The sequence below is a fragment of the Nesterenkonia sp. K-15-9-6 genome, assembly GCF_052656005.1.
In genome coordinates, this window is sequence record NZ_JBQYEY010000011.1 from 4,096 (window position 1) to 61,165 (window position 57,070).

The window sequence follows — 57,070 nt, forward strand, 5'->3', positions numbered from 1 at the left end:
CGAGGCTGGCGATGAGTCTGGCACCGAGGCTGGCGATGAGTCTGGCACCGAGGCTGGCGATGAGTCTGGCACCGAGGAAGGCGTTGAGGACGGCACCGAGGACGGCACCGAGGATGGCGATGAGGACGGCGTCGAGTACGACCCGTCGATCAGCGTCGAGCCGGGCATCGTCACCCCGGGTGACGACGTCACCGTCGAGGGTGAAGGCTTCGTGCCTGACTCCACGGTCACCGTGGTGATCACCGACGAGGACGGCGACGTCATCGACACCATCGAAGGCGTGGAGACGGACTCCGACGGCGGCTTCTCCATCGACTGGACTGTCCCTGAGGGCACCCAGCCGGGCGAGCTGACCGTCACCGCCACCGACGACGAGGACTCGGACGTCACCGCCTCCGAGACCGTCACCGTAGTGGACGCAGACGGCACCGAGGCTGGCGATGAGTCTGGCACCGAGGACGGCGTCGAGTACGACCCGTCGATCAGCGTCGAGCCGGGCACCGTCACCCCGGGTGACGACGTCACCGTCGAGGGTGAAGGCTTCGTGCCTGACTCCACGGTCACCGTGGTGATCACCGACGAGGACGGCGACGTCATCGACACCATCGAAGGCGTGGAGACGGACTCCGACGGCGGCTTCTCCATCGACTGGACTGTCCCTGAGGGCACCCAGCCGGGCGAGCTGACCGTCACCGCCACCGACGACACCGACCCGTCCGTCTCGGCGTCCGAGACCGTGACGATCGCCGAGCCGGCCGCGGCCGGCGAGGACGGCACCGGGACCGTCGACCCGGGCACCGGTGCTGAGGACGGCGCCGGCAAGCCGGGAGACGGCAAGCCGGGAGACGACCTCGCCTCCACGGGTGTCTCTGGCGCGATCGGTCTGGGCCTGATGGCCCTGCTGCTCGTCGTCGTCGGCTCCGGTGTGGTCGCCTTCGCGAAGGTTCGCCGCACCAGCTGACCAGCCATGAGCTGATCAGCCGAGCATACGCAGCTGGCGGCGCCATCACCCTCACCGGTGATGGCGCCGCCAGCTCGTCTGTTTCTGAGGCGCCCCACGCGACACCCGGCCTTGACAGGGGCGCCCCTCGCCCGCTGATGTTGTTCCAGCACCGCACCACCTGGAGAGTGACGAGGTTCCGTGACCAGACCAGAGACATCCGGCCAAGCTGACTCACCGCTGGCCCAGACACGGCGCGCACTGCGTCACCTGCCCGGCGGGGCCCGCGCCCTCACCTGGCCTCTGGTGGCACTCGTGCTCATCCACACACTGATCATCGGCCTGTGGGTCGCCCCCAGCACTCCGGCTCGCGATGCGGTGGGCCAGGACCGGGTCCGCGAGTACATCCAGCCCTGGTTCCAACAGAACTGGTCGATCTTCGCCCCGAACCCGCGGCGCGTGGCAGTCACCTTCGAGGTTCGCGCCATCGTGGAGGACCCCGACTCGGGGAACAAGGTGCACACCGACTGGGTGGACCTCATCGACAACGAGGACGGCATCGTGGCAGGCAACCCGTTCCCCGCACGCACGGCGAAGATCTCCCGCCGCACCGCGGACCGCCTCCACAGTGCCATCAGCGACATGAACACGGAGCAGCGCGACTGGCTCAAGGCCAGCTACACCGACACTCCCGTCGACCAGCTCCGGGAGCGCCTGGCGGACGTCGACGGCGGCGCCGGAACGTCAGACATCAACCGCTATATGACGGCCGACGCCGCGGCCACGCGCATCGCCACCGGTGCCGCTGAGAACATCTGGGGCGAGGACGGAGAGGTCCTCCACGTCCAGTACCGCACGTCCACCCGTCCCGCTCCGTCTTGGGACGACGAGGAGCGGACCGTGGACGACACCACCCGCACGGAGCGGGAGTACGGCTGGCGGGCGGCGACAGATCTCACCGAGGAGGAGATCGCCTCCTTCGCGCCCTACCTGGACCAGGGAGGGGACTGGCGATGAGCCTCGTACGAGACCACGTGATCCAGCCGCTCAACGACTGGAACATCCGCGGCCAGGGCTGGCTGCTCCTGCAGCAGAACGCCCTCTACGGCCTCTCAGCCACGCGCATCCTCGTCGGCGTGGCCATGCTGGGTCTGCTGCTGACGAACTTCACCTCGCGGCACATCCTCTGGGGGACGGGATCCTTCTGGGCGGAGCCGTACCGGGAGGTCAACGCCTTCGGCGAGCTCGTCGATGTGTTCGGCGTCGAATCGCCAGCCCTGTTCACCCTCATGTACATGGCTCTGATGGGTCTGGCCGTGGCCGTGATCATCGGCTGGCGCACTCGCGCCACGACCCTCCTGCTCGCGATCGGGATGGCGGCGCTGGTGGAGCGAGCCTCCCCGATGGGTGACCAGGGGGACAACATCGCCCGCATCGGGCTGCTGCTCATGGTGCTCATGAACACCTCCGCGCACTGGTCCCTGGACGCCCGACGACGTCGACGCGGCGAGCAGCGCGCCGCCGCCGGGCAGCTGGGCCCGTTCGCGCACCTGTGGCACTCCCTGCCGGTGTTCCCCGGGTGGTGGACCAGTCTCATCCACAATGTGTCGCTGATCGGCCTGGCCTGCCAGATCTTCATCCTCTACACCGCCTCCGCCCTGTACAAGATCCAAGGGTCCACCTGGCAGGCCGGCACTGCGCTGTACTATCCGCTCAGCCTCCACGAGTACGGTGTCTTCCCGTGGTTGAACAGCCTGGTCACAGGCAATCCGGTGCTGCTCACAGCGCTGACCTACTTCTCCGTGTACGTACAGCTCTTCTTCGCCGTCGGGCTGCTGCACCCCGTCAGCCGCCGACTGGCTCTGGTCGGTGTGGTGCTGCTGCACGGCGGCATCGCCGTGATGATGGGTCTGCCGTGGTTCTCGCTGGCCATGCTCGCATTCGACGCCATCTTCGTCTCGAGCCGCACCTGGCGGGGCATCGAGAGGACCACCGTTGCGGTGCTGCGGTCGGTGCTGCGACGCCTCCCGGAGCCGCTGCGGGGGAAGCTGGGCGGCGGCCGGGACTCTGGGGCACCTCGTATCGAGTCGCATTCTGCCCACGGTGACCGCGACGGGGCGGTCTCGGGTGCGGGCCGCGGCGACGAGGCGGAGGAGGAGTCACGGGAGGACGAGGAGCCGGAGGCCGAACCGGCCGGTGCGCCCCGACGCACCCGGCGGTGATCGTCCCTGTCAGCGCGTCCTCGGCCGGACAGGCCGCTGGCCCGGCAACCCCAGGGAGACCAGGTGCCGGACCAGCGAAGACGGCGCGACCCGGGAGCGTCAGGGCCCTTCGCCGCTGAGTCATCCGAGGAGAATGCCGTTCAGCCCGAGAACCGCCTGATCATCCGCAGGTGTCGCTGCCACTCGTCAACCAGGGATTCCCCCTGCTCGATCCGTCGGCGCCCCCAGAAGTCCGGGAGCACTGCCATCCTGACAATGCATCATTGCTCGTGGCAACAGTTCCCGCTCGGATTTCTTCAGGGAATGTCCTGGTTCTCGGGCGCCGTGTCCTCTCAGGTGTGGGCTTCTCAGACTCGCGGCCCGGACTCGGGGGTGCAGGAGAGCGCGGTGGCCAGCTGCACCACCTGCATGGCCCACGGGGCCGAGGTCCAGCCTCCCGGCCCGACGGTGCGTACCTCCCACCGTGTGGTGTTCAGCAGGGCCAGGTTGCTGTTGACGTACTGCGTGGCGTTCGGGCCCACGGTGAAGGTGTGCGTGGGCGTGTTGGAGGTGGGGGAGGAGAAGCGCTGGATCTGGTAGCCCTGGCGTGGCAGCGTGCCGGCAGGATGTGACCAGGTGATGGTCAGCCGTCCCAGCAGCAGCGAGCCTGAGCAGCTCAGGTTGGCCACGGGCGGCACCGTCGCCGCAGACAGCGTGGCCGCGCCTGCAGGCTGCTGGTGGGTCCATGAGGCCTCCGTCGGTTCGATGCGGGGCGCCACCGAGCTCGAGACGCCGAGGCAGACCAAACCCAGCACGGCGATCGCGGCCAGGAGGCGTCGCATCATCGCGCCTCCCCGTCGTGGGTGTCGGCTGGATTCGCCGCATCTGCCGCCCCGGCGGCAGTTCGGCGCCGACGGCGAAGCAGGTGCCCCACCGCCAGGGAACCGAGAGCGGCGAGCAGCAGGAGCAGCAGCGCTGCTCCCGTGCTGGCCAGGTCTTCGGGCTCACGTGCCGTCGGGTCGTCGGTTCCCGGCACGTGATCCTCCGCCCCCTGGTCCGGCACGTCGTCCGGGCTCGGGGGGCCCTCCGTGCTCGGTGGGGTCACCGTCAGGTCGTCGCCGAAGGCCTCCGCATGCACCCGCAGGGACGTCAGCCCGGAGGACGGCTCGGACGTCGCCCCGTCGCTCAATGTCACCAGGACACGCAACCACTGCGGGTCGGTGGCGTCGACCGCCCCGAGTGACTCCACGGACCCGTCCCGGGGCACGTCCTCGGCCTCCCGGAGCACCACGGACCCGTCCGGACACACCGCCTCGGCGGTCAGCGCCGGGTCAGACCACGGCACCCTGCAGGACTCCACGCGCACCCTCAGCGGGACGTCCCCGGTGCTGCTGAGCCCGAGACGGAGCTCGCCCGGCCCCGGCGCATCAGTCTCCACGGCGACCTCCCAGGGCACCACCTCACCGGGTGCCAGTGTGCGGGAGGCCTGCGGCAGGTAGGAGGACGTCAGCTGCAGGTGCTGTCCGGCGATCACCTCCACCTGAGGCTCATCATCGAGGGCCTCGGCGTGGGCTGCCGGGGCGTCCGCCATCAGCAGTCCACCGGAGGTGAGCGCCGCGCAACCCCCGACCATCACACCCAGGGCACGGGCACTGGGTGCGGAGGCGTGGCGGGGGCGGTGCCGTCGCGACGACGTCGATCCGCCGTCCCGCGGCCAGAACGCCCAGCCGACCAGCAGGGCGGCGGCCACCGTGATGGTGCCCATCACCCAGGGGTCCCCCATGCGGTGGATGGGCTGGGCCAGACCCGGCACCGACCAGAGCACCTCGCGCACCTCGGTCACGGTGTACGGGTAGGGGTCCTCGGAGTCATTGGCGTCCCCCTGCATGGTGAGCACCCGTTCCTCGGGTGCCTCACCCGGGCTCACCGACGTCACCCGGTGCGTGACCGGCATCTGGCCCGGCCGGTCGACCGTCACGACGTCGCCGACCTCCACGACCGCGGCGGGGACCTCCTGGACCACTGCGGCGGAACCCTGGGGGATCGTCGGCTCCATGGAGCCGGTGCGGAACAGGATGAGCGAGATGCCGAACAGATGAGCGCATATCACCAGCACGATCGCCGTCAGACCCGCCAGGGCGGCGAGCCACAGCAGCACCTCCACGCACGCTTTCCGGATACGGGACACGGCGCTCACCCGCTCGAGGAGGTCCCCACGGCGCGCCACAGCGGCGTCGTCGAGGTGCCCTGGACCTGATTCGGGGCGGTGGAGGACAGGGTCAGCTCCAGGCAATAGTGCACCTCGGAGCCCTGGTCCGCCGCGACGGTCTGGCTGTCTGCCGCGTCGCCGGTGAGCGCCGTGCCCCGGGACACCACCACGGTCCCGGCGTCGAAGCTGGCTGCGTTGCAGGTGGTTCCCGAGATGGTCCGCACCCCGTAGGTCATTGCATTCGCCAAGGTGCCGGTGTTGCCGTCGTCGCTCTGCAGCTGCACGGTCCCACCGGCGGACCCGGCTGCGGTGCGCACGCTGAACGAGGCGTAGGTGCGCTGGCCAGGGGTCAGCCCACTGGCCACGGTGAAGCTCAGCTGATGGGGGTCCTCCGCGTCCGTGGTGCGGAAGGTCGACCCGTCGGTGGAGCCCTCCAGGGTGAAGTGCCCGGCCGAGACGGTGCCTCCGGCGAACTCCGAGTCGTTCCACGATGCCAGCGTCACCGAGGCTCCCACGCCGAGCACCAGGCCGCTGGCCGCCAGAGCCCGGATCCTCCGGGAGAGCTGGCCACGGCGTCCGCGGCGGGGCCCCTCGGCAGAGGCCGGCGCCGCCTCGGTCATGGGTTGTCGACCGAGGTCGCCGTGACCTCCCAGGTCACCTCCGTGGTGTCATCCTGGACGAAGTCGTCCTGACTGGCCTGGACTTCGAAGCACAGCAGCACAGGTGTGCCGGCGTCGCCGTCCCCGGCGGACAGGTCGAAGGAGGTGGTGCTGCCGATGCCCTCGCTGAGGTCCGCGCCGGCGGCCACCGAGGTGCCGCTGGCGGCGCCTGCGGCATCGCAGGAGTCCGGGTCGGCCAGCACCTCGTAGGACAGGTGCGCCGCGTTCTCCCCGCTGGAGGCGACCACGCCGATGCCGTCTGAGGCCTCCACGGTTCCGTCGATGGTGGTGTCGGCGTCCAGGCGCACCCAGAACGGCGCGTAGACAGTCTGCCCCGGGGTCATGTTGTCCGCCGCGAAGGTCAGTTGGGCGGCCTCGTCGACGGCGTCATGGTCGTTGTAGGCCTCGCCGTCGGTGGACCCCTCCAGGTTGAACGACGCCGAGCCGAAGAGTCCTTCCGCGAACTCCGAGTCGTTCCAATTGGCCATCGTCACCGCCGCCCCCAGGCCCAGGACGAGTCCTCCGGCCAGTACGGCCTGGACCTTCCGGCGACGGGCGGTCTTCTGTGCGGGTGTGCGTGCCTCGGTCATGGATGCCCCCTGGACGAGTGAGTCGCGCCCGCGGAATGCTGAATCGTCCCGTCCCGAAGACAGGCGGGTTCAGCTGCCGAGCGTCCCTGTCGAATGTAATGCGCTTCACCCTCTGGAGCAAGGGTTTCCACGGGGTCGCCAGTGCGGCGGGGGTCTGAGCAGCTGGGGTCAGAAGAGCGTCGCCGCGTCGGCCGGGCGCTGCAGACGAAGGGCCGGGTTCCGGGCCAGCCCGCCGGCCCACGCCTCCGGCGGGACTCCCAGGTCCTGGACGAGGTTGGCCACCACCACCGCGGTGGTCAGGCCGACGAGCTCGCCGAGCTGCTCCTCCGTGTAGTCGGTGGCCCCACCCGTATGGGTGAAGGAGTTCCGCACTCGGGCTGTGCGCTCGGCCCATTCTTGGACCGGCAGCTTGACACCGATCCGGTCCGCCAGCTTCACGCGCTCGGCCATCGCCACCAGCTTGAGGCGCAGCGTGGAGTCCTTCCGCTGGCGCTTCGACCGGTTGTCGGTGGTGGCGAAGAGCGCCTCTGCGGCGGCGACGACCACCAGCAGGTTCAGCTCGGTGTAGCGGTGCGGAGCGCGAAGCATGCCCATGAGCAGGTCGACGGTGACGCGGTGCTTCCGGCGCAGCTCGTACCACCTCGGCAGGGCGGTGGTGATCGCCAGGTCTGCCGCAGAGAAGATCAGGGCTCCTCGTGGGGCGATCTGGGAAGGGAAGGACAGCGTCTGGCGCCAGAAGAGCTGGGCCTCGTCGTCTGTCTCGCCGGTGGGGATGCGGGCGTGCATTGCGGACGGAGGGGCCAGCGAGGCCAGGGAGAACAGATCCTGGACGGCGTGTGCGTTGCGCCGTATCTCCTCCACCGACAGCCCTTCAGGGTCACGGTCCGTCACGGCCACCTGGACGTGGCCGCGGGCGGGATCGGGGGTGAATCGCAGACTGTGGGTCTCAGCGTGCTGACCGATGCGGCACGGCACCGCGACGGAGACAGGATCCCCCTCGGCGGCCTCTGATCCCGCCTCCTCGTCCGCGACTCTCCCAGAGCTCCAGGGAGTGAGCTCCGGGATCTCGAGAAGGGCTCGGCGGAAACGGTGCTCATCGGGGGACTCGACGGTCTCGCCGACGAGCATCGCGTCGACGGCGACCTCCCCCTCGTCGGGAGTCGGGCTGTCATCGCCCTGGAGGGGCAGCGTGCCGAACAGGGTCACCGGCCGACCGGTCACCTGCTCGGTGGGGACCAGAGCGGCGGCGGCCCGTTCGGTGGCGGGATCGGCGGCCGGACCCTCCAGCAGGCCATGGAACACGCCCGTGCTCCAGGCGGGGACGGGCGGGACGTCGCCCGAGCGGAGACGCAGATGCCCGCCCTGGGACCGACTCACGGTCAACGTGCCGGGGCGTCGGGGAGAGGGCCTGTCGTGCGGCCACCACGTGCCGGACAGGTGCTGCTGCAAGATCACGGTCGTCGTTCCTCGGGTGACGGAGGGCGCGCTGCGGGCCCGGACGCGGGGAATCGTCATGGGTTCCTGACCCGGAGCGGAGCTCGGATCAGCGCCTTCTGAGCGGGAGCACCGGTCACTGCGGAGCCTGAAAGACACGGTTCAGACCAGTCCTCACAACCTCCTCATTGAAGCACTTTCGCGCCCCCTCTGGTGAACTGGCGAGTCACAATGGCGCTGACCTGGGGCTCCCGGATGACATATGACGTTCGTCGCATTCCCGGCCGGTGTTGGCGGAGGAATCGGAGCTCCTGAAGCGGGGGCGAGGCGCTCTACGGTCTCTTTCGTCGGGGGAGTATGAGACGATGCGGGCATAGTCACAGAAAGACAGGACATCTGTTCGTCTGATCAACAGGATCCATGCGCTCGAGACACGATCCGCCCGGGTCACCTGCGGATCGAGGGACGAGTGTGGCCTGTCACCCGTTCGCGCTCCCATCTGGGGCATCCGATCCGGCGCGGCAGAGCTCCCCCAGGGGACCGGAGTTCCCTGGGCCGACGGAGAAGGACGCCCCATGCCCGATCCCTCGTACCCCGATCCCTCGTACCCCGAGGCCCGGCCCGGCCACTGCCCACGGCGCGGCGCCTCCGCCGCTCTGGCCCGCACGGCGCTGGAGCAGCACTGCCTGGAGGTCGCGGCACCGGTGGTGCTGGTCACCGGCGTGTTCGGCACGGAGCGTGCCGGTCTGCTCGCCCACGGATCGGCGCGAGCCCAAGCGACGCTCGAGGTCGTCCCCACCGTGGAGTCCCCGGAGGCCCCGCTCACCCGCCGCCTGGGGCTCCTCCGCGAGCTCGGTATGCAGGAGGCGGCCCGCAGACTGATGGACGGCTCGGCCGGCGGCCCCGTGACCAGCACGGTGGAGCGGCATCTCCTCGTCGACCAGGCCGACCTGCTCGACGAGGACTCCTCAGATGTGCTCGACGCCGTGATCCGTTCCCACCGGGTGGGCGTGCTGATGACGGCCTCAGGGTCCTCTCGCATCGTCCGCCGGCTCGCACGCGTGCTCAACGGCCCGCGGGGGCTGCATCTGGAGCTCGCCACGCTCACCCTCGAGGAGACCCGGAGTCTGCTGGCGCAGATGCTCGAGGAGCCCCCGACGTCGGCGCTGGCCCGGTACCTCCATGCCTGCACCGGTGGCGTGCCGGAGGACCTCTCTGTTCTGGCGCGACATGGGGCGGCGCAGGGCTGGATCGGCACCGTCGACTCGCGCAGCGTGGTGGTGCATCCGCCGCAGTGGCTGGACCGTCGTGCCGCCGACGCCGTGCTCGGACGCCTCCGTGAGGCGTTCGGCGCCCAAGGCGTGCAGGCGCTGCGGACCATCGCGCTCCAGGGGGAGGTACGCATGGACGACGCGATGGACTCCGACACCCTCCGCGAGACGATCTTCCCGTTGGAAGAGGCCGGACTGCTCACGATCCGGCGCTCCGGCGTGGCCGTCACCCGCCCCGTCCACCAGCACAGCCTGGTGATGTCCCGCCAGCCTGTGGCCGAGCCGCCGAGGACCCCGGAGGGCACGTTGCATGCCTGCTCCGTGGGGGACCCGGTGACCCCGGAGGAGGCGCGCGCGGCCGCCTGGCACCTGCTGGAGCTGGGTCACGTGGACCAGGCCCGGTTCGTCCTCCAGGCGCTGCCGTCTGACGACGTCGGACGCACCCATGTCCAGGCATGCTGCGAGATCGCCGTCGGCGCACCCCGCCGTGCCATGCGACTGTTGCGGCCGCTTGTCGCTGATGCGGACACGACGGCTGTGGCTCTGCTCGCGTTCATCGAGATCGTGCTGCTGCGAGACGTCGACGCCGGAGCCCACCGCCTCACCGCGCTGGCCCACGCCGCACAGACTCGCCCTGATCTGGACGATCTGCTGCAGGCGCTGTCGCACCTCCAGGACTACGCCGTGAGGAGCTCCTCAGGACATGGGGGTGCCGCGCCGGCGTCGGCTGGGCATGCGCCGGCGCAGGGGACCGCGCTGGAAGAGACCGCGCCGGAGGGAGCCGCGCCGGGGGCGTCGAGGGACACCGCAGAGGCCAGCACGTTGGAGGAGCCGGAGGCTGGCCCGGACCTCGCCCAGCTGGGGCGTGCGCTGCTGGCGACCCTGCAGGCCTGTCGTGCTGCCCACCAGCACGACCCGCAGGAGCCCGCTCGGCCCGTCTCGCCGGAGGCGGTGCCCTTCCGCGAGGTGCCGATCATCGCGTCGAACTGGGTGGCCAGCGTGCTCGGGGCCGCGCGGCTGCTGCTGACCCCCGAGGAGGACGTCCTCCCTGAGGACTGGTTCGAGGGAGAGTCGGTGGACCGGGTCCTGCTCCGGACCACCAGCACGGAGCTGATGCGCATGCTCCAGGACCTCATCTGCGGGGAGCCGCTGGATGATCTGAGGAACCTGCTGGAGGACATCTGGGCTCAGTTCGACGGCGGCCTGCCGCAGGGGCCCGTCCGGCGCACGCTGCTGGAAGCCCTCGACCACGCCGTCGAAGGGGGCCGAGCCGAGGAGCTGCTGGGCCCTCCCGGCTACGTCCGGCCGCCCACCGGAGGGCTCTACGATTCGGCCTGGAGGCAGGTGCTCATCTCTGTGGGGTACTTGCTCGACGCCGTCGTCCTCGGCGACCCAGACCGCCTGGAGCAGACCGTGGAGGATGCGCCACAGGATCCTCCGCATCGACGGATGGTGCTGCGCTGCCTGATCCTCCGCGGTCTGCACACGCTCCCCGAGCAGTCCCTCGCCCCGCTGATCCGCCACGCCCGCTCCGTCGGCGTGGAGCCCGTCGTCGTGGAGCTCCTCGCGGCCAGACTCGACGGGGACACGCACCGGGTTCACGACGCCGTCGCCGCCCTGGAAGGGCGTGAAGGCCGGTTCCGCGTCGCCTCCGTGGCGCGTCGCCCCGTGCGGCTCGCGCCCGGAGTCACGGGACTGACCGTCGAAGGCCGCGACCGCCTGGCGCTGCTCTCGGCCCGCGAACGGGAGGTCACCGAACAGGCCGTCCAGGGGATGAGCCTGGCAGAGATCTCCGAGTCCCTGCGGATCTCGCTGCGCACCGTCCAGAGCCATGTGCGCAACACCTACCGGAAGCTCGGCGTCAGCTCCCGCACAGAGCTGCGCTCCCAGCTCTTCGAAGCGAGGGATCGCCGATGACCCGCGGTCCTCTGCGCCTCCGGACCCCTGACCTGCCCCTTCCCGCCCGTCTCGTCCGCCAGTTCCTGGACGACCCGGCCGGCGGCTCCTGGGTCCTCCACCTGCCTGGGCACTGGGGCGTGGAGGCCCTGCTGGCCGCGATGCGGGAGTCCGTCACCCCGGCGGTGATCGACGGACTGGGCGGTCGGCCCTCGTCCTCGACCGGGGCCTCCGTCCCTCCGGCACCGGACTCCCACGGCCGCGCCGGACCGGTGGTGGTGCTGTGGCCCCGTCACCTGTCGGAGGACGTCCTCGACGACGTCGTCAGCCTCGGGGTCTCCGGGCGCCGTCGTCTGCTGGTGGTCGTGCGTTCTCCCCAGGACGTCCCGGAGCGCCTGCACGAGCTCGAACGCACCGGCCAGCTGCGCGCGGTGTTCCCCGGGACGGTGAGCGCCCGCGAACTCGGCGTCCAGGTCAGGCGGCACCTCGGCGGACCGGTGTCGCTGCGCGTGGTGAGACGCCTCTACCACCTCTCGGCGGGCCAGCAGGCGCTCGCGGAGAGTCTGCTGGACATGGCGAGAAGCGCCGGGACCCTCCGAGAGGATGAGGGGTTCTGGGAATGGGCCGGTGACGAGGAGGAACTCCATCAGACGCTGTCCCAGGCCGCCGACAGTCTGCTGCTGGGCCTCGAGATCGACGAGCGGGAGCTGCTCACGCTGGTCGCCATCGCTGGTCGGATCCCTGAGCAGCACGCACTGGACCATTACGGGGAAGAGCCGCTCGCCAGCCTCGTGGCCCAGGGACTCTTGGGTCATGAGACCACGGCGGCGGGGGGCTGGTCGGACCTGCGCGTCACTGCCGAAGGGGTGCGCCTGATGATCCTCAGCGAGATGCGCTGGGCCGACATCCTGCGCTGGTGGCACGACGAGGGCCGCGGCATCGACCACACCCAGGGCGGAGACTCCTCCGCGACGGCGCTGCGGTGGTGGCGCGCCCGGGCGCAGCAGACACCGAGCCTCGAAGAGGCTGCCGACCTGGCCCGCCGTGGCCTCGCGGCCTCCTGGTATCGGATGGTGCAGGTCCTCACCGAGCTCTATCCCCGCCCCTCCGCAGAACTGATGGTGCTCGCCGCACGGGCGGACTACGCCCTGGGGGACGTCGACGGAGCGCTGCATCGTCTGGCATCCCTGCCGGAGGCAGCCGGCCGCGCCGAGATCAGGGAGGGTGTCCTGGTCGCTGAGCGGATCCGCCTGTTCCACCCCGAGAGGTCGCTTCCTGTGGTGGAGTCCCTGCGCAGCCGAGCCGGAGAAGGCTCACCCACCAGCACCTTCGACGCGGTGCTGGCGATGAGCGATGACCCGGAGCGCACCGAGGAGCTGCTCGCCGCTCTGCAGACTCTGCGCGCCTCCGAGGACTGCGAGGAGTCGCTGCTCAGCCAGCTCTGGGCGGGCACGCTCCTGGGAACCCGACACCAGTCGGACCTCGGTCGCGAGGTGCTCTCCACGCTGATCGACGTCCTCCGCCGGGAAGACGGGTTCCCGGATATGGAGGAATGTGCGGTGGCGATGCTGCTGCTCATCTCCGCCACCTCCGGGTGGCGCGTCGACATGCTGCGAGTGGAGACCGACATCTGGAACGAACGACGCCTGCGCAGCCCGGCGCTGGCCGGCGTCGGTGACCTGCTGGCTGCCTTCGCCGCGATGCAGGACGACCGCATGCACCTGGCCTTCCGCAGCGCCGCCTCGGCGGCCAGGATCCACGCGGTGGGAGACTCGTACGGGCTGCTCGGCTTCAGTCGGGCGCTCGCCCTCGCGGCGGCCTCTCTGATGGCGCAGCCCCCGCGCATGATCCTCCCTGATCCTGAGTCCCCCGACTCTGTGCATGCGGACTCTGTGCATGCGGACTCTGTGCATGCGGACTCTGTGCATGCAGACCCCGTGCACGCCGGCCCGGAGCGGCACGAAGCCGGCGCCGCCGACGGGATCCCCTGGCTGCGCCTGGCAGGGGAAGGTCTGGCTCTCTGCGCCGCGGGACTGACCGAGGAGGAGCTGGGTCGACGGCTGGAGAGCCTCGCGCAGCAGGCCGGGGACGCCGGTGAGACGGCCCAGGAGCAGCTGCTGCTGCTCATGGTGCTGCTGCGTCGTTCTCCGCAGGCGGCTCGTCAGGTGGCGCGAGCCCGATGGCGGGATGATCCGGGCCGCCCCCGGCTCATCCGGCTGTTCGCCGAAGCGCAGGGCACCGACGACCCCGTCGCCGCCGTCGACGCCGCGGAGAGACTCATCGGATCCCACGCGCGCCTGCTGGGGCTGGCGGTGCTGGCCAAGATGTGGGATCGGCGGGAGGACCTTGACGCCGGGCTGAGGGTCCGGCTGCTCAATCTGGTCCTGGACTCGCGGCGTCCGGGCGAGGAGTCCACCATGTTCCGCGAGCATTTCGAGCTCACCCTCACCGGCCGGGAGGCGCCGGTGTTCGCCGGGCTGCGGGCCGGCCGGACCACGGCGCAGATCGCTCGCGACCTGCATGTCTCCTCGCGCACCGTGGAGGCCACGATCTCCGGAATGCTGCAACGGTTCGGCTGCGGCAATCGGATGGAGCTGCTGTCCCTTCACCTGCGCATCGAGCCCTTCGAAGCTCCCGTTCGGTGAGTCGGGCGTCCGTCCGGCGGTATCAGGCCGACCCCGTCTGATGCGTCCTCGGAGTCTCCGAGCACAGCCCTGACCTGCACTCCTGCGGTGATGACACATGTTCGTGCGCGCATCTTTCGCAGGCCGTGCGAGGAGCTGTCGTCGTGTTGTTCGGACAATGGGCATGTCCCGTCCGGGTGCTCGGCGGCAGATGCGCAGGAGACCGTCGCATCTGTGGTGCGAAGGCGGATTCCGGTCCGGTCCGCGCGTCCCTAGGTTGAAGAGGTGCCCTTGGAGCACTCATCGCCGATGACCTGGAGGGATCGCGAGATGACCACGCATGCACCTGAGACGGCCCGCGCCGTCGAACCTCACCCTGAACCCCTGTGCGGGCCCCCTGTCGATCCGGACGGACGACCATCGGGTCCAGGCGCACCTCCTCCGGGAGCCCCGGCGCGGACCGTGCCGATCGTGGACGTCACGGTCACTCCCATGGACCGTGATGCCCTGCTGCTGCGGCTGGCCCAGGAGATCGCCTCCGGGGGACGCGTGACCGTGGCCGGGCACAACCTGCATTCGGCGTATCTGATGCGCACCGAGGAACCGTTCCGACGCTTCTACGAGCAGGCCGAGGTGCGGCTCATCGACGGCATGCCTCTGCTGGTGCTGCTCGGCCTCCGGGCGGCTCGCGACGGACGGTCCCGGCTGGGTCCGCGGCACCGTCTGGGATCCACAGACTGGGTTCCTCAGGCGGTGCACCTGCCGGCCGTCCGTCGCCTCGCCCTGCTCGGGGCCTCGGCCTCTTCCAACGCCGAGGCCGCGGAGCGACTCTCCCGCAGCGCCAGCCGGGGCACGGGCGGCGCTGTCGAGGTGCTGTCCGTGCCAGCCGACCCGTGGGCTCCTGAGGACCTCGACGACGTCGTCGCCCGCCTCAGCGCCTTCGCGCCCCAGATCCTGCTCATCGGCATGGGCATGCCGCTGCAGGAGCAGATCGCCGTCGCCCTGCGGGCCCGCACCGAGATTCCGGTCATCGCGACCGTGGGCGGAGCCATCGACCAGATCTCAGGAGCTCAGTCGTTGGCTCCGCGCTGGCTGGGGCGGGCCGGACTGGAGTGGGCGTGGCGCCTGGCCTCGGACCCGCGGCGCTTCGCCGGCCGCTACCTGGTGGAGCCGGTCCGCCTGGCCCGTCTGATCCTGCGCGGTGCGGCATGAGTCCCGACGACATGACGACAGACGGCCCCGCGGAGGGTCCCACCGGGAGCCCTTTCGACGGCGGCCTCGCCGCCGAGCCGCTCGTCACCGCTGTGATCCCGACGGTGGGCCGCCCCAGCCTGCGGGAAGCGGTGCGCTCCGCCCTGCGCCAGAGCGTGCCCACCGTGCCGCTGGTCGTCGTCGACGACCTCGATGCGCTGTCGGTGGTGCAGAGTCGCCTGACCGGGCTGGAGTATCGCCTGGTGTGCACCGCGGGTCGGCAGGGAGCCGGAGCCGCGCGCAACCTCGGGGTGCAGTTCGCCGAGACCCCGTGGGTCGCCTTCCTCGACGACGACGATGACTGGGTCGCCGAGAAGGCGGAGTCGCAGATCAGACTCAGCCCGGCCGGTGAGCCAGGGCACGGGCGCGCAGCGGCGGAGGGCACCGTGATGTCCTGCCGCGCGCTGCTCGTCGGCGCCTCCACCCGGGCGGTCCCGGAGCGCCCTTACAGGACGAGGCTGGGGCCCGACGGAGCAGTGGCGCCCGGAGTGGTCGGCTACGTGTTGGACCGCTCCACGGTGCGGCTGCGTCGGAACTTCCTGCAGACCTCCACTCTGCTGTGCCCCCGCGAGACCGCCCTGGACGTCCCGTGGGACGAGAGCCTGAACCGGCACCAGGACTGGGACTGGCTGATCCGACTCGAGAGCGCCGGGGTACGCATCGAGACCATCCCGGACATCCTGGTGCGCGTCCAGCAGGGCAGCGTCGGATCAGTCTCCCGCAGCCTCGACTGGGAGGGCAGTCGTGCCTGGCTCGACTCTCTGCTGGTGGAGGTGCCGGCCGCCGCTCGGGCTGACTTCATGGCCTCCGTGGTGGCCCGCGGCGCCCTGGCTTCACGCGCCTGGTCCCGGGGGATCCGGGAGCTGATCTCCGGGCTGCGTGCGGGTGCTCATCCCGCGGCGCTGCTGGTGGGACTGAGCGGGATGGCGGCTCCCCGGCTGCCGGTGCATCATGGCTGAACGCAGCTGGGCCGCCGCGTTCCTCCGCACGGCCGGGCTGCGCATCGCGGTGCTGCCGGTGGCCGCGGCCCTGACCCTGACCAGTGCGGGCTTCACCATGCACTTCGCCGGGGCGGCCGCCTTCGGCTTCATCGTGCTGGTGGCCCAGCTGCGCATGGCGCTGCCCTTCGCGGACCTCGGACTCGGTGCGGCCGTCTCCCGGGCAGTGGCGCGAGCCGGTGAGTCCCCGGCGGCTCGTCGGGAGGCCGCCGCACTGCAGCGTCGCACCGCGCGCCTGCTGGCCGTGGTCGGCGTCGCCGGCTCCGTGCTCGCTCTCGCAGTGGGGCAGGCAGGGCTGTGGTCGTGGGTCTTCGGAGTGCCGGACGAGCTGCGGGGGCAGCTCGACGCCGCGATGACGATCTCTCTGGTGCTCTTCCTGCTCACCCTGCCGCTCGGTCTGGCCGAGCGGGTGCTGATCGGCCAGGACCGGGCGGATCTGCTGGTGCTTCTGGGCCTCGTCCCCGGGGCCGTCAACCTGGCGTACGTGCTCCTCGCGGGCATGGCGGGTGTCAGCCCCATGTGGCTGGCGCTGGGCCTGCCGATCGGCATGGTCGTGTTCCTGCTGCTCTGTCGGCGTGCGGCCGCGCGGTCCTGGGACACCGCCCCGGAGGTGTTCGACGACGCCGGCACCGTGGCCGACACCGACGCCGGCACCGATGTCGGCACTGTGGCCGGCACCGTGGCCGGGAGCGAGCCCCCGAAGGGTTCCGCAGGGCCGTCGATGGGCAGCATCCTGTCCGGCGGGCTTCCGGTGCTCATCGCCAGCGCCGGGATGGTGCTGCTGGAGCAGCACGGCCGGTTCGTGCTGGCCGCCGCCGCCACTGCGGAGCAGCTGAGCGAATACTCGTTGGCCCTGCAGCTCTACATGCCGATCTACTCGGTCATGTACATGGCGGGCATCGTGTTCTGGCCGCGGTTCTCCAGGAGCCTCGACCGAGGTCTGTGGATTCGGGCCAATGCTGCTCTGACGGGGCTGGGACTCGCCGCCGCCCTCGGATACCTGCTCCTGGCCCGCCCTGTCTCCCGGCTGGTCTCCGGCGGCGAGCTGCAGCCGTCCTGGATGCTCACCGCCGCCATGGCGATCCTGCTGGTCGCGCAGTCGGCGCATCTGACCCAGATCAATCTGCTCACTGACCGCTCAGGCTTCACGTGGCAGGCTCTGATGTCCTGCGTCGCCCTGGCCTGCGCGGTGCCGCTGAGCGTCCTCGGGGTCCACCACGGCCTCGGGGCCGCCGCACCGCCGATGGCGATGATCGCCGTCGTGGTGACGCTGCAGGTGCTCCCCGGTGCGCTCGTCGCCGCCCGCCGCACCGGTGCCGCAGTGCGGTCACTCGGAGAGGCCGCTGCACCCCCTGACGCCCCCGCGGGCCTCACGCCTGCGAACCCCTTCACGAACACCGATGAGGACACAGGTGGCGACGCCGTCGACGTCACCGTCATGACAAGGAGCACCCGATGATGAGGACCACGCTGAGACAGCTCCTCGGGCCCGTCCCGGACCCACTGGTGAGGCATGTGATGTACCGCCGCCGCTTCGGCCGGTGGGGCGACTTCCGCCGCCCCACCCGCTTCACCGAGGTCCTGACCCGCCGGATGCTGGCCGAACGCACCCAGCAGATCGCCTGGACGTGTGACAAGACGCGGATGAAGGAGTACGCCGCCAGGACGTGCCCCCAGCTGCAGGTGCCGGCGACCCTCTGGCGCGGCCGCGAGGTCGACGATCTGAACGTCTCAGACCTGCCGGAGCGCTGGATCATCAAGCCCAACCACGCCAGTGGGATGGTCGCCTTCGGGGACCGATCCACCACCGTGAAGGAGCTGCGGGGGACCACACGCGGCTGGCTGCGCACCTATGACCGGGCCGCCCTGGGGGAGTGGGCCTACCGGTGGGCGGACCACAGCCTGATCGTGGAGCCGGACCTGAGCCGGGACCGCGGCCGAGACCTGGTGGACTACAAGTTCTATGTCTTCCACGGTCGGGTGAAGATGCTGCACCGCTCCTCGGGGCGCTTCACCGCCGGTCACGGTGAGCGGTTCTACAGCCCGGACTGGCGGATCCTGGACCTCTACAACGGGGTCACCCAGGAGCCGGAGGCCCCGCGGCCGACGTCGCTGGCGGAGATGATCGCCCACGCCGAGGCGCTGGGCGGCGGATTCGGCTTCATGCGGGTGGACTTCTACGAGATCGACGGCGTGCCGTGGTTCGGGGAGCTCACGCCCTACCCGTCGGGTGGGATGGATCCCTTCGAGCCGGAGGAAGTGGACCTGGAGATGGGCCGCTGGTGGATGGATGCCCCCGAGGGGAGCCTGCGATGAGTCTCGACATCGTCCCGGAGAGCGGCGCCGCCGGCCCACCCCGTGGGCGTTCCACGCCGACGGACCAGACACCGGATGTGTGGTCTGCGCCGGCGTCCGAGCCGGCGTCGGCGGCAGTGGTGACCGTCCCGCACACCTGGGCGGCAGCCTCCGTCGAGCTGCGCGGGCTCACCCACCGCCGGGGGCGAGGAGCCTGGCGGCTCGCCGCCCCTGGCGGCGCAGACCGTGCGGTCACCGCCCCTGATGCTGCGGCCCCTGATGCTGCGGTGCCCGTCTCGCTGGTCGGCACCGGTGAGCTGCGCCGCTGGCACCGCCGCGTGTCCGGTGGGATCGCCGCCACGGACCAGCTGCTCATCCTGGTCACCCTGCTGGGGCTGCACCTGCTCGGGGTCCTGCCTTCGGGCATCGGGGAGGCGTCCCTCTCGGCCGGCGTGCTGGTGGTGTGGGGACTGCTGCTGGCCGTGGCCCGCACCCGCAATCCCCGGCGCTTGGGCACCGGCGTTCGAGAGCTCGGACGGGTGCTCACCGCCTCCGGCGCGGTGCTGGGCCTGACCGCGGTGCTGGGACTGGTGCTTCCGCAGGCGGCCCTGCGGCCCTGGGCGCTGGCGGCGATCCCCGCCGGTGTGGTCCTCCTGCTCGTCGGACGTCTCGTCTGGCGGCGCACGCTGCGGCGCCGTCGCGACTCCGGTGAGGGGGTCAGGCGAGCCCTGATCATCGGGGAGAGGGGCAAGGTGGGCCACCTGGCCGACCATCTGCGGCGACTCGGCCCGGACAGCGGCTTCCTCCCCGTGCGGCTGATGGTCAAGGAGCCCCGGGACGAGCTCGACGCCCCACCGGGAAGCGTCGCCGTCGAGGCCCAGGCCTCCCGGGAGCAGATCATCGCGCAGGCCCGCGACGCCGTCACCCGGGACGCCGTGGACACGGTCATCCTCACCGGCGCCGATCAGCTCACGCCCCAGGCGCTGCGCGAACTCGGCTGGGCGCTCGCCGCACTGGACGTCACCCTGGTGACGGCTCCGTCGTTGAGCGAGGTCTCCGCCAGCCGCCTGCACACCACCAGCGTCGACGGGGTTCCGCTGGTGCAGGTGGACTACCCGCAGCTCAGCGGTGCGGCGGCGACGCTCAAGCGTGCCTTCGACATCGCCTTCTCCCTGGCGGCGCTGCTGGGGCTGCTGCCTCTGCTGGTCGGGGTCGCGGTGCTGGTCCGCCGGGACAGCCCCGGCCCGGCACTGTTCTCCCAGACGCGGGTGGGGCTGCGGCATGCGCGCTTCCGGATGCTGAAGTTCCGCTCCATGGTGACCGACGCCGAGGCGCGCCGGGAGGAGCTGCTGGGCTCCTCCGAGGGGAATGCGGTGATGTTCAAGCTGCGCCACGACCCCCGCGTGACGAAGGTCGGCGCCGTGATCCGCCGGCTCAGCATCGACGAGCTCCCGCAGTTCCTCAACGTGCTGCGCGGCGAGATGTCCGTGGTGGGGCCGCGGCCGCCGCTGGTCAGCGAGGTGGAGAACTACGCGGAGTCCGATGAGCGTCGCCTGCTGGTCAAACCCGGCATCACCGGGCTGTGGCAGGTCGGCGGCCGCTCCGACCTCAGCTGGGAGGAGTCGGTCCGGCTGGACCTCTACTACGTGGAGAACTGGTCGTTGACCGGCGATATCGGCATCGTGCTGCGCACCCTGCGGGCGGTGGTGCGGGGTGCCGGAGCGTACTGACCCCCGTGAGCAGCAGTCTCGGCGGATCCCGCGGGAGACGCCGTCGCGACGGCGAGGGCGACGCCACCCGTGCCGCAGGCGACGACGGGCATGACAGGCACGACGACGACAGCAGTGAGACATCAGACAGGACTGGGGAAACCATGAGACCGAACCATGCACAGGAGATCTCAGGCGGCCGCCTGGTGGAGGCGCAGCTGCTCCTCGACGAGCCGCAGCTCACCGACAGCCTGACCGGACCCGGGCCGTGGCGCGGCACCCTCCGGTGGGAGGGCAGCTCCACCCGAGGCGGTGCCACCTCCAGGATCACCCTGGAACCTGCTCAGGACCCGGAAAGGGCCGTGCGGCTGCGCCTGGTGCCGAGTCGGCCGGCGTCGGCCGCCGAGGTGGACGAACAGATCAGGAGCGTGCTCGGTCTGCTGGCGTTCGCCCGCCTGGCCGCACGCCCCGCCGTGACGTACCAGGCTCGGATCGCGGCCGACGGCTCCGAGAGCTCTGAGGCGGTCTGGGTGACGCGAGATCTGCCGGGCACCCGCCGGGAACCGGTCGCCGGGCACACGGCCGACGGGGACGTGACCGACGAGGACCCGACCGCATCAGGTCCGCCGATGTTCAGTACGACGGACGTCGCCTTCGCGGACCTGCTGACCGGCTGGCAGGAGCTGCGCACCCAGCATGAGACGGCACTGTCCCTGCTGCTGGCCGGCACCGGGCTCTCCGAGGAGTTCCCGGAGGCCAGCATGCTGGTCCTGCTGGGCGCGGCCGAGGCGATCTTCGTCACCACGTCCGGTCTGCGCCGTCGCGAGATCAAGGATTCCACGCTGCGCCGGAAGCTCGAACATCTGGCTCAGCAGGTCGGCGTCGACGAGGTCGTGGCGCCCGAGATCCCCGCCGCGGTCTGGGCGGAGCATGCGGCACGGTTGCGCAGCACCTTCACGCACAGCGGGCGGCTGGACCCGGGAACCGCCGCTGAGCTGAGGCTGTTGGTCCAGCTGACCGCCGGCGTCGTGGTGCTCATGCTGCTGCGGGAGCTGGGCGTCCCCGCCGGAGAGGACCGCCGGCGCCTGCGGAGCCTGCCGATGCTGCGGGAGGCGGTGCCGACACCGCGGGCGAGCACGTCCCCCACTGACCGCCCTCCGGCGAGTGCACCTCCAGGCCTCGTCGGAGGGCTTCCGGCGTCGCTCCCTGGCGACGTGCAGGTCTGCGCCTCGGAGAGGAGAGCGTCATGAGCATGTCCACCATGCCGGCCCATGCCGTGGGACGCCGGCGCGAGGACGGGTCCGCGCCATCTGGCCCGGAGCCTGACCCTGCGCCCGCGCCTGAGCTCGCCCCTGAACCCGCGCCTGAGCTCGCCTCTGAATCCGCCCCGGAGGCGGAGCCTGACCCGCCGTCCGGCGGCGAGGTGTTCCGTCCCTGGGACGCGGCACGTCCGCACAGCGGGAGCCTCGTCTGGGCAGGGGAAGAACCTGGGTGGCCCACGAATCGACACGATCGGCAGGAGGAGTCACAGATGACGGTGCGGGACATGCTGCGCGTGGTGCGCCGATACTGGAGATCCTCCTGCGCGCTGTTCCTGCTCGGTCTGGTGCTCGGGGCCGCCTTCTTCGTCCTGGCGCCTCGGGAGTACACCTCCACGGCGCGGATCTACGTGACCACCGCCACCGGTGAGGATCTGTCTCAGCTGCAGCTGGGGCGGTCCGTCTCCGAGCAGATCGTGGCCAGCTACGCCGACCTCGTGAGCACCCCGGTGGTCCTGGAGCCGGTCATGCGGCGCGAGGGGGTGGAGGAGCCGCTGGCCGATTTCGCGGACTCTGTCGATGCGGAGGTGGTCGACGGCACGACCCTGCTCGAGCTCTCGGTGCGCGCGTCCAGTCCTGAGGTCTCAATGGCCCGGACCGAGGCACTGACCGACAGCCTCGTGGAGTTCGTCGGTGACCTCGAAGCGATGCAGGGGGCACCGCAGGACCTGATCTCCGTGAGCATCATGCAGCCCGCCGTGCTGCCGGAGGCGCCGACCTCCCCGCAGCCGCTCCTGGTGTTCGGCGGAGCCGCCGGTGCCGGGGCCGCCCTGGGGCTGGGGTCGGCCGCCCTGCGGGAGAGTCTGAACCGGAGGGTGCGGGACCGCCATGACGTGCAGGCCAGCACGTCGATGCCGGTGCTGGAGCTGGGTGAGGAGCCCGAATCCGACGCGGCCGGGGCCATGCGGAGGATCCTGGCTCCGATGCAGGCCCTGCGCGCCCGGTCAGGAGGCCGTGGTGCCGAGAGGCCCGCACCGGTGATGCTCGTGGCCGGCGTGGACCCGGATGTGCTCTCCGCCGACGTCGCCGAAGCTCTCGCCCGCGCGGCTGCAGGCGATGGTTTCCGCGTCCTGCTCATCGAAGCCTCCGGAGGGCACGGGTGGGCGGCGGCCGATCTGCCGCAGAGCCCGCAGAGCGCGGAGAACGGCCGGTCCTCCCCGGTTGCGGGAGTGTCCGTGCGTGGACGGCGTCCCGCTGCCGGCGTGGAGATCATGGCCCTGGACGCCCCGACAGGTGCCCTCGAGGCCGACCTCCGGCACACGCGACACACCGTGGACCGCGCCCGGACCGCCTGCGATCTGGTGATCCTCAATGCCGCACCGGTCTCCGCCGACGCCCGGGGCCTGGGGCTGGCGGGGGACGCCGACGCCACGTGGCTCGTGCTCCGGGCTGGGCACACCGTCCAGGAGGAGCTGTCCGGGGCCCTGGGTGTGCTGGAAGGACTCAGCCGGTCCCTCGCCGGCGTCATCGTGGTGGGGAGGACGACGGCGCGCCGCCGCCGGCGCGCTCGCCGGGCGGCGTCTCGTGGTGCGAGCTCCCACCGTGGGGCGCCTCCGCGGGAGGGTCCTCGCGGAGGAGGACGGCACCGAGGAGGACGGCACCGGGGAGGGCAGCGCCGGGCAGGTAGGCGAGGGCAGCGACCATGACCCGTCGGCCGGCGGGCACGCTCCCATCGGGGCTGCAGAGGGTGCTGTCCGGCGGGCTGATCCTCTGCGCGATCATCAGCGTGCTCTTCGTGGGGCGGTTCTCCCCGCTGCCGATGACGATGCTCCTCGATGCGTGGATCATCCTCTTCATCGGCGCCGTGCTCCTGCGCGGCCGCATTCTGACGCTGCTTCCGCTCAGCCTCGTGGCGATCTACGCCTACACCCGAATCATGGGGGTCTGGGTGACGGACGTCCCGTGGGACGACTTCGTCCAGGCCTACCGGTGGCTGCTGTACCTGGTGGCCATGGGTGTCGCCGTCGGGCAGCACTGGACACGCCGCGGGGCGCTGACCACGTTGACCTGGTGGCTGGTCTCGCTGGCGACGGTCAAGGCGGCCCTCACCTGGGTGGTCCATGGGCCGGGGGAGCGCCCTGGCCTGTTCCTGGAGAACAACTTCGAGCTGGCGCTGTTCAGCGGGCTCACCGCCGTCGTGCACCGGGGATCGCCCCGGTCACGCCTGTGGCTCCTGCTCCTGCTGGGCGTCCTCACGGTGCTCTCCGGGTCGCGCAGCGGGGCGGTGGCCTATGTGCTGTGCTTCCTCTACGCGATGCTGAGCACCCGGACCCGCGATGTGTTCCTGCGGATGGTCTCCTTGGCGGTGCCCATGCTGGTCGCGGTGATTCCGCTGGTGATCTTCCAGGAGCGTGCCGCGGAGTCCGAGGTCATCGACCGTGTCCGGTTCTTCGACGTGTTCCTCCGGGAGACGCAGGACTGGGGGCCGGTCAACTGGCTGGTGGGCACGCTGCCGATGACACCGATGAGCCCGGCCACCTGCGAGGAGCTGGCCTACTATGAGGCCCTGTTCTCCTCGGCGGAAGACGGCACCTGCTATTCGGTGATCCTGCACGCCTTCGCCCTGCGGGTGGTCTTCGACGCCGGGGCCCTCGGCGTCGTGCTCATCCTGGCCCTGCCCTGGATCTTCCTGCGCCGCGCGGGAGTGTCGGCGCTGCTCGCGGCGACCCTGATGGCGATCGCGGTGACCAACAGCGTCTCGGTCAGCGGGTTCAACAACCCCTACGTGGTCCTGCCGTTCCTGCTGGCCATCCTCACGTCCTCCCGGGCCTCCGCGGGGGAGTCCGAGGGAGAGCCCACCGGGACGAAGCCCTGGGGCTCCGCCCAGCACCCGCACAGCACGACGGCGGGGGCCCGCCTCGCCCCGCCCCGCGCGGAGTGCGCGGACGGAACCGAGGAGGACCCCCGCCGTCGTCGTGAGTGGTGACGGTGAGAGGTGACGAGATGACGAGGGGGCGACGGCGCGGAGGCGCCGTGCGCCTCAGGCGTCCAGCTGCTGGCGCTTGGCGCTGATCACCCCGGTGTCGAAGCCGCCCAGGTGCAGGTTGCCGTGGAACCGGCCGTGCTCGATCTTGATGCATCGGTTCTGCACGGCGTTGAGGCCGAGGTCGGTGGCGCGCTGCATGGCCTCCTCGGAGTGGATGCCCAGCTGCACCCACAGGGTCTTCGCGCCGACCTCCGCGGCCTCCTCCGCCAGGGCGGGGAGGTCATCCGGCCGGCGGAACGCCACCACGATGTCCGGCGCCTCGGGCAGGTCCTGCAGGGAGGCGTAGCCGGGCTCGCCCAGGACCTCGCTGATCCGCGGATTGACGTAGTAGAGCCGGTAGCTGGAGTCGGAGGTCAGATAGGTGGCCACGAAGTAGCTGGCGCGGGCCGGCTTGTCGCTCATGCCCACGATCGCCACGGACTTCGCCGAGCGCAGCAGCTGCAGCCGGCGCGCGGCGTCCGGCTCCTGCCAGGTCCCGTGCGGGTGCTCCGCGGTCACGGTCTCCGCCGGGCCGGCGGTCTGGGGTGCGCTGGTCATCAGGCCTCGCCTCCGTTCTGTGCGGCGCCGACGACGGCGGGCGCCTCCTGCTGAGCGGCCAGGGCGCGATCCAACGCCTGGTCCAGATCCCAGATGATGTCCTCGACGTCCTCCAGGCCCACCGAGATGCGGATCAGGTCCTCCGGGATGCCGGCGGCCGTCAGCTGGTCCTGGGTGAGCTGCTGGTGGGTGGTCGAGGCCGGGTGCAGCACCAGGGTGCGGGCGTCGCCCACATTGGCCAGGTGGCTGGCCAGCTGCAGCTCCTCGATGAACCGGGCCCCGGTCTCCCGGCCGCCGCGCACGCCGAAGCTGAACACCGAGCTGGTGCCCAGCGGCAGCAGGTCCTTGGCCCGCTCATGGTGCGGATGGGAGGGGAGACCCGAGTGGTTCACGTACTCCACGCGCTCATCGGCCTCCAGCCATTCGGCGACCTTCTGCGCGTTGGCGGTGTGCTCCTCCATGCGCTGCGGCAGGGTCTCCACCCCCTGGATCAGCTGGAAGGCGGCCTGCGGGGTCAGCGACGGCCCGAAGTCGCGCAGCTGCTCGGCACGGATCTTGGTGAGGAACCCGTACTCCGCGAAGTTGCCCCACCAGGAGAGCCCGCCGTAGGACTCCACCGGCTCGGTCATCTGCGGGAACTTGCCGTTGTTCCACGGGAAGGTGCCGGACTCCACGATCACGCCGCCCAGCGTGGTGCCGTGGCCGCCGAGGAACTTCGTCACCGAGTGGGTGACGATGTCTGCGCCGTGCTCGATGGGGCGCAGCAGGTAGGGGGTGGTCAGCGTGGAGTCCACCACCAGCGGGATGCCGTGCTCGTGGGCCACCCCGGCCAGTCCGGGCAGATCCACGACGTCGCTGCTGGGGTTGGTCACGACCTCGGTGAAGATCAGCTTGGTGTTCTCCTGCAGCGCGGCCTTGAAGTCCTCCGCCTCGTCCGAGTCCACGAAGGTGGTCTCGATCCCGAAGCGGCGCAGGGAGACGTCCAGCTGGGTGATGGTGCCCCCGTAGAGCTTCGAGGAGGCCACGATGTGGTCCCCCTGGCCGCACAGGGCCGCGAAGACGAGGAACTCCGCGCTCATGCCGGAGGCCGTGGCCACGGCTCCGATGCCGCCCTCCAGCGAGGCGAGGCGCTCCTCCAGCGCGGCCACCGTGGGGTTGCCGATGCGCGAGTAGATGTTGCCGAACTTCTGCAGCGCGAACAGGTTCGCGGCGTCGTCGGTGTCCTTGAACACGAAGGACGTGGACTGGTGGATCGGCACCGCGCGGGTGCCGTAGACGGCATCCGGCACGGCCCCGGCATGCAGGGCTCTGGTGCGGAATCCGAACTGTCGATCACTCATGGATGCTCCTGAGTCGGTGGCGGGGGTCTGGGTGGTGGTCTGCACGGGCCGGGTGGTCTCGGCGCGCGGCGGGCTCAGCCGACGCGTTCTCGGCAGATCTGAGCGATCTGCGGCACGCAGTGTTCGTTCTGCAGGCTCGTGGTGTCGCCGAGGGTGTCGTCCTCGTGCAGCTGGGTGAGCAGCCGGCGCATGATCTTCCCGGAACGGGTCTTGGGCACCTCCGGCACCGGGATGACGGTGCGCGGCTTGGCCACCGGGCCGATCACGGAGCCGACGTGGGACCGCAGCTCGGCCAGCAGCCGCGCCTCCGCCTCGCTGTCGCCGGCCGTGAGCGCCCCGTTCAGCCGCTCGCGGGCCGCGGCGGTCAGCACGGTGAACGCGACGGCGGCGTGCCCGGTGGTGGCGTCCGGCACGGGACACACCCCGGCCTCCACCACGTCCGGGTGGGAGACCAGCGCCGACTCGATCTCGATGGTGGAGAGCCGGTGCCCGGAGATGTTGATGACGTCGTCGATCCGCCCCAGGATCCACAGATCGCCGTCGGCGTCGCGTTTGGCGCCGTCCCCGGCCAGGAACCAGCCCTGGTCCGCGTACTTCTGCCAATAGGAGGTGTAGTACCGCTCCGGGTCGCCCCAGACGGTGCGGGCCATGGAGGGGCCGGTGTGGGTGAGCACGATGCTGCCCTGCGTCTCGGCCGGGACCGGTGCGCCGGCGTCGTCGACGACGTCCACCGCCACGCCCGGCATGGCGCGGGTGGCGCAGCCGGGCTTCAGGCCGGTGTCCTCCGGGCGCGGGGTCAGCACGGTGGAACCGGATTCGGACTGCCACCAGGTGTCCACCATGGGGATCGCCGGGGCGCCGTGGTCGTCACGGGTGTCCCGGCCGAGCTGGCTGCGCAGCCAGGTCCAGGCCTCCGGGTTCACCGCCTCGCCCACGGTGCCCAGCAGGCGCAGGGAGGAGAGGTCGTAGTGGTCAGGGACGCCGTCGGGGAACCAGCCCATCAGGGACCGCACCAGGGTGGGGGCCGTGTAGTAGGTGGTCACGCTGTGGCGCTGGATGATCTCGAAGTGTCGCCCGGGATGCGGGGTGTTCGGCGTGCCCTCGTAGATCACCTGCGTGGCGCCGGCGGCGAGCGGCCCATAGATCTCATAGGTGTGGGCGGTGACCCAGGCCAGGTCCGCGGTGCACCAGTGGACGTCGTCGCCCCGGCGGGCCGGATCCGGGTGGGCGAAGAGCCGCAGATAGGTGAACAGCGCCCCGGTGAGGTACCCGCCGGTGGTGTGCACCAGCCCCTTGGGCTTGCCGGTGGTGCCGGAGGTGTACATGATGAACAGGTCCTGCTCGGCGTCGAAGGCTTCCGCGATGTGCTCGGTCGAGGCGGACTCCACGACGTCATGCCACCAGACGTCTCGGCCCAGACCGTCCCCGGCGAGGTCCTCGGCGGTCCAGGGGATCTCCGAGCCGGTGCGGCGGATGACCAGCACATGGCGCAGGCTGCCGCCCTCGGCCACGGAGAGGCCCTCCACGGCGGCGTCGGCGTTCTCCTTCACCGGCACAGCCTGCCCTCGGCGGAACTGGCCGTCGGTGGTGACCAGCAGCGCCGCCCCGGTGTCCTCCACGCGGAAGCGCAGCGCCTCGGCGGAGAATCCGCCGAAGACCAGCGAGTGCACCGCCCCGATGCGGGCGCAGGCCAGGGTGATCACCACCGTCTCCACCAGCACCGGCAGGTAGATCACCACCCGGTCCCCACGGCCCACCCCCAGGGCGGTCAGGGCGTTGGCTGCCTGATTGACCTTGTCCTGCAGCTGCGCGTAGGTGACGTCCTGCCGGTCCCCGGGCTCGCCTTCGAAATGGAGGGCGACGACGTCACCGCGCCCGGCGGCCACATGGCGGTCCACGCAGTTGACTCCGGCGTTGAGCGTGCCGCCGTCGAACCAGCGGATGTCCGGGCCGCGGCGGGTGCGCGGGTCCGGATCTGTCCACCGGTGGGTGGTGTGCCAGGGGGTCTCCCAGTCCAGCAGGGACGCCGCCTGGTCCCAGAAGGCCAGGCGCTCCTGTTCGGTGACCGGGTCCGCCCAGGAGTGGACGTCCGCGGTCAGCGGGTGCTGCAGAGTCGCCCGATCGATGTCTGACGCCGGCGTCACGCCCATGTCTTCAGCGCCTTCCTCTCCACGACGCCCAGCAGCGCGTCGGTGATCTTGCCCAGGATCGCCAGCAGGATGATGGCCAGCAGCAGACGGTCGGTGCGCCCGTTGTTCTGGGAGTCGGTCAGCAGGAAGCCCAGCCCCATGGAGGAGGCGATCAGCTCCGCGGCCACCAGGAACAGCCAGGCCTGGGCGAGCGCGAGGCGCAGCCCGGAGAACACGCTGGGCACCACGGCGGGCAGCTGCACGGTGACCAGCAGGCGCAGCCCGTGGTACCCGAACGCGCGGCCGGCCTCCACCAGCTGTGGATCCACGTGCCGCAGCGCGGAGTGCACGGCGGTGAAGACGGGGAAGAACGCACCGATGGCGATGAGCGTGACCTTGGAGTCCTCATAGATGCCCATCCACAGGATGAGCAGCGGCACCCACGCCAGGGACGGCACGGCCCGGAAGGCCCCGATGGTGGGGTGCAGCAGGGAGTCGGCGACCTTGGAGAGCCCCAGCACCGAGCCCAGCGCCAGGCCCAGGCCCGCGCCCACGGCGAAGCCCAGCAGCACCCGCTGCACGGAGATGGCGATGTGCTGATAGAGCTCCCCGCGCTCGAACAGCTCCACCCCGGCGGCCAGCACCGACTGCGGAGTCGGCAGCTGCACCGGGGAGAAGACGCCGGCCGCGGTGACGCCGTACCAGAGGGCCAGCAGGACCAGCGGCACGATCGCTCCGATGAGGACCCGACCGCCGGGGATGCGACGTACACGAGCAGGCACTCCAGCGTCCGGACTGTCCGGGCCGGTCACCGGCCGGGGTGCGGCTGAGTCACGGTCGCCCAGCACCCGTGCGGGCTCCGCGCTCTGGTGGCGGCCCTCCTCGTCCCGGGTCCGAGCGCCGTCAGGCAGCGTCTGGCTCATCACTGATCATCCTCGTCGTCCTCGACGATCGTGGCCTCGTCCTCAGAGCCCTCGGCGTCGGTGGCCTGCCGGTTCTCCGCGAACTCCGGATGGAACAGCGTCTCGAGCGCCTCGTCGATGCTGTCCTGGCTGGAGACGTCGCCGGTGTCGAGGAAGATCGGACCGACCTCCTGCAGCACCTCACGCTGGGCGGCGCCGGGGACCGGGTCGACGTCGAAGTTCGACCGCTCCCGGATCACCGTCTGGGCGACCTCCAGGTCGATGTTGCTGTGCTCGGCCAGGATCTCGGCTGTCTCCTCGGGGTTCTCCTGAGCCCATTCGCGGGCCTGCTCATAGACGTCCACCACGGTCTGGGCGACGTCGGGGTGGTCCTCGATGAACGACTCGGTCGCGTTGATCACGCTGTAGGTGTTGAAGTCCACGTTCCGGTAGAACAGCGTCTCGCCGTCGGCCTCGGCTCCCGCCATGATCGGGTCCAGTCCGGCCCAGGCGTCGACGTCGCCGTTGGCCAGCGCGCTGCGGCCGTCCGCGTGCTGCAGGTTCTGCACCTCCACATCGCCCACCTCCAGGCCGGCCTCGTGCAGGGACTGCACCAGGAAGAAGTACGGGTCGGTGCCCAGCGTGGCGGCCACGGAGCCGCCCTCGAGGTCGCCGACGTCGGTGATCCCCGAGTCCGGCGAGGTGACCAGGGCGGCCCACTCCGGCTGGTTCTCGATGAGGATGATCTGCTGCGGGGCGCCGTTGGCGCGCGCCAGCAGGGCGGCGGAGCCGGCCGTGGATCCGACGTCGATGGCCTCGGCACGCAGCTTCTCATTGGCGTCGTTGGAGCCGTGGGACTGGATCCATTCCACCTCGGTGCCGGCCTCGGAGAGCTCCTCTTCGAGCCAGCCGTGCTCCATGATCACCAGGCTGAGCGGGTTGTAGGTGGCGAAGTCGAGGGTGAGCGTGTCCAGTTCGCCCTCGGCGGTGCCGCCGGATCCCTCGCCCTCCACGCATCCGGTCGCCAGCAGAGCGACGGCCGCGCCGGCGATCGTCGCGGAGGCGGCGCGTCGGAACCGCGGCCGCGGGAAGCGGGCAGGGGAGAAGGAGGTGTCGGTCTGACTGGGCATGTCGTGAAGGGACCTTTCGTGCGTGGGTGGGAGCCGCCCCGGTCGAGCTCGGGCTCCGCCCGGCCGCGCCGAGCGGAGGCCGGGAGCGCCCGGGCCGCGCGGCCTGTCAGTCCTGAACTGTCAGACCTGAGCGGAACGTGCGGTCCGGCCGGGGCGGGTGGGCTAGTGCGCGTCGACGCCGAGGCCGGCCAGGAGCTCGCCGCGCAGGGCGGCCAGCTCGGCGGAGGCACGGTCACGCGGCCGGCTGCCCGGAACGGTGAGCAGGCGGGAGACGGTGGCGCCCTCGCGGGCGGGGTCCACCGGGTCGGCGCCGAGCAGTAGGATTCGGTCGGCCAGCTGCAGGGCCTCGTCGACGTCGTGGGTCACCAGCAGCACCGTGGTGCCGGTCTGCGCATGGACGTCCAGGAGGAGGTCCTGCATCTTCAGCCGGGTCAGGGCGTCCAGGGCGCCGAAGGGCTCGTCCAGCAGGAGCACGCCGGGGCGGCGGGCCAAGGCCCGGGCCAGCGAGGCGCGCTGCGCCATGCCGCCGGAGATCTCCCGGGGGCGAAGCTGGGCGCGCTCGGCCAGGCCGACCAGTTCGAGCAGCTCATCCACTCGCCGACGGCCCTCCGCCGCGGACACGTGCCGCGGCAGCCCGAGGGAGACGTTGCGGTGCACCGAGCGCCAGGGCAGCAGCCGAGGCTCCTGGAAGCCGACGGCGGTCCGTTCGTCATAGGTGCGCACCGGGGTGCCGTCGATGATGACCTCACCGGAGCATCCGGCGTCGAGACCGCCGACGGCGCGCAGTAGCGTGGACTTCCCGCAGCCGGAGGCGCCCAGGATGGCGACCACCTCGCCGGGGGAGATGTGCAGGTCGACGTCGTGCAGGACGGTGCGTCCGTCGAAGGCGCGCCCCACACCGCGCAGCTGCACGTCCATCGAATGCGTGGCGGCCCCTGCGGGGGCGGGACGGTCCAGCAGAGCGACGCCGCCGGAATGCTCGGAGAGGTGCTGGTCAGACTCGTGCGTCACGAGTGCGGGTGCAGACGAACCCATAGGAAATTCACTCCCATCGATCCTGGCGGTAGCACCTTTTCTGATGCGACGGGCACAGAGAGGCCGATCGACGCATCCGAAGGTTGCTGCGGCGTCACAGAGCCAGATCTCTCAGCCGCTCGGGATGGTGTACGTGCTCAACCCTACGCGGATCAGCGTGGGCCGGGCAAAGGTGATGTCACAGTGTGAGACATGTGGGGTGGCGTGGGCCCGACGACGGTGCCCCCGGATGGAGGGGGATGCCCTCAGGCTTCGGGAGACAGCGGGCCGAGGCTCTTGAACTCGCTCTGGTGGAACACCAGCGCCTCGGCGGAGTCCTCGACCGCCAGGTCCAGCAGCTCGAGCACGACGATGTCATGGTCGCCGGCCCGGACCTGGTCGTAGATGCGGGTGGTGAAGGTGACGGGCGCACCCTCCAGGGTGATCGACCCACCTGTGCCGATGCTTGTCCTCAGGCCGGTGAATCGGTTCTCCCGGTCCTTGGAGGCGATCTTCCGGCACAGCTCCGACTGGCCGTGCCCGATCAGTGACACTCCCAGCTCGGTGTCCGCCCCGGCCAGCTTCGGCCAGGTGGTGGAGCTGTGCTGCACCGCCACCGTGGCCAGCGGCGGCTCGAGCGAGACGCCGATGGTGAAGGTGGAGGCCACGAGCCCTTCCGGGCGGCCGTCCACCTCGGCGGCGACGACCACCACCCCCTGCGGGAAGTGGCCGAAGGTCCGGCGCAGCTCCAGCGGATCGACGTCGGCCAGCCGGGTGGCGGCGCGGCCCACGGCGGGGCGGGCTCCGGTGTCAGCGGGCGCGTGCGGCACGGTCTCCTCCACGGTGGTCGTGGGGCGCTCGGCGGCGGCCAGTGCGGTGCTCATGGCGGATCAACTCCCATCGGTCCTGGCGGTAGCACCTTTTCTGAAGGATCCGCCGGAGGGGGCGGATCGCATCCGAAGGTTGCTGCGGCGTCGACGAGCCAGATCTCTCGGCCGCTCGGGATGGTCTGTGTGTCCAGCGTACGGCCGCAGAGAGATGTGATCAAAGAACCGTTCGCAGGATGAGACGCGGCGACATATTCCGTCCAGCGGGCGCGCAGGATGCGTCCAGAGTGTGGCTCCCTCAGTCCGAGGGGGCTGTACATTCTTACGCCTCGTGACATGAACTCAATCCGCTGACTTGACGATTGTTCATCTGCTGCGCGTATGGTTGACCCCAACGAACCCATCCAGAGCGACTGAGAGATCTGGCTCGACGACGTCGCAGCAACCACCCGGAGCAGCCGTGCCCAGTGCGGCCCGGGGAACGGTGCTAACGCCAGAGACGATGGAGAATGCCCGATGATCTCACTGCGCCATGTGTCCACGTCCTTCCCCGCTGCCCGGGGCAAGGAGCCCATCCACGCCGTCGATGACGTCTCCTTGGAGATCCCCCGCGGGAGCATCCAGGGGATCATCGGCTTCTCCGGCGCCGGGAAGTCCACGCTGCTGCGCAACATCAACCTGCTTGAGCGCCCCACCTCGGGTGAGGTGCATGTGGGCGGGGTGGAGCTGACCGCCCTCGACGACGAGGCTCTGCGTCGCGCCCGGCACCAGATCGGCATGATCTTCCAGGGGTTCAACCTGGTGAACAATCTGACCGTCGCCCAGAACGTGGAGCTGTCCCTGAAGTTCGCCGGCGAGAAGGACCGTCGCGTCCGCCGGCGTCGCGCCGCCGAGGCGCTGGAGATCGTGGACATCACCGACAAGGCCAAGGTGTACCCGGCCCAGCTCTCCGGCGGGCAGAAGCAGCGGGTGGCCATCGCTCGCGCCCTGGCCACTCGGCCGGAGGTGCTGCTGTGTGACGAGCCGACCTCCGCCCTGGACCCCTTCACCACGGCGACGGTGCTGCAGTATCTCGCCGACGTGAACCGCGAGCTCGGCATCACCGTGGTCATCGTGACCCACGAGATGGAGGTCATCAAGGCCCTGGCCGATCACGTCGCCGTCATGGAGTCCGGCCGCGTGGTGGAGCAGTTCCCCGCCCGGGAGCTGCAGCGCGAGGGCTTCGCTCCGCACACCTCCATCGGCCGGTACCTGGTCAGCGACGGCATCAGTGTGGACCGTGACGGCGGCGCCCGGACGCAGGCGCCGACGCCGAGCGGGGACCAGGGTCGCGCCGCAGAGTCCGCAGAGTCGGCAGAGTCCGCAGAGTCCGCAGAGTCGGCAGAGTCCGCAGAGCCGCCGGCGCCCCAGGACCCGCCCCGTGGCCCCCGGAGGCTCGCGGCCTCTGAGCTGCTCGCCGCCGTGCCGTTCGAGGGAGGTCGTCGCTGATGGAACGCATCCTCGAACTGCAGCCCGAACTCGTCCAGGCCATGCTGGAGACCTTCGCCATGATCGCGGTGGCCATCCCGCTGGCGGTGCTGTTCGGCACTCCGCTGGGCATCTGGCTGTTCATCCATGCCCCGGGCGGAATCGCTCCGCTGCCCCGCGCCCATGCGCTGGTCAGCGGGATCGTCAATATGGTCCGCTCCTTCCCGTTCCTCATCCTGCTGATCGCGATCATTCCGTTCACCCGGCTGGTCGTCGGCACCACGGTCGGCACGGCGGCTGCGATCGTCCCACTCACGGTCAACGCCATTCCCTACTTCGCCCGGCTGGTGGAGCAGAACATCACCCAGCTGGGGTCCGGGGCGGTGGAGGCCTCCCGTGCCATGGGGGCCACTCGCGGACAGATCATCCGCAATGTGCTGCTGGTGGACGCCAAGCCGGCGATCATCGGGTCCATCACGATCACCACCGTCAGCTTCATCTCCTATTCGGCCATGGTCGGACTGGTCGGCGGCGGCGGAATCGGCGACTTCGCCATCCGGTACGGGTACTACCGCTATGAGACCGCGGTGATGATGGTCGCCATCGTGCTGATGATCGCCCTGGTGACGCTCGTGCAGTTCAGTGGCACCCGCCTCTCGCGGCTCACCGACAAGCGCATCTGACCACCGGCCGGTTCGGCCGCCCCTGCGCTCCGTGCGCACTCCTCCATCCCGGCGTGCAGGTCGCTGCACCCTGACAACGAAAGCTTGTGACATGCCCAGAACACTGACATCCTCCGGCGTCTCCGGCGCGCTCGGGCTGACCGGGGCCACCGGTTCGCTCGCCTCCTCCCCGCTCGGGCGCCGCAGCCTGCTGCTCGGCGGACTCGCCGCAGTGGGGACCTTCACCCTGACCTCCTGCGGGCTGGCCGACGCCGTGGGCGACGACGACCGCACGATCAGCATGATCGTCACCGAGTCGGCGCCCTTCCAGGACCCCACCGAGATCGTCAAGGACATCCTCGCCGAGGACGGCTGGGAGCTGGAGACCACCTACGTCACCGACATCATCCAGCCCAACCAGGTGGTGGCCCAGGGGGAGTACGACGCCAACTTCTTCCAGCACATCGCCTACCTGCGGCAGTTCAACCAGGACAACGGCACCGATGTGGAGCCCGCGTTCTCCGTCTACTACGCGCCCAGCGGCATCTTCTCGCTGCAGCATGACAGCATCGAGGACCTCCCCGACGGCGCCCAGATCGCCCTGGCGGTCGACACCGCGAACAACGGCCGCGGGATCAAGCTGCTCGCCGACGCCGGGGTCCTGGAGATCGACGAGTCCAAGGAGGTCACCGAGCTCTCGCAGCGGGACATCATCGACAACCCGAAGGACTTCGAGTTCATCGAGATCGACCAGCAGTCCGCCGCACAGACCCTGCCGGACGTCGACGCCGGCTTCGCCTTCGCGCGGCTGGTCGCCGAGGCGGGCCACGACGTCGCCGAGACCGCGCTGATCCTGGAGGACGACGACGACGTCCGCATCCCCTTCACCTGCGTGGTCGCCGGGGCGCCCGGCTTCCAGGACACCGAGAAGGCCGCCGCCCTGCAGGAGGCCTTCCAGTCCGAGGAGGTCCAGCAGTGGTTCGAGGACTACCTCGACGGCGCCATCGACTTCACCGACGAGTTCACGCTCGACACCGTCGAGCCGATCTGGGAGGACTTCACCGCATGAACCGCAGCACCATCGGCCGTCCCTCCCAGGCCCCCACACTCTCCCGGCGGCGGCTCCAGCGCGGTGCACTGGGCATCGCCGCGCTGGCCGCCGTCGGGAGCCTCACCTCCTGCGGGCTGGCCGACGCCGTCGGGGACGAGGACCGCACCATCAGCATCATCGTGACCGAGTCCGCGCCCTTCCAGGAGCCCACTGAGATCGCCAAGGATCTGCTGGCCGAGGAGGGCTGGGAGCTGGAGACCACCTATGTCACCGACATCATCCAGCCGAACCAGGTGGTGGCCCAGGGTGAGTATGACGCGAACTTCTTCCAGAACTTCGCCTACCTGGACCAGTTCAACTCTGACCACGGCCTGGACATCGAGCCGGTGTTCGCCGTCTACGAGGCCCCCGGAGGGCTCTTCTCGAGTGAGCACAGCGAGCTGGGCGATCTGCCCGAGGGCGCCCAGATCGCGCTGCCGGTGGACACCGCCAACAACGGGCGCGGCCTGAAGCTCCTCGCCGACGCCGGGCTGCTGGAGATCGACGAATCGGTCCCGGTCACCGAGCTGTCCCAGCGCGACATCATCGAGAACCCGCGGGACCTCGAGTTCGTGGAGGTCGATCAGCAGTCCGTGGCGCAGAGCATCGACGACGTCGACGCCGCCTTCGCCTTCCTGCGCCTGGCCTCCGAGATCGGCCTGGGCCCCGAGGACACCCTCGCCCTGGAAGGTGAGGACGTGGCCCTGCCCTTCACCTGCGTGGTGGCCGCCGCCCCGGACTTCGCCGGCACCGAGGCCGCCGAGGCGCTGGAGCGCGCCTACCAGTCCGAAGAGGTCCGCGACTGGTTCGCCGACTACCTCGACGGCGTGCTCGACCCGGCCTTCGAGGTCGACGTCGACGCCGCCTGGGCGGAGATCTCCGCATGACCGCCCCCACCCTGCGGCGCTCGCCAGCGGCCGCAGACACCAGACTCTCCCGGCGCCGGCTGCTCAGCGGTTCACTGGGCATGGCCGCTCTGGCCGGCGTCGGGAGCCTCACCTCGGGCTGCGGGATCGCCGGGGCACTCGGAAATGACCGCACCCTGCGGCTGATCGTCACCGAGTCCCCGCCGTTCCAGGAGCCCACGAAGATCGCCGAGGAGATCCTCGCCGCGGACGGCTGGGACGTCACCGCCACCTATGTCACCGACATCATCCAGCCCAACCATGCGGTGTCCAACGGCGAATACGACGTCAACTTCTTCCAGAACATCAGCTACCTGCGGCAGTTCAACGAGGACAACGACCTGGACATCGAGCCGCTGTTCTTCATGTTCGAGCAGCCCTCGGGGATCTACTCGGCCGTCCATGACACGCTCGAGGACATCCCGGAGCGGGCGCGCATCGCCCTGCCGGTGGACACGGCGACCAACGGCCGGGGCATCCGGCTGCTGGCCCGCGGCGGGCTGATCGAGATCGACGAGTCCAAGCATGTGGCGGCCCTGTCCGTGCATGACATCACCGCGAATCCGCTGGACCTGGAGTTCGTGGAGGTGGACCAGCAGTCGGTCGGTCAGATCTACCCAGACGTGGACGCCGTCTTCGGCTTTGCCCGACTGCTCGCCGAGGTGGACGTCATGCCGGAGGAGGTCCTGATCATGGAGTCCGCGGACGAGGCGCTGCCCTTCGCCCTGGCGGTCTGCGCCCGCCCCGGCTTCGCCGAGGAGGAGCCGGAGAAGTACGAGGCGCTGAAGAGCGCCTATCACGACGACGAGGTCGCCGCCTGGTACGGCGACTACCTGGACGGGATCCTCACCCCGGCCTTCGACCGCGACATCCACGCCGCCTGGGAGGACGTGAACAGCCGATGAGCACCACGACGACGAGCATCGAGACCAGCACTGACACCAGTACCAGCACCAGCACCAGCACCAGCGGCGGGCGCGGCGTGGAGGCGCCGCACTCCGGCGTCGAGCTGCCCGAGAGCCTGCTGGAGACCATCGCCTCCGGAGCGGTGCACCGGGAGCTGGCCCGCGAGCTGCCTCATGAGCCTGTCCGGCTCCTGGACGAGGCGCGCTTCGGCGCCCTGCGGGTGCCCCGGGAATTCGGCGGCCCCGGCGGGAGCGTGGAGGACCTGATCCGCCAGGTGATCCGGTTGGCCGCCGTCGACTCCAATGTGGCCCACCTGTACCGCGGACACTTCGGGTTCGTGGACTCGCTGCGCTTCCAGCCCGAGGAGATCCAGCAGGCCTGGTACCCGCGGGTCCTGGCCGGGGCGACCGTGGGCAACGCGTCCACGGAGAAGGGCGGCAACGCCCTGGGCACGCTGAACACGGTGCTCACCCAGGACGAGGACGGCACCTGGCGCCTGGACGGGGAGAAGTTCTACTCCACCGGGACCATCTTCTCGGACTACACCCGGGTCTCCGCCTCCCGGCCGGGGCTGGAGGGGCGTCGGTTCGCCGTCGTCGCCACCGATGCCGAGGGTGTGGAGGTCATCGACGACTGGGACGGCTTCGGCCAGAAGCTCACGGGCACCGGCACCACCCGATTCCACGGCGCCCCGGTGGAGGACGTCGCCGTGCTGGACCGCGTGCCGGGCTCGCATGAGGCGGTGCACGAAGCCGCGTTCTTCCAGCTGTACCTGCTGGCCGTCCAGGTCGGCATCGCGAAGGCCGCGGTGGCCGACGCCGTCGCGCTGGTGGCCAAGCGCACGCGCACCTTCAACACCTCCGGCTCCGGGCAGCTGTTCCGCGAGGACCCGCTGATCCAGCAGATCATCGGCACCATGTCCGCGAAGGCCTTCGCCGCCGAGTCCACGGTGTTGGAGGTCGCGCGGATCCACGACCGCTCCCTGGAGGCCGGGTTCGCCGTCGGCACCCACCGTCTGGGCTTCGACGGTGAGCTTCCGGGCGCCGTCTACGACGCCGAGATCGCGGTGGAGCAGGCGCAGGTCACCGTGCCGGAGATCGTCATCGGGGTCACCCAGGAGCTGTTCCAGACCGTGGGCGCCTCGGCGACGCTGCGCACCAAGGCGCTGGACCGGCACTGGCGCAACGCGCAGACCGTCGCCACGCACAACCCGATCGTGTTCCGGGCCCGGTCCATCGGGGACTGGGAGATCAACGGCACGCTGCCGGAGGGGCTCAACGCCATCGGCGAGGCGAAGGGGGCCCAGCGATGACCGGGTCCGGCGCAGCCCGTCCGATGCTGTTCAACGCCTTCGACATGCTGGTGCCGGTCCACCAGTCGCCGGGGCTGTGGCGGCACCCGGACTCCCGCATCACCGCCTTCGACTCCCTGGACTACTGGACCGAGCTCTCCCGCACTGTCGAGGACGCCGGATTCTCCTGCCTGTTCCTGGCGGATGTCCCCGGCATCTATGACGTCTACGGGGGCAGCGCAGACGCCGCGGCCCGTGGGGGAGTCCAGTACCCCCTGCTGGACCCGCAGGTGATCGTGCCCGCGCTGGCGGCGGCCACCACGCACCTGGGCTTCGGGCTGACCGCCTCGGTGACCTATGAGGCCCCCTACCTGCTGGCCCGGCGCTTCGCCACGCTGGACCATCTGACCGGCGGGCGCATCGCCTGGAACATCGTCACCAGCTACCAGGACTCCGCCGCGCGGAACCTCGGCATGGAGGGGCAGATCCCCCATGACGAGCGCTACGACCGGGCCGACGAGTACCTGGAGGTCATGTACCGGCTCTTCGAACACTCGGTGGAGGACGATGCCGTGGTGGCCGACGCCGAGCGCGGCGTCTTCGTGGACCCGGAGAAGATCCACCCGGTCGGGCATCAGGGCCGCTGGTTCTCCGTGCCCGGAGAGATGCTCACCCATCCGGGCCCGCAACGGACCCCGCTGCTGTTCCAGGCGGGCTCCTCGGCGCGCGGGCAGCAGTTCGCCGTCGACCACGCCGAGGCGATCTTCGTGATCAGCTCCCGGCCGGAGAAGCTCGCCCAGCAGGTGGCCTCCACGCGGCAGGCCGTGGCGGACACCGGGCGCGAGCCGGAGTCGGTGCGATTCTTCGCCATGGTGACCATCGTCGTCGCCGAGACCGAGCAGGAGGCGCAGGACCGGCTCACGGAGTACCGCAGCTGTGTGGACACCGAGGCCGCGCTCACGCTCTTCGGTGGCTGGACCGGGGTCGACCTGTCCGGTCTGGACGACGACGACGTCATCGCCGAAGTGCAGACCGAGGCCAACCAGTCCGCCCTGGCCATGTTCACCAAGGACCCGACCAAGCAGTGGACGGTCCGCGACGCCGCGGAGTTCATCTCCATCGGCGGTCGCGGCCCGCTCATCGTGGGGGACCCCGTGCAGGTGGTGGACGAGCTGGAACGCTGGCAGACCATCACCGGGGTGGATGGGTTCAACGTCTCCGCCGCGGTGCGGCCCGCCGACTTCGAGCGGTTCCGAGACCTGATCACCCCGGAGCTGCAGCGCCGTGGACTGCTCGCCGAGCGTCCGGAGACCCCGGTGACCCTGCGGGAGCAGCTCGGCGGTGCAGGGCCGCACCTGGCCGAGGACCATCCGGCCCGCCGGCTCGGCAGCCGAGCGGAGGCGGCTCCCGCCGGGTCCTGACTGGCTGAGCGTCTGACCGGCGCTCCTCACAGACCCTTCCGACGTCGGCACCGTGGTTTCACTGGGCATGGCCGCGGTGCCGGCGTCGGGAGTTCATATCTGGTGCCACAGCAGCAGGGCGTGGTCTCCCGTCTCGGGGTCGATCTCCTGGAATCCCTGCCGCCGGTAGAACCGTCGGGCGTCGGCGTCAGGCGCATCCACCGGGACCTCCACCAGCGTGACGCCGCCGGCGCGGGCGTCGTCGAGCACCGCGGCGATCAGCCGCGCTCCCAGCCCCTGGGATCGACGCGGGGGCACCACGTAGAGCTCGTCGAGCAGATCCACCGGACCGTCCCACCACACATTGGGGCGGCGGGTCACCAGCGCGACCCCGTCCGGGGCGCCGCCCGGATCCTGCCAGCCCAGCCAGGCGCGGGTCTGCTCGGACCCCAGCAGCCGCCGCAGTCGCTCAGCCAGCACGGCGGCCCCGGGCGTGGGGGAGCCGAACTCGGTGTTGAAGTCGTCCAGCAGCCGGGCGACCATCCCCGCGTCCTCTGGGCCTGCCCGCCGCACGTGTGTCCTGACGCTGCCGCCGTCGTCGTCCATTCCCACTCCTCCTCGCCGTTCTGCACCACCACATCACGTCTGCCTCAGCAGATCTTGCGGTGCAGACGTGATGTCGTGGTGCAGAACCGCCGGGGCGGAGGGCCGTCGCGACTCAGCGTGAGGCGCGGTGCAGGATCTGCTCCATGATCGCGTCGTGCACCATGCGCGGCTCCCCATAGGCCGGGTAGCGGAACTGCATGATGTTCGCGTACGGGTTGATGTCCAGCACGACGGCGCCCTCCCCGGTCTCCAGGTCCGGCACCAGCAGGTCGACGGCGGCGGCGCTGAGCCCCGGCACCGACCACAGCCCGTCCACGGCCAGGTCTCGCAGGGCGTCGGGGAGCTCGTCGGTCACGTCCACGGCGAGGCCTCCGCCGCGGGAGGTGTCGGCGATCTCGGTGAGGCGACGCACCTGCCCGGCCGCCGGCACATCCGTGGTGCTCAGCCCCACCGGGGCCAGGAAGTCGTCGGTGACCTTCGGCTGGCGCGGCCGCAGGTAGGCGTTGTCCTGCCGTCGGGCGATCTCGGTCTCCGCCAGCTCGCCCACCGTGGAGACGCCGTCGCCGACCACGTAGAACGGCACGCGCACGATCGCGCCGGCCACCTGCTCACCCACCACGTACACCCGCAGGTCCACACCCGGGTGATGTTCCTCCACGATCATCTGGTACTTCGAGTCGGAGGTGGCCGAGCGGGAGGCCATGGCCCGCTGCCAGGCCTGGCGCAGCTCGCCCTCGGTGCGCACGGCGGTGCTGATGCCCTTGCCGGCCCGCCCGGAGGAGGGCTTCACCGCCACGGGGCCGCCCAGAGCCTTCATATACTTCACCGCGCGGGAGAACTCGGTGGGGCTGATCGCCCGGCCCTTCGGCGTGGGCACCTCGGAGGCCTGCAGGTACTTCTTGGTCATCTGCTTGGACCGGGAGACGCGCCGGGCCTGGTGGCTGACCAGTGAGGTGATGATCGCGTCCATCCCACCGATCACCACGCCGGAGAGGAACAGCAGCTGGTTGGCGTCGCTGATCTTCTTCACCGTGATCTTCTTGCGCTTCGCGGCGGCGGCGAGCAGCTGGTCATGCGGCGAGGTGCCGTTCCAGGTCTGCAGCTGGTCCAGCCGGGGCTCCAGCTGGTCCACGATGAACCGCTCGACGGCGTCGGCGGAGTCGGACAGGACCGCCGGCACCTGCCGCGTCGCCGAGGAGGAGCCGGCGTCATCGATGCCGACGTCGCCCTCGTGCGTCGCGACGGCGGGGGCGGCGTCGAGGCCGTCGGTGGGGCTGTCCGGGGAGGCGGTGGTCTTGGAGGGCATGGCTCTCAGGATATCCTCACCGGGAGGCGGCCATGAGAAGCTCGTCGGCGATCGCCCCGGCCACGTTCCGCGGGCTGCCGTAGGCGGGGCAGTGATGGGGCACCAGGCTCGCGCTGATGTCCGCTTCGAGCACCACCGCTCCCTCCGCGCTGTCCAGGTCCGGGACCAGCAGGTCGATCCCGGCGGCGCCGAGCCCGGGGATGGACCAGAGCGCGTCGACGGCGAGCTCGGCAAGCTCCTCACCGATGCGGTCCGTGACGTCCACGGGGATGCCGCCGGCCCGCAGGTTCGCGGCCTCATTGAGGACCACGACCCGCCCCGGCTCCAGCACCGTGGACAGAGACAGGCCCATCGGTGCGAGGTCCTCCTCCTGGACCGCCGGGGTGTGGGCGGCCAGGTGGCCGTGGCTCTGCCGGCGTGCGGCATCGCGCTGCAGCAGGGTGTGCATCTCGGAGGTTCCGTCACCCACCACGTGCAGCGGAACCCGCACGATCGCGGAGACGAGCTTCTCACCCACCACGAAGGCGCGCAGGTCCAGGCCGTCATGGAACTGCTCCACCATCAGCTTCCTGCTGGGCGCCTCGCCGGTCAGCCGGGCGTCGAGCGCCTCCGGCCAGGCCTGCTGCAGCTCCTCGGCGCTGGTCAGATGTGTGGCGACTCCGTGCCCGGGCTTCGCGGACGCAGGCTTGAGCACCGCCGGCCCGGACAACGACCCCAGGTATTTGGCGGCTTCGGTGATCTCATCCTCGCTGAAGGTGCGTCCGGCCGGCACCGGGATCTCCTGCAGCTCGAAGTGTCGCTTGGTCAGCGCTTTGTTCCGGGTCACTCGACGCGCATTGGAGCTGACCAGGGAGGTCATGGTGCGATCGAAGCCGCCGATGACGACGCCGCCGAAGAGCAGGACGTGGTTGTGGGGTGACACCTCGCGGACGGTGATGCGTCGCTGGGCCAGCTCCCGGCGCAGCAGCGCCTGGTGGCCGGGGGCCTGAGGGATGGCGTTGAGCTCCTCGACGCGGGGCCCGAGGTGCTCGGTGATGAACCGCTCCAGGGCCGTGGTGCCGGCGTCGGTGGTCATGGCCGGGCGTTCGTCGGAGTCGCCTTCGACGGCGTCGTCGTCACCGGCGACCGCGTCGTCGTCGTGCTCTGCAGCATCCTCATGCGCTGGGTCCTCATGCGCTGTCACCTGATGCGCTGGGTGCTGATGCGCTGTGTCCTCTGCGGCGCCGTCTGCGGTCGACTGCGAAGCATTCCCGGGGCTGGCCATGCCCACCAGGATAGCCGCCGGGAGGCGCCCAACTCTGCGAAGGAATGTGACACCGGCCTCGTGCGTGTCCAGGGGAGGCCGGTAGAGTGCGGGCCGTACCATCCAGAGCGGCTGAGAGACCTGGCTCGACGACGCCGCAGCAACCCGACCGTCACGGTGACACAGGCGGTCCGGACACCCAGCCCCAGCCCGCGGCGCCGCCGTCGGGCCCCGGGGCGGGGATGCCGGAGCGCCGGGGTGCTAAGGCCAGGACCGATGGAGGGCTCCTCTGGCGCGTGCACCCTGGCTCCCGGGCTGCGCGTCGAGCGCCTGCATCGGCGACCCGCAAGGAGGAACCGATGACCGACCGCCACACCCAGCCGCCGACCACCCCCGCAGGACAGCGCGAGATCCTGTTCAACGCCTTCGACATGAACTGCGTGGTCCACCAGTCCCCGGGGCTGTGGCGCCACCCGGAGGACCGGGCCCGCGAGTACAACACGCTGGCGTACTGGACCGACGTGGCCCGAACCCTGGAGAAGGGCCTGTTCGACGGGCTGTTCATCGCCGACGTGCTGGGCCCCTATGACGTCTTCGCCGCCACCCCGGACGCCGCCCTGTCCTCCGGCGCCCAGGTGCCGGTGAACGACCCCTTCCTGCTGGTCTCCGCGATGGCCGCCGTCACGGAGCACCTCGGCTTCGGGCTGACCGCCGGCACCGCCTACGAGCACCCCTACCCGTTCGCCCGCCGCCTGGGCACCCTGGACCACCTCACCGGGGGGCGGGTCGGATGGAACGTGGTCACCGGATACCTGCCCTCGGCCGCAAAGAACATGGGCCAGGACGACCAGATGGAGCACGACGCCCGCTACGACCACGCCGATGAGTACATGGACGTGGTCTACAAGCTGCTGGAGGGCTCCTGGGAGGACGACGCCGTCGTCGCGGACAAGGAGGCCGGCGTCTTCACCGACACCTCCAAGGTCCACCGCATCGAGCATGAGGGCCGCTACTTCAAGACCCCCGGCATCTCCGTGGTGGAGCCCTCCCCGCAGCGCATGCCGGTGGTCTACCAGGCCGGTGCCTCCACCCGGGGGCGGGCCTTCGCCGGCAAGCACGCCGAGGCCGTGTTCATCAACCCGCCCACCAAGGAGCTGGCCAAGGCGTCGGTGCAGCGCATCCGGCAGGCCGCCGTCGACGCCGGCCGGGACCCCTACAGCGTGCGGATCTTCGCCATGCAGACGGTGGTCACCGGGGCCGACGACGACGCCGCGCAGGCCAAGTACGACGAGCTGGTCCAGTACGTGGATCCGATCGGCGGGCTGGTGCTGATGTCCGGGTGGATGGGGCTGGATCTGAGCCAGTTCGACCTCGACCAGCCCATCGGTGATGTGGAGTCCAACGCCATCCAGTCCACCGTGGAGACCTTCCAGAAGGCCTCCGGCCGGGAGGGGGAGCCGTGGACGGTCCGGCAGCTGGCCGAATGGGTCGGCGTCGGCGGATTCGGACCGGTGATCGTCGGCGGCGGAGAGTCGGCGGCTCGTCAGCTGGCCGACTGGCAGGACGAGACCGACGTGGACGGGTTCAACCTGGCGTACCACATCACTCCCGGAACCTTCGAGGACATCGTGGAGCACGTGGTGCCGGCGCTGCAGAGGCTGGGACGGTACAAGACCGAGTACACGCCGGGCACGCTGCGGCACAAGCTCTTCGGCGCCGGCGACCACCTGCCGGCGGAGCACCACGGCGCGCAGTTCCAGCTGCGCCGTCGTCAGGCCGCCGAGGTCTGAGGGTCCCAACTATGCGGTGAGCCCGGAGGGATTGTCGCTGCACGCCGCGTCAGCGCCGTGATTCTGACAATCCCTCCGGGCCCAACCTGCTGCAGGCGGGTCAGCCGCCTCCGCGGTCTCCCGGGGCACCGCCTTCCTGCGCCCAGTCGCTGCCCTCCTTCTCGGTGCTCAGGCCGGGGTCGCTGTCCACGTCCCCGTGGGAGGAGGGCACCGTCTCCGGCGCGTGGAACTCCTCCTCGAAGGTCTCCGCGGCCTCCGCACCGCCCCGCCGGACCGCCTCGGCGGCGGCGGTGGCGGCGCGTCGGGTCTTCTCCGCCACGTCCTGGGCCACCTTCCCGGCGGTGTCGCCCACCGAGGAGACCGTGTCTTGGATCTTCTCCTGCAGGTCCGGGTCGTTCCAGGCCTCGGAGGCGGACCTGCGCGCCTGCTCGAAGCCCTCCTTGCCGTGCTTCGTGCCGAGCACATAGCCGACGGCCATGCCGACACCCAGTGAGAGCAGTCCCATCGTCAACTCCTTCGTTCCGTCATGACCGTGGTCGAGGCGGGCGGGCCACGCTGGTGCCAGCGTCGGTCTCCGGCCCCGCCGGTCCTTCGAAACTACTGGCGGCGGAGGGCTCATGTCACCAGGTCACGACCCGGATCCGACCCCCATTCGACCCTGAGACCACCCTGAGAGCACGAGGGCGACGGCGCACGGGTCGGTGGCCTCAGAAGCTGCCGACGGTGAGCACCAGGGGGATCAGCGCGGCCGTCACCAGGACCGGGATCACCAGGGAGACGACCCCGACGTCCTTGTAGGACTCGCGATGCGTCATCCCGCAGGCGATGATCAGCGTGATCACCGCCCCGTTGTGCGGCATGGAGTCCAGCCCGCCGGAGGCCATGGCCGTGATGCGGTGCATCGCCTCCAGGCTGATGCCCTGGTCCACCGCGAGGTCCCGCAGCTCCTCGCCGAGCGCGTTGAGCGCGATGGTCATGCCGCCCGACGCCGAGCCGGTCACCCCGGAGATCGTCGACGTCGACACCGCCGAGGCCACCAGGGCGTTCTCGCTCACGCCGAAGATCCCCTCCCGGATGAGCGCGAAGGCTGCCAGAGAGGCGACGACGGCGCCGTAGCCGACCTCGGAGGCCGTGTTGAAGATCGGCAGCAGCGCGTTGCGGGCGCCGTCGGTGATGCCCTGCAGGATCCAGCGCAGGTGCCGGGCGTTCATCGCCAGGATCGCCAGGATGGCCCCGGCCAGGGCGGTGAGCACCGCCCAGGCGCCAGCCCGGTCACCCAGGCCGATGCCGCCGTAGCGCTCGTCCTGCAGGTAGCCCCAGTCCATCAGTGGGAACAGCACCATGGTGCAGCCGAAGTTGATGAGGAACACCAGCAGCACCGGGATGAAGGGGAAGACATGGTTGGGCGGCGTCAGCATGCCGGGAGCGGCCGGCCGGGCGGGGGAGGCGCTGTCGCTGGTGTTGCCGCTGTCGGTGCCGTTGCCGGTGCCGTTGCCGGTGCCGTTGTCGTGGGCGGTCGTGGCGCCCGGCCCCGGTGAGGTCCTCGTCTGCCCGGCGGAGGATCCGGCGGAGCCTCTGGAGGATGACCCGTCGCCGACGGACATCGCAGCGGCCCCGGCACCGATGTCGGCCCCGGCGCCGCTGCGCAGCTCCAGGGCTGTGGGGTCCGCGAAGTGCTCTCCACGGGCGGTGAGCTGACGCTTGCGGTGCTCCAGCCACAGCATGCCCAGGATGAAGATGATCGTGCCGCCGAGGATTCCGAGGCCCGGCGCGGCGAAGGTGGTGGTCTGGAAGGCCTGGCCCGGGATGATGTTCTGCACCTGGGGCGAACCGGGCAGCGCGGTCATGGTGAAGGTCAGCATGCCGTGGGCGATCGCCCCGGGGATGAGCCGGCGAGGGATGTCGGCGGCGCGGAAGAGCTCCCGGGCCAGGGGGAACATCACGAACACGACCACGAAGACGCTGATGCCCCCGTAGGTCAGCAGGGCGGTGGTGAGCACCGTGGCCAGCAGCGCCCGTTTCGGCCCCAGCCAGCGGGTGACCACTCGAGCGATGTCGGTGGCGTACCCGGCCATCGTCATCAGCTTTCCGAAGATCGCCCCGGTGAGGAACATGGGGAAGTACTGACCGATGAAGTTCGCCAGCGCAGGCATGAAGATCTCGGTGTAGTTGGCCAGGATCGGGGCACCGGAGAACAGCATGGCCACCAGTGCCGAGAGCGGCGCGGCCACCACGATGGTCACCCCGCGATAGGCCAGGGTGATGAGCAGCGCGAGCGAGACGAGAATTCCGAGGAGTCCCAAGGCCATACGTCCTCCTGAGGGTCAGGGCGGGCAGACACGACGACGCCCCGCCCGCCGCGAGGACGGGCGGGGCGCCGGTGGGTGCCTGCCTCAGTGGGTGGGGAAGCCCAGGCTGATCTGCGACTCGCTGGGCTCGGGCCAGCGGCTGCTGACCACCTTGCGGCGGGTGTAGAAGTTGAAGGCCTCCGGGCCGTACATGTGGGTGTCTCCGAACAGGGAGTCCTTCCAGCCGCCGAAGCTGAACGCGCCCACGGGCACCGGGATGGGGACGTTGACCCCGACCATGCCCACTTCGATGTCGAACTCGAACTCGCGGGCGGTCTTGCCGTCCCGAGTGAACACGGCGGTCCCATTGGCGTAGCGGTTCGCGTTGATGAGCTCCACGGCCTCGTCGTAGCTCTCCACGCGGACCACCGAGAGGACGGGCCCGAAGATCTCCTCGTCGTAGACCTTCATGCCGGGCTTCACGTGGTCCAGCAGGGAGGCACCGATGAAGTAGCCCTCCCCGTCGAAGGTCTTCTCGCGCCCGTCGAGCACCACCGTGGCGCACTCCTCGGCGGCGCCGGCCACATAGCCGGTGACGCGGTCCAGCGCTTCGCGGGTGATCAGCGGCCCCATCTCCGAGGCCGGGTCGGTGCCGTCGCCGATGCTCAGCCCCTCGGCGCGGGTGCGGATCTTCTCCACGAGTTCGTCGGCGATGTCGCCGACGGCGACCGTCACGGAGATCGCCATGCAGCGCTCGCCGGCGGAGCCGTAGGCCGCGGAGACGGCGGCGTCGGCGGCGGAGTCCAGGTCGGCGTCGGGCATGACCACCATGTGGTTCTTCGCCCCGCCGAGGGCCTGGACCCGCTTCCCGTGGGCCGCGCTGGTGGAGTAGATGTACCGGGCGATCGGCGTGGAGCCCACGAAGCTGACCGCCGCGATGCCCGGGTTGACCAGCAGCTCGTCCACGGCCTCCTTGTCGCCGTGGACCACGTTGAGGATGCCGTCCGGCAGTCCGGCGTCGCGGAAGGCCTGGGCGATCAGCAGGGACGCGGAGGGGTCACGCTCGGAGGGTTTGAGGATCACGGCGTTGCCCGCTGCGATGGCGGTGGTGATCATCCACAGCGGCACCATGGCGGGGAAGTTGAACGGGGTGATGCAGGCGACCACGCCCAACGGCTGGCGCACCTGATGGACGTCCACTCCGGTGGCCACCTGCTCGGCGTACTCGCCCTTGAGATGATGCATCAGGCCGGTGCAGAAGTCCACGTTCTCCAGGCCTCGGGTGATCTCGCCGTTCGCATCGGAGAGCACCTTGCCGTGCTCGGCGGTGATCGTGGCCGCCAGCTCGCCGCGCCGCTCGTCGAGGATCTGGCGGGCCTTGAACATGATCTGGGTGCGCTTGGCCAGGCCGGTGCGGCGCCACGCCTTCTGCGCCTCCGCGGCGACGGCGACGGCGTCGCGGACCCGCCCGGCGTCGGCCAGGGCGAGGCGTCCGGTCTCATGCCCCGTGGCGGGGTTGCGCACGGGGGAGTGGCGCTCGGCGTCGGTGATCATCTCTGCGCCGATGATGTGTCCGATCACGGGCAGCTCGCCGTCGACGCCGACGGCGGCACCGGTGGGGGAGGTCGTGGGGGTGGTGGAGGTCATGGATATCAGGCCTTTCTGGTCTCTGCGGGTGCGGCGTCGCCGGTGGTCTCGGAGGAACCCTCGGTGCCGGCAGTGCCGGTCCCGTCCCACCCGGGGGCGCCGCCGTCGGGGGAGGTGTACTTCACGATGAGGGAGCAGTCCTTGTCCGCGTAGCCTTCACCGATGAGCTGCTCGAAGCGGCGATGCGCCAGCTGCGCGGCCTCCAGACGCACTCCGGTCTTCTCGCCGGCATCGAGGGCGAGGCTGATGTCCTTGTGCGCCAGGTCGGCGCGGAAGGTCGCGTCATAGTTGCGGTTCGCGGCGGCGGAGTCCACGACGCCGGGCACCGGGTACCAGGTCTGCTGGGCCCAGGAATGCCCGGAGGAGACGGAGACGATCTCCCAGAAGACCTTCGGGTCGAGCCCGAGCTGCTCGGCCAGCTGGGACCCCTCGGAGGCGGCCATGAGGTCGATGAACAGCATCATGTTGTTGCAGATCTTCGCCGCGATGCCGGCCGTCGGCCCGCCGGCGGCGATGACCTTGCCCGCCATGGGCTCGATGAGTGCCGAGGCGTCGGCCACCGCGGACTCCTCGCCGCCGACCATGAAGGCCAGGGTGCCGGCGGCCGCCCCGGAGATCCCTCCGGAGACGGGGGCGTCCACGAAGCGGAACCCCCGGGCGGCGGACTCGTCATGGCAGTGCTGCGACGTCTCGATGTCCACGGTGGAGGAGTCCGCCAGCAGGGTGGTCTTCTCGGCGGTGGCCCAGATCCCGTCCTCACCGCCGAACACGGCCCGGACGTGCTCGCCCTTGGGGAGCATGGTGAACACGACGTCGGCACCGGCGACGGCCTCGGCGATGGTGCCCACCGTCTGCACGCCGTGGGCGGCGGCCGCCGAGGCGGCTCCGGCATCCAGGTCGAAGCCGCGCACCGTGTGCCCGGCCTGCACCAGGTTCGCCGTCATGGGGCCGCCCATGTTCCCCAGCCCGATCCATCCATAGGTGGCCATGCGCTCCTCCTCGAGTCGTGGGTCCGGCCTCCTGTGCCGGTTCGGTCACGCCGTGCGGGAACCCTCGCACGGGTGTGTCATGCCTCACACTAAGAGGTGCCGCCTGCGGCTTCAATGCACGATGGGCCGGGAAAATTGCACGCACAATGTGCATCTGCGCACACTGGTCCGCATGACGGATCACCCCTCCGGGGAGCCCCAGGCACAGCATCTCGACGCGCTGATGACCTTCCTCTCCGTGGCGCGGCTGGGCCGCTACACCGCCGCGGCCGACGCCTTGGGCATCAACCACTCCACCGTCTCCCGGCGCATCGCCGGACTTGAGCGGTCCCTGGGTGGACGGGTGCTGGCCCGCACCCCGTCCGGCTGGGAGGTCACCGCGCTCGGGCAGCGGGCGCTCGCGGCCGCCGAACGCGTGGAGGACGCACTGGCCTCTCTGGCCGGAGACGGCGAGCAGGACGGCCGCATCTCCGGTGTGGTGCGATTGGGCTCCCCAGATGCCTTCGCCGTCCATCTGGCCACCTCGGCCCTGGCCGAGCTGCAGCAGGCCAACCCGAACCTGGCGGTGGAGCTCATCAGCGCCACCCAGCGGGCCCGGCAGAACCGTTCCGGCCTCGACCTGGAGATCGTGGTCGGCCGTCCGCAGATCCACCGGGCGCAGGCCGAGCACGTCATGGACTATGCGCTGCGGCTCTACGCCACCGAGGAGTACCTGGCCCGTCACGGGCGCCCGGCGGACCTCTCCGAGCTGGCCGGTCATCGGCTCAACTACTACGTGGAGGCGGTGCTGACCATCGACGACCTCGACCGCGCCACGCAGAGGCTGCCGACCATGCGCCGCGGCATCGCCTCCACCAATGTGCTCTCCCATGTCACCGCCACCACCGCCGGAGCCGGCATCGGGCTGCTGCCTGACTACGTGGCCGTCCACCACTCGGAGCTGATCCACCTGCTGCCCGAACACTATGTCCACCGCCTGTCCTACTGGGCGGTGGGCCGGCAGGAGGCGCTGCGCAATCCTGCGGTGCAGGCGGTCTACGCCGCGCTCCGCGAGCACGGCCGTCGCACGGAGCAGCGGCTGCGCTCAGTCGGGCAGGTCTGAACCGGAGAGCTCCTCGAGCATCAGGGCCACATGCAGGGTGGTCAGCGTCTCGCCGTCGTCCAGCGGGCGTCCGAGGCGACGTTCCAGACTCTCCAGCCGGGCGTACAGCGTAGGACGGCTGACTCCCAGCCGGGCGGCGAGCTGCGTCTTGCTGCCGCGCGTGCGCACCAGGGCTTCGATCAGCGCCCTCAGGTCACGGGTCTCCGCGTCGGTGCCGCGCAGCAGGCGCAGCTCATGGGCGAGCAGCCGTTCGACGACGTCGCGCCGTTCCAGCTCGGCGAGCACTCCCCAGAGCCGGATGTCCCCTGCGGTCCAGAACTCCGGGACCGCCGGCCGGAGGTGCCGGCCCCGGCCGCGCAGCGACGCGGCCAGCGCGGCGACCTCCCAGGCGGCGTCCAGCTCTCGGCGCGCGCCGTGCAGTGACTGTGCGGGCTCGCCCAGCGCGGCGGTGCACCGCAGAGCCGCCTCGGGAAGCCGTCGGCGCAGGGATCGCTCCACCGCCCGGCACAGCCGTGCCGTGGGAGGCTGGACGTCCATGCCGGCTGGAGCCGCGGCGAGCACCGCCAGGGAGCGGTGATGGCAGCTGCCCACCAGCAGCGGCATGTGCAGCTGGGCGCCGGCCTGGCGCACGACGCCGGCCAGCGCCTCCAGCGACCAGCCGCGCTGCGGGAGCGCCCCCGCGGAGGCGTCCACCGCGAACACCAGGGGGATCAGTCGAGCGGAGGAGGGCAGGCCCAGACTGCGGGCGCGTTCGACGGCGACCGCCTCGGCCAGCGGAGGGACGGCGGCGAGGTCCTCGAGCAGCGCGCTGGTGGCCTCCAGCAGCGGATCCTGATCACGGACGTGCCCACCGGTCCGCAGCTGGCGGGCGACCAGCTCGCGGTGCAGGTGCTCCGTGATCTCCACGAATCGCACCACCTGGGAGAACCGCAGCACCGGGGTCAGGGTGTGGGCGTCCGGGCGTTCGGCGCGCTCCGCGCAGACCCGTTCCAGCGCGGCCGCCAGCCGGGGGCGCTCGGGCAGCACCTCCACAGCGAGCCCGGCGGCGTCGACGTCGTCGAGATCCTCCAGATAGCCGCGCAGCAGCTCCTCCAGGTCCTGACGCCCCTCATGCAGCAGGGGCAGGGTGGACAGGATGAGCTCCCCGCCCTGCAGCAGGGGACCTGGGCGGGGCTCGCCGATGACATGGGCCCAGCGGACCGGGTGCTCCAAGGAGACGCCGGGGCTGAGCAGCTGGGGGCGGCCGGCGGCCATCGGGGGCAGGGTGAGCGCCTCGTGGAGGGTGACGGCGGCATGATCGAGAGCAGGCATGGTCTTGACAGTATGTAAGAAAACAAGGTGATGTGTCTCACATCCTGGTCCTTCCGGTGGGCTTCTCCGCAAGGAACCATGGACCGCACGGGACGTCGCGGCTCCGGTGATGCCGGGGCCGACGTCGCACGGCGGGAGAAGACCCCCCCCTCACGGAAGGTGACAGGCGACGATGAACCACACGCAGACCTCCGACTCCCAGGCGTCCGGCTCACCGGCATCAGGTGTTCCGGCAACAGGTGCTCCGGCGTCAGGTGCTCCGGCAGGTGACCCGATCAGCGCCGAGCGCCTGGCCGCCGGCCGGCGAGCCTATGACCTGGACCGACAGCATGTCTTCCACTCCTGGAGCGCCCAGGAGAAGATCACCCCCATGACGATCCTGGACGCCGAGGGGTCCTGGATCTGGGACGGGGACGGCAACCGGCTGCTGGACTTCACCTCCCAGCTGATCTTCACCAACGCGGGCCACCGGCATCCCGCCATCGTGCGGGCCATCCAGGAGCAGGCCGCCGAGCTGTGCACCGTGGCGCCGCAGCACGTCAACATCGCCCGCTCCGAGGCCGCGCGGCTCATCACCGAGCTGCTGCCCGAGGACATCCAGCACGTGTTCTTCACCAACGGGGGTGCCGACGCCAACGAGCACGCGGTCCGCATGGCGCGGCTGCACACGGGGCGACACAAGGTGCTCTCCGCCTACCGCTCCTATCACGGGGGTACCCAGCTGGCGATCAACCTCACCGGGGACCCCCGCCGGCTCCCCTCCGACCACGCCGCCGACGGCGTCGTGCACTTCATGCCCGCCTACACCTACCGGTCCCATTTCGGCGCGCAGGACGACCACCAGGAGGCCGAACGTGCGCTGCAGCATCTGCAGGACGTCGTCGCCTACGAGGGCGGCGACCAGATCGCGGCGATCATCCTCGAACCCGTCCCCGGCACCGCGGGGATCTACGTGCCTCCGCCGGGATACCTCAAGGGCGTGCGGCGGCTCTGCGATGAGCACGGCATCGTGCTGATCATCGACGAGGTGATGGTCGGGTTCGGGCGCACCGGCGCCTGGTTCGCCCACCAGCACGCCGGCATCGAACCGGACATCGTCACCTTCGCCAAGGGCGTGACCTCCGGCTACGTGCCGATGGGCGGCGTGGCCATGGACGATGCGATCTATTCCAGCTTCGCGCAGACCCCCTACCCGGGTGGACTGACCTATTCGGGCCACCCGTTGGCCGCGGCCGCCGCCGTCGCCACCATCACGGCGATGCGCGAGGAGCGCATGGTGGAGCACGCGCGCTGGCTGGGGGAGGAGGTCATCGGCCCACGGGCGGCCCGCTTCCTGGAGGACCACCCGAGCGTCGGCGACGTGCGCGGGCTCGGCGCCTTCTGGGCGGTGGAGCTGGTGGCCGACCGGCAGACCCGGGCCCCGCTGGCTCCCTACGGGCAGACCCCGGAGGTCATGGGGAGGATCGTGGCGGAGGCGAAGCACCGCGGGGTGCTGCCGTTCACGAATATGAATCGCATCCACATCGCCCCGCCGATCAACATCTCTGCGGAGGACGCGCTGACCGGTCTGGACGCCCTCGACGCCGCGCTCGCGGTGGCCGACGACCACGTGGCCCGTACGGCCGACGACGGTGCGGCGGGCTGAGCCATGTTCGGGCTGCCGACGAGCACCACCGTGATCATGGCCGCGGTCATGGGCTTCTGGGTGGTCTACACGCTCGTGTTCTATGTCAGCACGCGCGGCTGGGCCGTGGAGGACGCCGACTACGAGGGGCGACCGCCCGTCCGCGGTGAGGCCCCCTCCACATCGCGGCACCGGGACGCGGACGGGGGCGAGGACGCATGAGCGTGGAGATCGTCTTCCTGGTGGTCTACTTCCTGATGCTGTTGGCCATCGGGGCCTGGGTCTCGAGGATCAGCACCCGGGACCGGGAGGGCTACCTGCTGGGCGGCCGCAGCCTCGGGCCCGCGGTGACCGCGCTGCGCCTGCAGAGCACCTCCATGTCCGGCTACATGTTCCTGGGCGCCGGCGGGCTGGGCTACTCCCAGGGGTACTTCTCGATGTGGTACGCCCTCGGCGACCTCGGCGGCGGCGTGCTGAACCTCTCGGTGCTGGGACGGCGCATGCGCAAGCTCTCCCACCTGCTGGGCTCGATCACCTCCATCGGGTACCTCGAGCATCGCTATCCTTCGGCGTGGACCCGGGCCGTCGCCGCACCGATCGCGCTGTTCTGCATGTTCTTCTATGTGCTCGCCCAGCTGCTCGCCGGCGGCCAGGGGCTCTCCATGGTCACCGGCCTGGACCTCAACGTCTCGCTGATCATCGCGGTGGGCGTCATCGTGGGCTACACCCTGATGGGCGGCTACCTGGCGGTGGCCTACACGGACTTTGCCCAGGCGATCATCCTCGTCATCGGCATGCTGTGGATCCTGATCGCCACGCTGCAGCATGTCGGCGGGCTCACTGCCGGCCACGAGGGCATCGGAGCGATCAACCAGAACCTGCTCACCATGTGGGGAGCCGAGGGCCAGTACTTCGGGCAGTGGGGCATCATCCTCGGAGCGCTGCTGGTGTTCAGCATCGGCTATATGGGCTGGCCGCACGTCAACGTCAGCCACATGTCCATGCGGCGCCCATCGGTGGCCCGCCGTGCCGGGCTCTATGCCACCGGCTTCAACCTGCTGTTCATCCCCGGCGCGTACCTGGTGGGCATGATGGCGCTGCTGATCGTGCCGAACCTGGACGACCCGGAGATGGCGATCTTCAGCGTGGCCGAGACCGTCCTGCCGTCCTTCGCCGTCGGGTTGGTCATGGCCGCGATCATGGCGGCCATCATGTCGACGGCGGATGCGCTGCTGCTGCAGGCGGGCACCATCGCCTCCCAGGACCTGTGGGGCCGGTTCGTGCAGAAGAACATGTCCGAGCGTTCGGCGGTCGCGGTCTCCCGGCTGACCATCCTCATCCTCGCGGTGATCGGGCTCGTGCTTGCCATGACCCGGCCGCCGGGGGTCTTCGACGTCGTCGTCTTCGCCACCTCCGTGCTGGGTGCGGCCTTCGTGCCGGCCTATGTGTGTGCCGTGTGGTGGAAGCGGGCCAACTCCGCCGGGGCGATCTCCTCCATGATCGCCGGCACCGTCGGGGCGGTGGCCGCCGAGATGCTCGGCTCGGCCGACGGTCTCGGGGTCGACGCCATGGTTGTGGGGATCCTGTCCTCGACCGTGACGATCGTGGTGGTCTCCCTGGCGACGGCGTCGGTGGACCCGGTGCCGGAGAGAGTGCTGCGTGCGGTGGAGGAGACGGCCAAGGTGGGCGCCGTCCCGGCCCGGTTCGTCCTCGGGGAGGACGCCTCGCTGGCCACGCAGCGGCCGCAGCAGGAGGGTCGGGAGCGTGGTTGAGACCGTCCGGTCCATATCGGGCGTGCCTCAGGCGGCGCCCCCGACGGCGCCCCCGACCGCGGAGCCACCGCTGGTGCCGGACTGTGCCTGGCCGGTGCAGATCGGCAGGGAGCAGGCGGTGCAGACCGTGGCCGGTCGCCTTCCACCGCCCGGGGCCGCGGACCTGCAGGCCGAGCTGCATCTGCATCCGCTGCTCGCAGTGGAGTTCGTGGGCTCCACCCGGCCCGGGGCGCGCAGACCCCCGCTGACCGGCCACGCGCTGGTCGATCTGATCGGCGGACGGGCCTATGTCGCCGAGCCCTGGACCGAGGTCGAGTTCCTGGCTCTCGATCAGCTCTCCGCCGCGAGCCCCGCGCCTGAGGCACAGATCGGACGGGAGGAGGCCGTGCGCGCCGCACGCCGGGTCCTGGGCAACGTGCTCCTGCGTCGACGTCGCTGGGGGATCGGCGGTGGGCTGACCCTCGGGCGTGACCCGGTCTGCGTGGCGAAGCCGAACTGGTGGATCACCGGCGCTGCTGGAGGCAGGGCCGTCGAGGTGCTGGTGGACGCCGTCTCCGGGCGGCACTACGCGTTCCGCGCGTGAGCGTGCCGGGACACGGCGTCGCAATGTCCCGGTGACGTGACTGACATGTCTGAAGCAGAGAATGAACCTGACGAAACAGTGAGGTCGAGGACGAGGAGAGGTGTGCATGACCTGGCAGAGAAGACCTACACGAACTGCGGTGATCCTCTGGACCTGCGTCATCCTCGGATTCGCCGTCATGGAGTTCCCCGGTGTGCTCTTCTTCCATGACGTCGCCGAGCCGAGGATCTTCGGGATGCCGTTCATCTATGGATTCACGATCATCGTCTGGGCCCTGATGTGTGTGGTCCTGTTCATCGGCTACCGCACCCATTGGGGCCGGAGGAGGGCAGACGTCGACGATGCCGCCCCTGAGTCCGGCGCGGACGGAGGAGAGCACGCATGACCACCACCGAGATCGTCGGACTCCTGGTGATTGGCAGCTTCCTGCTGATCCCCCTGATCATGGGCGGGCTGGCCTCACGGAAGGCTGCGGCCACCGCGGAGGACTTCTTCATCCAAGGCCGCGGCATGGGCTCCATCGCGGTCTTCTTCACCGTGGCGGCCACATGGTGGAGCGCCTTCGCCTTCCTCGGCTCCAACGCGAGCTTCTACCTGGACGGGCCCCTCTACTGGACCGCCATCGCCTGGAACATCTTCTTCGGGGTCATGTACTACCTCGTGGGCAAGCGCATCTGGTTCCACGGCAAGCGGGGCCGCTACGTCACCCCGCGGGACTTCTTCGTGGACCTCTACGGCTCCCGGAAGCTGGGCACCTTCATCGCGGTCATCCTGCTGGTCTTCACGCTGCCGCATCTGCAGATCCAGCTCACCGGCGGGGCGTATCT

Annotated in this window: 47 protein-coding genes, 1 pseudogene and 3 riboswitches (1 of these 51 cut by a window edge); of the genes and pseudogenes, 28 read left to right on the top strand and 20 right to left on the bottom strand. The window is 70.5% G+C overall.

Annotation, left to right across the window (positions count from 1 at the left end):
* The 3 genes and pseudogenes from SD455_RS08425 to SD455_RS08435 form a co-directional block, all read left to right on the top strand.
* Positions 1–961, top strand: a pseudogene (locus tag SD455_RS08425) (hypothetical protein); the annotation flags it as partial.
* A gap of 180 nt (positions 962–1,141) precedes the next feature.
* On the top strand, positions 1,142–1,957 hold the full coding sequence (locus tag SD455_RS08430) for a DUF5819 family protein (RefSeq protein WP_070159846.1): 816 nt from the start codon (positions 1,142–1,144) through the stop codon (positions 1,955–1,957).
* Positions 1,954–3,162 (top strand): hypothetical protein, encoded by a 1,209-nt coding sequence (locus tag SD455_RS08435; protein ID WP_445507810.1) that lies wholly within the window; start codon positions 1,954–1,956, stop codon positions 3,160–3,162. The genes SD455_RS08430 and SD455_RS08435 overlap by 4 nt, the downstream gene beginning before the upstream one ends.
* Before the next feature lie 347 nt (positions 3,163–3,509).
* Here SD455_RS08435 and SD455_RS08440 read toward each other — a convergent pair whose 3' ends face one another.
* The 5 genes from SD455_RS08440 to SD455_RS08460 form a co-directional block, all read right to left on the bottom strand.
* Entirely contained in the window at positions 3,510–3,986 is a 477-nt protein-coding gene (locus SD455_RS08440) for a hypothetical protein (protein WP_085437731.1), read from the bottom strand.
* Positions 3,983–5,305 carry a S26 family signal peptidase gene (locus SD455_RS08445; RefSeq protein ID WP_445507811.1) on the bottom strand — a complete coding sequence of 441 codons (1,323 nt, stop codon included), beginning with the start codon at positions 5,303–5,305 and terminating at the stop codon, positions 3,983–3,985. Before SD455_RS08445 ends, SD455_RS08440 begins: the two co-directional genes overlap by 4 nt.
* Positions 5,306–5,334: 29 nt before the next feature.
* Positions 5,335–5,970 carry a SipW-dependent-type signal peptide-containing protein gene (locus tag SD455_RS08450; protein ID WP_445507812.1) on the bottom strand — a complete coding sequence of 212 codons (636 nt, stop codon included), beginning with the start codon at positions 5,968–5,970 and terminating at the stop codon, positions 5,335–5,337.
* The gene (locus tag SD455_RS08455) at positions 5,967–6,599 is read right to left on the bottom strand and encodes a SipW-dependent-type signal peptide-containing protein (protein ID WP_070159852.1); all 633 of its coding nucleotides are present in this window, start codon (positions 6,597–6,599) and stop codon (positions 5,967–5,969) included. Before SD455_RS08455 ends, SD455_RS08450 begins: the two co-directional genes overlap by 4 nt.
* Before the next feature lie 168 nt (positions 6,600–6,767).
* Entirely contained in the window at positions 6,768–8,054 is a 1,287-nt protein-coding gene (locus SD455_RS08460; RefSeq protein ID WP_139827765.1) for a HEPN domain-containing protein, read from the bottom strand.
* A 554-nt stretch (positions 8,055–8,608) separates the two neighbouring features.
* Here SD455_RS08460 and SD455_RS08465 point away from each other — a divergent pair.
* From SD455_RS08465 to SD455_RS08510, 10 genes are all read left to right on the top strand, one after another.
* Positions 8,609–11,221: a LuxR C-terminal-related transcriptional regulator gene (locus SD455_RS08465; protein WP_445507813.1), complete on the top strand. Its 2,613-nt coding sequence runs from the start codon at positions 8,609–8,611 to the stop codon at positions 11,219–11,221.
* Positions 11,218–13,845: a LuxR C-terminal-related transcriptional regulator gene (locus SD455_RS08470; protein ID WP_445507814.1), complete on the top strand. Its 2,628-nt coding sequence runs from the start codon at positions 11,218–11,220 to the stop codon at positions 13,843–13,845. The genes SD455_RS08465 and SD455_RS08470 overlap by 4 nt, the downstream gene beginning before the upstream one ends.
* A 471-nt stretch (positions 13,846–14,316) precedes the next feature.
* A complete protein-coding gene (locus tag SD455_RS08475) occupies positions 14,317–15,036 on the top strand; it encodes a WecB/TagA/CpsF family glycosyltransferase (RefSeq protein ID WP_070159876.1) in 720 nt (239 codons plus the stop codon).
* Positions 15,037–15,047: 11 nt separating this feature from the next.
* Positions 15,048–16,034: a glycosyltransferase family 2 protein gene (locus SD455_RS08480; protein WP_445507815.1), complete on the top strand. Its 987-nt coding sequence runs from the start codon at positions 15,048–15,050 to the stop codon at positions 16,032–16,034.
* The gene (locus SD455_RS08485; protein ID WP_445507816.1) at positions 16,027–17,532 is read left to right on the top strand and encodes a hypothetical protein; all 1,506 of its coding nucleotides are present in this window, start codon (positions 16,027–16,029) and stop codon (positions 17,530–17,532) included. Before SD455_RS08480 ends, SD455_RS08485 begins: the two co-directional genes overlap by 8 nt.
* Positions 17,529–18,389: an ATP-grasp fold amidoligase family protein gene (locus tag SD455_RS08490; RefSeq protein WP_445507817.1), complete on the top strand. Its 861-nt coding sequence runs from the start codon at positions 17,529–17,531 to the stop codon at positions 18,387–18,389. The genes SD455_RS08485 and SD455_RS08490 overlap by 4 nt, the downstream gene beginning before the upstream one ends.
* Positions 18,386–20,098: a sugar transferase gene (locus SD455_RS08495; protein WP_445507818.1), complete on the top strand. Its 1,713-nt coding sequence runs from the start codon at positions 18,386–18,388 to the stop codon at positions 20,096–20,098. Before SD455_RS08490 ends, SD455_RS08495 begins: the two co-directional genes overlap by 4 nt.
* 143 nt (positions 20,099–20,241) lie before the next feature.
* Positions 20,242–21,327 carry a hypothetical protein gene (locus tag SD455_RS08500; protein ID WP_445507819.1) on the top strand — a complete coding sequence of 362 codons (1,086 nt, stop codon included), beginning with the start codon at positions 20,242–20,244 and terminating at the stop codon, positions 21,325–21,327.
* 281 nt (positions 21,328–21,608) lie between these two features.
* Positions 21,609–23,042: a Wzz/FepE/Etk N-terminal domain-containing protein gene (locus SD455_RS08505; RefSeq protein ID WP_445507820.1), complete on the top strand. Its 1,434-nt coding sequence runs from the start codon at positions 21,609–21,611 to the stop codon at positions 23,040–23,042.
* Entirely contained in the window at positions 23,039–24,322 is a 1,284-nt protein-coding gene (locus tag SD455_RS08510) for a hypothetical protein (protein WP_445507821.1), read from the top strand. The genes SD455_RS08505 and SD455_RS08510 overlap by 4 nt, the downstream gene beginning before the upstream one ends.
* Before the next feature lie 54 nt (positions 24,323–24,376).
* Here the strand turns inward: SD455_RS08510 and SD455_RS08515 are convergent, their stop codons facing one another.
* The 7 genes from SD455_RS08515 to SD455_RS08545 form a co-directional block, all read right to left on the bottom strand.
* The gene (locus SD455_RS08515; RefSeq protein WP_083277462.1) at positions 24,377–24,919 is read right to left on the bottom strand and encodes a CoA-binding protein; all 543 of its coding nucleotides are present in this window, start codon (positions 24,917–24,919) and stop codon (positions 24,377–24,379) included.
* Positions 24,919–26,259, bottom strand: a complete 1,341-nt coding sequence (locus SD455_RS08520) for an O-acetylhomoserine aminocarboxypropyltransferase/cysteine synthase family protein (protein WP_085437739.1) — start codon at positions 26,257–26,259, stop codon at positions 24,919–24,921. Before SD455_RS08520 ends, SD455_RS08515 begins: the two co-directional genes overlap by 1 nt.
* A 74-nt stretch (positions 26,260–26,333) precedes the next feature.
* Positions 26,334–28,409, bottom strand: a complete 2,076-nt coding sequence (gene acs / locus SD455_RS08525; protein ID WP_445507822.1) for an acetate--CoA ligase — start codon at positions 28,407–28,409, stop codon at positions 26,334–26,336.
* Positions 28,400–29,311, bottom strand: a complete 912-nt coding sequence (locus SD455_RS08530; protein ID WP_085437738.1) for an ABC transporter permease — start codon at positions 29,309–29,311, stop codon at positions 28,400–28,402. Before SD455_RS08530 ends, acs begins: the two co-directional genes overlap by 10 nt.
* On the bottom strand, positions 29,311–30,420 hold the full coding sequence (locus SD455_RS08535) for an aliphatic sulfonate ABC transporter substrate-binding protein (protein ID WP_445507823.1): 1,110 nt from the start codon (positions 30,418–30,420) through the stop codon (positions 29,311–29,313). Before SD455_RS08535 ends, SD455_RS08530 begins: the two co-directional genes overlap by 1 nt.
* A 162-nt stretch (positions 30,421–30,582) precedes the next feature.
* Positions 30,583–31,338 (bottom strand): ABC transporter ATP-binding protein, encoded by a 756-nt coding sequence (locus tag SD455_RS08540; RefSeq protein WP_445507870.1) that lies wholly within the window; start codon positions 31,336–31,338, stop codon positions 30,583–30,585.
* A 127-nt stretch (positions 31,339–31,465) separates the two neighbouring features.
* A riboswitch (SAM riboswitch) is annotated at positions 31,466–31,586 on the bottom strand.
* A 114-nt stretch (positions 31,587–31,700) separates the two neighbouring features.
* Positions 31,701–32,318: a flavin reductase family protein gene (locus tag SD455_RS08545; RefSeq protein WP_445507824.1), complete on the bottom strand. Its 618-nt coding sequence runs from the start codon at positions 32,316–32,318 to the stop codon at positions 31,701–31,703.
* Between the two features lie 10 nt (positions 32,319–32,328).
* A riboswitch (SAM riboswitch) is annotated at positions 32,329–32,445 on the bottom strand.
* Positions 32,446–32,658: 213 nt separating this feature from the next.
* Positions 32,659–32,770: riboswitch (SAM riboswitch) on the top strand.
* Between the two features lie 7 nt (positions 32,771–32,777).
* On the opposite strand from SD455_RS08545, the gene SD455_RS08550 reads away from it, so the two are divergent.
* From SD455_RS08550 to SD455_RS08580, 7 genes are all read left to right on the top strand, one after another.
* Complete coding sequence (locus tag SD455_RS08550) at positions 32,778–33,749, top strand: methionine ABC transporter ATP-binding protein (RefSeq protein ID WP_445507825.1); 972 nt, start codon at positions 32,778–32,780, stop codon at positions 33,747–33,749.
* The gene (locus tag SD455_RS08555; protein WP_445507826.1) at positions 33,749–34,411 is read left to right on the top strand and encodes a methionine ABC transporter permease; all 663 of its coding nucleotides are present in this window, start codon (positions 33,749–33,751) and stop codon (positions 34,409–34,411) included. Before SD455_RS08550 ends, SD455_RS08555 begins: the two co-directional genes overlap by 1 nt.
* Positions 34,412–34,502: 91 nt before the next feature.
* A complete protein-coding gene (locus SD455_RS08560) occupies positions 34,503–35,459 on the top strand; it encodes a MetQ/NlpA family ABC transporter substrate-binding protein (protein ID WP_445507827.1) in 957 nt (318 codons plus the stop codon).
* The gene (locus SD455_RS08565) at positions 35,456–36,367 is read left to right on the top strand and encodes a MetQ/NlpA family ABC transporter substrate-binding protein (RefSeq protein WP_445507828.1); all 912 of its coding nucleotides are present in this window, start codon (positions 35,456–35,458) and stop codon (positions 36,365–36,367) included. The genes SD455_RS08560 and SD455_RS08565 overlap by 4 nt, the downstream gene beginning before the upstream one ends.
* Positions 36,364–37,290 (top strand): MetQ/NlpA family ABC transporter substrate-binding protein, encoded by a 927-nt coding sequence (locus tag SD455_RS08570; RefSeq protein ID WP_085437843.1) that lies wholly within the window; start codon positions 36,364–36,366, stop codon positions 37,288–37,290. Before SD455_RS08565 ends, SD455_RS08570 begins: the two co-directional genes overlap by 4 nt.
* Positions 37,287–38,603 (top strand): acyl-CoA dehydrogenase family protein, encoded by a 1,317-nt coding sequence (locus tag SD455_RS08575; protein WP_083277721.1) that lies wholly within the window; start codon positions 37,287–37,289, stop codon positions 38,601–38,603. Before SD455_RS08570 ends, SD455_RS08575 begins: the two co-directional genes overlap by 4 nt.
* On the top strand, positions 38,600–40,003 hold the full coding sequence (locus SD455_RS08580) for an LLM class flavin-dependent oxidoreductase (RefSeq protein ID WP_085437842.1): 1,404 nt from the start codon (positions 38,600–38,602) through the stop codon (positions 40,001–40,003). The genes SD455_RS08575 and SD455_RS08580 overlap by 4 nt, the downstream gene beginning before the upstream one ends.
* 93 nt (positions 40,004–40,096) lie before the next feature.
* On the opposite strand, the gene SD455_RS08585 is transcribed toward SD455_RS08580, so the two are convergent.
* The 3 genes from SD455_RS08585 to SD455_RS08595 form a co-directional block, all read right to left on the bottom strand.
* Positions 40,097–40,588 carry a GNAT family N-acetyltransferase gene (locus SD455_RS08585; protein WP_070161846.1) on the bottom strand — a complete coding sequence of 164 codons (492 nt, stop codon included), beginning with the start codon at positions 40,586–40,588 and terminating at the stop codon, positions 40,097–40,099.
* A 112-nt stretch (positions 40,589–40,700) separates the two neighbouring features.
* The gene (locus SD455_RS08590) at positions 40,701–41,894 is read right to left on the bottom strand and encodes an ATP-binding protein (protein ID WP_445507829.1); all 1,194 of its coding nucleotides are present in this window, start codon (positions 41,892–41,894) and stop codon (positions 40,701–40,703) included.
* Positions 41,895–41,910: 16 nt separating this feature from the next.
* Positions 41,911–43,158, bottom strand: coding sequence for a hypothetical protein (locus tag SD455_RS08595; RefSeq protein ID WP_445507830.1), 1,248 nt, complete (start codon positions 43,156–43,158; stop codon positions 41,911–41,913).
* Between the two features lie 338 nt (positions 43,159–43,496).
* Here SD455_RS08595 and SD455_RS08600 point away from each other — a divergent pair, with 338 nt between their 5' ends.
* On the top strand, positions 43,497–44,927 hold the full coding sequence (locus tag SD455_RS08600; RefSeq protein WP_311025155.1) for an LLM class flavin-dependent oxidoreductase: 1,431 nt from the start codon (positions 43,497–43,499) through the stop codon (positions 44,925–44,927).
* Between the two features lie 100 nt (positions 44,928–45,027).
* Here SD455_RS08600 and SD455_RS08605 read toward each other — a convergent pair whose 3' ends face one another.
* From SD455_RS08605 to mmsB, 4 genes are all read right to left on the bottom strand, one after another.
* Positions 45,028–45,432, bottom strand: coding sequence for a hypothetical protein (locus SD455_RS08605; RefSeq protein ID WP_445507831.1), 405 nt, complete (start codon positions 45,430–45,432; stop codon positions 45,028–45,030).
* Between the two features lie 202 nt (positions 45,433–45,634).
* Complete coding sequence (locus SD455_RS08610) at positions 45,635–47,236, bottom strand: GntP family permease (protein WP_445507832.1); 1,602 nt, start codon at positions 47,234–47,236, stop codon at positions 45,635–45,637.
* 84 nt (positions 47,237–47,320) lie between these two features.
* Positions 47,321–48,862: a CoA-acylating methylmalonate-semialdehyde dehydrogenase gene (locus SD455_RS08615; protein WP_445507833.1), complete on the bottom strand. Its 1,542-nt coding sequence runs from the start codon at positions 48,860–48,862 to the stop codon at positions 47,321–47,323.
* Between the two features lie 5 nt (positions 48,863–48,867).
* Positions 48,868–49,851: a 3-hydroxyisobutyrate dehydrogenase gene (gene mmsB / locus SD455_RS08620; protein WP_445507834.1), complete on the bottom strand. Its 984-nt coding sequence runs from the start codon at positions 49,849–49,851 to the stop codon at positions 48,868–48,870.
* A 172-nt stretch (positions 49,852–50,023) separates the two neighbouring features.
* Between mmsB and SD455_RS08625 the strand changes: the two genes are divergently transcribed.
* Positions 50,024–50,953, top strand: a complete 930-nt coding sequence (locus tag SD455_RS08625) for a LysR family transcriptional regulator (RefSeq protein ID WP_237090179.1) — start codon at positions 50,024–50,026, stop codon at positions 50,951–50,953.
* Here SD455_RS08625 and SD455_RS08630 read toward each other — a convergent pair.
* Entirely contained in the window at positions 50,936–52,264 is a 1,329-nt protein-coding gene (locus SD455_RS08630) for a PucR family transcriptional regulator (RefSeq protein ID WP_445507835.1), read from the bottom strand. The two genes, SD455_RS08625 and SD455_RS08630, sit on opposite strands and share 18 nt — an antisense overlap.
* A 172-nt stretch (positions 52,265–52,436) precedes the next feature.
* Between SD455_RS08630 and SD455_RS08635 the strand changes: the two genes are divergently transcribed.
* The 6 genes from SD455_RS08635 to SD455_RS08660 form a co-directional block, all read left to right on the top strand.
* Positions 52,437–53,909 (top strand): aspartate aminotransferase family protein, encoded by a 1,473-nt coding sequence (locus SD455_RS08635; protein ID WP_445507836.1) that lies wholly within the window; start codon positions 52,437–52,439, stop codon positions 53,907–53,909.
* A 3-nt stretch (positions 53,910–53,912) separates the two neighbouring features.
* Positions 53,913–54,110, top strand: a complete 198-nt coding sequence (locus SD455_RS08640; protein ID WP_070160665.1) for a hypothetical protein — start codon at positions 53,913–53,915, stop codon at positions 54,108–54,110.
* The gene (locus tag SD455_RS08645; RefSeq protein WP_070160667.1) at positions 54,107–55,660 is read left to right on the top strand and encodes a sodium/proline symporter; all 1,554 of its coding nucleotides are present in this window, start codon (positions 54,107–54,109) and stop codon (positions 55,658–55,660) included. Before SD455_RS08640 ends, SD455_RS08645 begins: the two co-directional genes overlap by 4 nt.
* Positions 55,653–56,243, top strand: a complete 591-nt coding sequence (locus SD455_RS08650) for a hypothetical protein (RefSeq protein WP_445507837.1) — start codon at positions 55,653–55,655, stop codon at positions 56,241–56,243. The genes SD455_RS08645 and SD455_RS08650 overlap by 8 nt, the downstream gene beginning before the upstream one ends.
* A 106-nt stretch (positions 56,244–56,349) precedes the next feature.
* Positions 56,350–56,628 (top strand): hypothetical protein, encoded by a 279-nt coding sequence (locus tag SD455_RS08655; protein WP_311025165.1) that lies wholly within the window; start codon positions 56,350–56,352, stop codon positions 56,626–56,628.
* A protein-coding gene (locus SD455_RS08660) for a sodium:solute symporter family protein (RefSeq protein ID WP_445507838.1) crosses the window boundary here: on the top strand, positions 56,625–57,070 show its beginning. Its footprint extends 1,096 nt past the window's final position; 446 of the gene's 1,542 nt are visible here — the first part of the coding sequence; its start codon is at positions 56,625–56,627; its stop codon lies off the right edge, out of view. Before SD455_RS08655 ends, SD455_RS08660 begins: the two co-directional genes overlap by 4 nt.

Bases quoted from the DNA above. Each gene is read 5' to 3' on its own strand.
- SD455_RS08570 (WP_085437843.1), top strand. From the start codon at position 36,364: ATGACCGCCCCCACCCTGCGGCGCTCGCCAGCGGCCGCAGACACCAGA.
- SD455_RS08595 (WP_445507830.1), bottom strand. From the start codon at position 43,158: ATGGCCAGCCCCGGGAATGCTTCGCAGTCGACCGCAGACGGCGCCGCA.
- SD455_RS08590 (WP_445507829.1), bottom strand. From the start codon at position 41,894: ATGCCCTCCAAGACCACCGCCTCCCCGGACAGCCCCACCGACGGCCTC.
- SD455_RS08480 (WP_445507815.1), top strand. From the start codon at position 15,048: ATGACGACAGACGGCCCCGCGGAGGGTCCCACCGGGAGCCCTTTCGAC.
- SD455_RS08580 (WP_085437842.1), top strand. From the start codon at position 38,600: ATGACCGGGTCCGGCGCAGCCCGTCCGATGCTGTTCAACGCCTTCGAC.
- SD455_RS08485 (WP_445507816.1), top strand. From the start codon at position 16,027: ATGGCTGAACGCAGCTGGGCCGCCGCGTTCCTCCGCACGGCCGGGCTG.
- SD455_RS08535 (WP_445507823.1), bottom strand. From the start codon at position 30,420: ATGCCCAGTCAGACCGACACCTCCTTCTCCCCTGCCCGCTTCCCGCGG.
- SD455_RS08465 (WP_445507813.1), top strand. From the start codon at position 8,609: ATGCCCGATCCCTCGTACCCCGATCCCTCGTACCCCGAGGCCCGGCCC.
- SD455_RS08555 (WP_445507826.1), top strand. From the start codon at position 33,749: ATGGAACGCATCCTCGAACTGCAGCCCGAACTCGTCCAGGCCATGCTG.
- SD455_RS08530 (WP_085437738.1), bottom strand. From the start codon at position 29,311: ATGAGCCAGACGCTGCCTGACGGCGCTCGGACCCGGGACGAGGAGGGC.
- SD455_RS08450 (WP_445507812.1), bottom strand. From the start codon at position 5,970: ATGACCGAGGCGGCGCCGGCCTCTGCCGAGGGGCCCCGCCGCGGACGC.
- SD455_RS08635 (WP_445507836.1), top strand. From the start codon at position 52,437: ATGAACCACACGCAGACCTCCGACTCCCAGGCGTCCGGCTCACCGGCA.
- SD455_RS08435 (WP_445507810.1), top strand. From the start codon at position 1,954: ATGAGCCTCGTACGAGACCACGTGATCCAGCCGCTCAACGACTGGAAC.
- SD455_RS08540 (WP_445507870.1), bottom strand. From the start codon at position 31,338: ATGGACGTGCAGCTGCGCGGTGTGGGGCGCGCCTTCGACGGACGCACC.
- SD455_RS08550 (WP_445507825.1), top strand. From the start codon at position 32,778: ATGATCTCACTGCGCCATGTGTCCACGTCCTTCCCCGCTGCCCGGGGC.
- SD455_RS08575 (WP_083277721.1), top strand. From the start codon at position 37,287: ATGAGCACCACGACGACGAGCATCGAGACCAGCACTGACACCAGTACC.
- SD455_RS08455 (WP_070159852.1), bottom strand. From the start codon at position 6,599: ATGACCGAGGCACGCACACCCGCACAGAAGACCGCCCGTCGCCGGAAG.
- SD455_RS08470 (WP_445507814.1), top strand. From the start codon at position 11,218: ATGACCCGCGGTCCTCTGCGCCTCCGGACCCCTGACCTGCCCCTTCCC.
- SD455_RS08645 (WP_070160667.1), top strand. From the start codon at position 54,107: ATGAGCGTGGAGATCGTCTTCCTGGTGGTCTACTTCCTGATGCTGTTG.
- SD455_RS08515 (WP_083277462.1), bottom strand. From the start codon at position 24,919: ATGACCAGCGCACCCCAGACCGCCGGCCCGGCGGAGACCGTGACCGCG.
- SD455_RS08615 (WP_445507833.1), bottom strand. From the start codon at position 48,862: ATGACCTCCACCACCCCCACGACCTCCCCCACCGGTGCCGCCGTCGGC.
- SD455_RS08625 (WP_237090179.1), top strand. From the start codon at position 50,024: ATGACGGATCACCCCTCCGGGGAGCCCCAGGCACAGCATCTCGACGCG.
- SD455_RS08630 (WP_445507835.1), bottom strand. From the start codon at position 52,264: ATGCCTGCTCTCGATCATGCCGCCGTCACCCTCCACGAGGCGCTCACC.
- SD455_RS08600 (WP_311025155.1), top strand. From the start codon at position 43,497: ATGACCGACCGCCACACCCAGCCGCCGACCACCCCCGCAGGACAGCGC.
- SD455_RS08655 (WP_311025165.1), top strand. From the start codon at position 56,350: ATGACCTGGCAGAGAAGACCTACACGAACTGCGGTGATCCTCTGGACC.
- SD455_RS08520 (WP_085437739.1), bottom strand. From the start codon at position 26,259: ATGAGTGATCGACAGTTCGGATTCCGCACCAGAGCCCTGCATGCCGGG.
- SD455_RS08490 (WP_445507817.1), top strand. From the start codon at position 17,529: ATGATGAGGACCACGCTGAGACAGCTCCTCGGGCCCGTCCCGGACCCA.
- SD455_RS08560 (WP_445507827.1), top strand. From the start codon at position 34,503: ATGCCCAGAACACTGACATCCTCCGGCGTCTCCGGCGCGCTCGGGCTG.
- SD455_RS08585 (WP_070161846.1), bottom strand. From the start codon at position 40,588: ATGGACGACGACGGCGGCAGCGTCAGGACACACGTGCGGCGGGCAGGC.
- SD455_RS08610 (WP_445507832.1), bottom strand. From the start codon at position 47,236: ATGGCCTTGGGACTCCTCGGAATTCTCGTCTCGCTCGCGCTGCTCATC.
- SD455_RS08640 (WP_070160665.1), top strand. From the start codon at position 53,913: ATGTTCGGGCTGCCGACGAGCACCACCGTGATCATGGCCGCGGTCATG.
- SD455_RS08505 (WP_445507820.1), top strand. From the start codon at position 21,609: ATGACGGTGCGGGACATGCTGCGCGTGGTGCGCCGATACTGGAGATCC.
- SD455_RS08605 (WP_445507831.1), bottom strand. From the start codon at position 45,432: ATGGGACTGCTCTCACTGGGTGTCGGCATGGCCGTCGGCTATGTGCTC.
- SD455_RS08565 (WP_445507828.1), top strand. From the start codon at position 35,456: ATGAACCGCAGCACCATCGGCCGTCCCTCCCAGGCCCCCACACTCTCC.
- SD455_RS08500 (WP_445507819.1), top strand. From the start codon at position 20,242: ATGAGACCGAACCATGCACAGGAGATCTCAGGCGGCCGCCTGGTGGAG.
- SD455_RS08545 (WP_445507824.1), bottom strand. From the start codon at position 32,318: ATGAGCACCGCACTGGCCGCCGCCGAGCGCCCCACGACCACCGTGGAG.
- acs (WP_445507822.1), bottom strand. From the start codon at position 28,409: ATGGGCGTGACGCCGGCGTCAGACATCGATCGGGCGACTCTGCAGCAC.
- SD455_RS08495 (WP_445507818.1), top strand. From the start codon at position 18,386: ATGAGTCTCGACATCGTCCCGGAGAGCGGCGCCGCCGGCCCACCCCGT.
- SD455_RS08510 (WP_445507821.1), top strand. From the start codon at position 23,039: ATGACCCGTCGGCCGGCGGGCACGCTCCCATCGGGGCTGCAGAGGGTG.
- mmsB (WP_445507834.1), bottom strand. From the start codon at position 49,851: ATGGCCACCTATGGATGGATCGGGCTGGGGAACATGGGCGGCCCCATG.
- SD455_RS08475 (WP_070159876.1), top strand. From the start codon at position 14,317: ATGGACCGTGATGCCCTGCTGCTGCGGCTGGCCCAGGAGATCGCCTCC.
- SD455_RS08440 (WP_085437731.1), bottom strand. From the start codon at position 3,986: ATGATGCGACGCCTCCTGGCCGCGATCGCCGTGCTGGGTTTGGTCTGC.